Genomic DNA, 57,671 nt, shown 5'->3' with positions numbered 1-57,671 from the left:
AACGTTTTTGATAAGGCTGTAGAGGATACAGATTTTTCATTATTTCCACCGGTGCAAGGTACCATTACATCTACTTATAATGCTGCCTTAAAGCATTATGCGATAGATATTGTAACAGAAAAAGATGCTCCTGTGAAAGCAGCGGCAGATGGTACAGTGATTTTTGCAGAGTGGACAGCAGAGACCGGTCACGTACTCATTATTGAGCACCCTAAAAACTTGATTACCGTGTATAAACACAATGCTTCTCTTAACAAGGAGCAAGGTGATCTTGTACAAGCGGGTGAAGTTGTGGCAACTGTAGGTAATACAGGAGAACTCACAACAGGACCACATTTACATTTTGAATTATGGAGTAATGGATACCCCATTAACCCAGTTAATTTTATTGATTTTAACTAATGTCATTAAAGTCTTTTGGCGCAAAGATTTTTGCCTCTTACATAACGGGTAAAATTAAGAAGTGGGCAGATCACCCTATAGAAACTCAACAAAAGGTTTTTGAGAAGCTCATAGATGCTGCGCAGTATACAAACTTTGGTAACGATCACCATTTTGATAAAATAAAAACCCATCAAGATTTTGTAAAACACGTACCCATAAGAGATTATGAGGCGCTTAAACCTTATGTAGATAAGATGGTTGCCGGTGAGGCAGATGTTTTATGGCCTGGTAAACCCTTGTATTTTGCAAAAACATCTGGTACCACATCTGGTGTAAAGTACATACCCCTCACAAAAGATAGTATGAAGACGCACCCTAACAGTGCTCGTAATGCCATATTATCATATATCGCAGAGACGGGTAATACGAGCTTTGTAGATGGTAAAATGATTTTCTTACAAGGAAGTCCCATAATGACCGAAAAAAACGGTATTAAACTAGGGCGTCTATCTGGTATAGTAGCTCACTATGTGCCTAACTATCTTCAGAAAAATAGACTTCCTAGCCTAGAGACTAACTGTATAGAAGACTGGGAGCATAAGGTAGATAAGATTGTAGAGGAGACTATAGATCAAGATATGACCCTTATAGGAGGGATTCCGCCGTGGGTACAGATGTATTATGAGCGTCTTATCCAGAAGAGTGGTAAAACTGTAGGAGAGCTCTTTAAAAACTATCAACTCTTTGTGTATGGTGGGGTAAATTATGAGCCATACCGTCGCAAGCTAGAAGACCTTATAGGGAGAAGTGTAGACAGTATTGAGTTATATCCTGCAAGTGAAGGATTTTTTGCCTTTCAAGACTCACAGACTGAGAAAGGAATGCTCCTGCAGCTAGATAACGGAATCTTTTATGAGTTTATAAAAGCAGATGAGTTTTTTAACGAAAACCCAAAAAGAATCACCCTCAAAGATGTACAGCTAGATGTAAACTATGTAATGATTATATCTACCACTGCTGGCCTGTGGGCTTATAACATAGGTGATACAGTAATATTTACCAGTCTCAAACCTTATCGTGTGATGGTCTCTGGTCGTATTAAGCACTTTATTTCGGCATTTGGGGAGCACGTGATAGGTAAAGAAGTAGAGCAGGCTATGCTTGAGGCATCTGCAGGTACAGATATCAAGGTGACCGAGTTTACTGTCGCACCACAAGTAGCACCACAATCTGGACTGCCTTATCACGAGTGGATGATAGAATTTGAAAATGAGGGGACGGGAGATTTAGACGCTTTCGCGAAAGCGCTAGACACCTCACTACAAGCTCAAAATTCTTACTACTTTGATCTTATAGAGGGTAAAGTACTACAACCTCTTAAAATAACGAGAGTGGCAAAAGACGGCTTTAATGAGTATATGAAATCACAGGGAAAACTGGGGGGACAAAACAAGATCCCAAGACTCTCAAATGATAGAAAAATAGCAGACCTTCTTGCAGTAAAGCAGTAACATGCTTGTACCGAGGCGAGATAGTCTATGCCTTGCAAGGGGTGAGATGTAAATACTAATCATTACCTTTGACCTTTAATATGAGTATATTAAAAAAACAAGGGCGTACAAGAGCACAAGAGAGTAGCAGCGCCATCGAAAGGATGTATATCACAATGCGTCACCTCTTTAATAGAGGATTCTACAAACCAATGGGTGTTTCTGGAGAAACATTACGTGAAGCACTATTAATCTTAAGACCAGAAATTTACGGTACTATAGCAGAAGAAAAAGTCGAGCTAGACGGACTTCTTTATGTAATAGATAGACTTCCAGAGGGAATAGAGGAGTGTAGATTTATTAATCTTACTAGCGACGAGGGGTATAAAAATAGCCACTTTGAACCTATTGTACCGGCTAAGCGCCGCCGTAATTGCTATCGCATAGATGAAGAACAGATGAACATCGAGATTACTCGTGGTCGTTCTGAGATATATGATATCCTTACCCACATTACTTTTCTTTTTATAGAATCTCACAAAATAATGAAGCGCGTACTCATTAATGATGAGGGGGCAGTTATACGTGACTGGGAGAAGTTAGAAAAAGCTGTTTTAGATAATGATGATCTCGACCAGAAGGGTTGGGAAATCGCTATGACCCACACAGCAAACATTTTAGGAAGAACCTTTGCAGAGGTAAGTAGTATTGCTCCAGAGTTTAATACAAGAACAAATAACAAACGCTTTTTACAAATCATATACTGGCTAGGTAAACTGGCTATTGCAGAGGTTTTAAAAGAAAACAAGCGTACGGTTACATTTAGCCCAGTGTTGCGTGAGCGACTAGGTCATCACATACACGGTGAGGTTTGGGCAAATGATATTAAGGCTACCTTAAAACAACACGGTTTAATACATAGACCGTTACACATTATAAGTGCAAATATGCACTCTGTAATGAATACACTGTATGCACCGCTTGCTCTTAAGTCTGAGCTTCGTAAGAAGTCTAAACTTGACATTTATGAGATGCTTAGTAATAGTGGTAACGGTGCTCTACGTAATAAAGTGCAAAAAGTAGCGTTACAAAACGGAATGATATACCTTCCGGATGAAAGCGGAACGAATATCAACGTTCAGATTTTTGATATGTGTAAGCTTCCTGTTGCAGAAAATGATTTCTGTAAGAAGGAGATGAAAGATGAAGAACATCCAGTAATTATTGTGATGGACTATGCCTTTGGAGAGCAAGCTTATGAAACTATGGAGGAGCTACTCAAACCATATCAAGATGGTGAGGAGAAGATATATCTAGATGTAGATTCTATATCTATAATGGGTAAAGCCGGTATTCTTGAAGGAGGCAAGGGAGATCTTATGATACCTAGCGCACACCTTTTTGAAGGAACTGCAGATAATTATCCTTTTGAAAATGAATTGTCTAAAGAAGATTTTGAAGATAACGGACTTCTCGTTTTTGAAGGAGCAATGGTTTCTGTATTAGGGACATCGCTACAAAACAGGGATATTCTTAAATTCTTTCACGACAGTACGTGGAGCGTTATTGGACTAGAGATGGAAGGTGCTCATTATCAAAAAGCGATACAAGCCGCAGCAAAGTTGCGTAAAAGTATAAAGGAAACAGTAAAAGTGCGTTATGCATATTATGCTAGTGATAATCCCCTAGAAACGGGAAGTACACTGGCTTCTGGAGGATTAGGTACCACAGGTGTAAAGCCTACATACCTCATTACAGAAAAAATACTGGATCAATTATTCAAGTAATTTAAGAGTCTAAATTATAAACTGTATTTTGGACCTTTAACGGCTTACATACCACTAACGACCAAAATATAATACGTATGAGCGATCATTACAATCAACCTGCTAGCCAGCAGGAGATGGACCTTTCTGATATATTCTCTCTCATAGGCAGATTTATAAAAAACTGTATCTACTTCATATTTAGAATAGTAGATTTTATAATTAGAAAGTGGTGGATTATACTACTGCTTATAGTCGCAGGTATTGCCCTTGGCTACTTCACAAAAGGTGCATCTTCATATGAGGCAAATCTTTTACTTAAGACTAATTTTAAAAGTCAGTCGTACGTTTATACTGCTATTAACCAGTTTAATAATAATCTAGCCGAAGGAGATACAGACTTTGTTACTTCTCTTGGTAAAGACCCATCTACCTTTGGCGTGGCTTCTGTAGAGGTCGCTCCCGTGGTAGAGGTACTTGATCTCATAGCGTATATAGGTGAGAATGATAGAGCCCTAGGCGAGATGACTCGTGAGTTCAAACTAGAAGATGATAGAGAGCTTTTTGCTACAGATCGTTTTCTGTCTACTTATAAATATCACAAGCTCACCGTAGGTCTCAAGAGTGAGCAGGGTAAAGAAGATATTGCGAGCCTTATGAGCTTCATTAATGATCAACCCTTTGCACGTGAGCTCAAGGAAAAAGGTCTTGTAACTCATACAGAATTTATTAAAAGCCAAGAGCAATCTATAGAACAGATTAATAGTCTTATCAATGCCTACAGTAAAGAAAACGGTCTCTTAAATAGCACTAAAGAAGAAGGTTTCTATTTTAATAATAGAAGTGATAATATCTCAGATTTATTTGATGTAAAAACACTTTTACAAAGGAACTTAGAAGAGCTTAAAAACGATGATGTAAGCTACACAAATGTGGCCGTTATTGTAAGCGACATTCAAGCTTCTAGAGACACATCTATTCTAGATAATATGATTGTTATTTATCCGCTATTATTTGTGATATTGTTTCTTTTTGTTTCTGGTACAATAAAGTTGTACAGCTCTTACAAAGCCGAAACATTAAATAATTAAGAAACTCCAATACGCACGTTATGAGTCATAAAGTAGCATTAATCACAGGTGTCACAGGGCAAGATGGAGCTTATCTCAGTGAGTTTCTCCTTAAAAAAGGGTACGAAGTACACGGTATAAAACGTAGGACGTCACTATTTAATACAGATAGAATAGATCACTTGTATGAGGATCCTCATATTGATAATCAACGGTTTTTCTTGCATTACGGTGATCTTACAGATAGCACAAACCTCTTTAGAATTATACAAGAAGTACAGCCAGACGAGATTTATAATCTTGGAGCAATGAGCCACGTTCAAGTTTCTTTTGAGATGCCTGAGTATACGGCAAATGTAGATGGTCTAGGTGCTTTACGCCTGTTAGAAGCTGTAAGAGCTTTAGGTTTAGAGAAAAAAACAAAAATCTATCAAGCATCTACCTCAGAGCTGTATGGTAAGGTGCAAGAGGTACCACAAAGCGAGACAACACCGTTTTATCCTCGTAGTCCATATGCAGTAGCAAAGCTTTATGCATACTGGTCTACCGTAAACCACCGCGAGGCGTACGATATGTTTGCTTGCAACGGTATATTATTTAATCACGAGTCGCCTGTAAGGGGGGAGACTTTTGTAACTAGAAAAATCACTAGAGCAACCGCAAAAATTGCCTTAGGTCTTCAAGATAAAATGTATCTAGGTAATCTAGATGCAAAACGTGACTGGGGACACGCAAAAGATTATGTACGTATGATGTGGATGATCTTACAAGCAGATGAACCAGAAGACTGGGTGATAGCTACAGGAGAGACAACTACTGTAAGAGACTTCATAAAAATGGCTTTTAACTATATAGGCGTCAACCTAGAGTTTACAGGTGAGGGAGTAGAAGAAAAAGGTAAAGTAGTCTCATCAAATAATCCTGAGTACCCCGTAAAAGAAGGTCAAGTAGTTGTTGAGGTAGATCCAAAATATTTTAGACCTACAGAAGTAGAGCTCTTAATCGGTGATGCTTCAAAAGCATATAATAAGCTAGGTTGGAAACCAGAGTATAAACTACAAGGACTTGTAGATGATATGATGAAGAGCGACATCAAGCTAATGCAAAAGGACAGCTATCTTAAAGAAGGAGGGTATCAAACAATGAACTATTTTGAGTAGCACAATTATACCTAAAGAGGCAAAAATTTATGTTGCAGGCCATAGAGGCCTTGTGGGAAGTGCAATTGTAAAGGCACTTACAGCAAAGGGTTATCATCACATCGTCACGCGCACACACGAAGAGCTGGATCTTACAGATACCCTTGCCACAGCAACATTTTTTAAAACAGAACAACCAGCATATGTTTTTCTGGCTGCCGCAAAGGTGGGTGGCATCATAGCAAATAATACCTACAGAGCAGACTTTTTGTATCTCAATCTTATGATACAAAACAATGTGATACACCAGAGTTATAAGCACGGAGTTAAAAAATTACTCTTTTTAGGCAGTACCTGTATTTATCCAAAAAACGCACCACAGCCTATGCCAGAAGACGCCCTGCTCACAGGCACTCTAGAGTATACAAATGAACCCTATGCTATTGCAAAAATCGCAGGAATCAAGCTGTGTGAGAGTTACAATCTTCAATATGAGACAGATTTTCTATCTGTAATGCCTACTAATTTATATGGGTACAACGACAATTTTGACCTTGAGAAATCACACGTTTTGCCTGCACTTATAAGAAAAATGCATCTTGCAAAACTCTTGTCAGAAGGTAAAAACGACGAGATATGTAAAGATCTAGAGGTTTCCGCTTTCGCGAAAGCGCAACCTATTCTAAAAAAGTTTGGCATCTCTGCCGAAAGTGTAGAGATATGGGGAACAGGTAGTCCTAGACGCGAGTTTTTATGGAGTCAAGATATGGCAGATGCTTGTGTACATATAATGGAAAAAACGAGCTTTGACCAGGTAAGAGGTGACAGCGATGAGGTAAGGAATACCCATATAAACATAGGTACAGGCATAGATATAAGTATTAAAGAGCTTGCTATGCTTATAAAAAGCACCGTAGGTTTTAAAGGTAAACTAGTTTTTGATACCTCAAAGCCAGACGGAACAGCTCGTAAACTAACTAATGTAGATAAACTACACGAGCTAGGGTGGAAGCACACCGTAAACCTAGAAGAAGGTGTTGTAAACCTATACAACTGGTACTTAAAAAAGAAATAGATGAATCCCAAAATCTGGACCCCTAGATATATAACAAACAGAATAGGACTCTATGTATATGAGCAATTTAATAAGGATAAACCTTGGATTGCACCTAGCGCTATAAAATGGCTAGACACAAACTTACATAAAGAGATGTCTGGCGTAGAGTTTGGGTCTGGTAGAAGTACTGTTTGGTATGCTCATAAGCTTAAGAATCTAGTAAGCATAGAAGATCATCAGGACTGGTATCAAAAAGTAAAACAACAACTTGAAAAAGCTAAGCTTACAAACGTACGCTATATCTTAAAATCTTGTGAGCAGGATATGTCAGGCCACATCCCTTACGTAGATATTGTAAAAGAATTTGATAATAGCTCCATAGATTTTATGGTTGTAGATGGTAAATATCGTGATCGTATTGCTCTTGAAGCTATACAGAAGCTCACCTCTGGAGGTTATCTATTACTAGATGATGCAGAGCGGTATATACCACTTGATTCACATACACCTTATAATTACAAGAAGGAAGGAAAGAAACAACCAGAGGAGTGGAAAGCGTTTTCAGAACTCACAAGTAGCTGGGAGCAACTGCATTTTACAAGCGGTGTGTCAGACACGGTAGTTTTAATAAAACCATAATTGAGTATATTAAAATCCATAAAAGAGAATGCTGCAGGCCGCAAGATGGCTGGCAACTACGTTTCGTTACTGTTTATACAGGCGGCAAATATTCTGTTACCTCTTATTTTATTGCCTTACCTAGTACGCACACTAGGTGTAGAAAAATATGGACTTGTATTACTGGCACAATCTTTTTGCACCATTTTATATGTGTTTGTAGAGTTTGGATTTAACTTAAGTGCTACCCGCAGGATATCTATTCTCAAAGACAATGCCTCAGAAAAATCTCAAGTATTTTCGGCAGTGATATCTATAAAATTATTGCTGGCTGTTGCAGTAGCGGTTGTGTATGCGATAATCATACTTGCGTTTCCTAGGTTTAGGTTAGAGTGGGAGGTATATGCGTTAAGTTATGGTGTAGTAGTAGGGCAGGCATTGTTTCCAGATTGGTTTTTTCAGGGAATTGAGAAAATGCAGTTTATAGCAATACTCAATGTGCTTGCTAAAATCATTTTTACGGCTCTTATCTTCATTTTTGTTCGTGAAGCAGGTGATTATAGCAATGTGCCATTATTCACCAGTATAGGCTTTCTTATAGCCGGAACCATAAGCTTTATCATAAGTCTCAAGTTTGTAAAACTCATTAAGCCTTCAAAAAAGATGATGGGTGAACTTATGACAGAGAGTAAAAGCATCTTTGTGTCTAATATAGCTGCACGTCTTTTTAACTCTGCAAATGTGTTTATAGTGGGGATGATAGCCGGCGATACTATTGCCGGTATTTACGGTAGTTTTGAAAGGATTTTTATGGCAGCCAAAGGTTTCTTTTCTCCCATTATGCAAGCTGTATTCCCCTGGCTCTCTGTACAAGATGAGGCAAAGAGAAGAGCAAGTATACGTAAGATGGCGCCATTTATTATTTTGCTTGCGAGTGTATTTGTTACCATAATACTCATCTTTGGAGAAGATATTTTACAACTGTTATTTGATGATTCCGCCATAACAGCTTATACAACTGCATTTAAGATATTATGTACTGCAACTATTTTTGCAGGCCTTAATATGCTCATCCTTACCTTATACTTACCTGCTGTAGGTGCCTATGTAAAGCGTATGAATATACTATTAATAGGAGGCGTTTTTAATGTATTGCTCGCCTGTTTACTGGTGTCTATATGGCCTATTTATGGTATTGTGATAGCAGTAGTTTTTACAGAACTAGCGCTAGCGTTATTAAGTTGGGTGTATTTCTTTAAACAGTCTAAACCCCAAACGTATGCCGTCTAGACTTACCATTGTACAGACTGCATTACCAGACTATAGAGCAGGCTTCTATGCTGAACTCTACAGATTACTGGACACGAATTTCTCACTATATGGTGGAGCTCATTATTTTGAGCCGTCTGTACAAACAGACAATAGTATTTTACACAAGAAACTAGAAAACAAATTTTTACTAGGTAATCGTTTTTTATGGCAACGAGGAGTTAGACATCTAGCACTAGAGCCAGGTATTGTTGTACTTGAGATGAACCCTCGCATATTGAGCAACTGGTGGTTGCTATATAAACGGAAATCTAAGGGGCTCAAAACCGTATTGTGGGGTCACGCCTGGCCGCGAAAGGGTAAAAATAGTCCTACAGATCGCTTGCGTCATAAAATGCGTAAACTAGCGTCTACCATCGTGGTGTATACTAAAAAACAGCAGGAAGAGCTAGAAGAAAAAATGCCCGCAACACACATACTAGCCGCGCCTAACGCACTTATGAGTAGTGCAGTAATGAATGTCGCTGCAGGTAAACCACAACACCTTATTTACGTAGGGCGATTAACCCCAGAAAAAAAACCACTCTTTTTAGTCCAAGCATTTAAAGCGTGTTTACCAGATCTCCCACCAAAAACAAAGCTTCTCATAGTAGGCGCTGGAGAAGAACAATCTAAAATCGCTACATTTATAGAGAAACATCATCTTGAGAATCGTGTGGTATTGTATGGGCATATAAGCGACACAAAGGAGTTAGAACGACTTTATGCTTCTAGCTTGTTTAGTGTTTCGCCAGGTTATGTAGGCCTATCTATTACCCAGAGTTTTGGTTTTGGGGTGCCTATGCTTGTCTCTCGTGATGAACCGCACTCACCAGAAATAGAGGCAGCAATAGAGGGCGATAATGTAGTGTTTTATGAGACAGATGATGTGGTACGCTTTCGCGAAAGCGTAAAAAAAATATTCTCAAACAGAGAAGAGTGGATTGAAAAAAGAGGTGCAATCTCCACCTACTGTCGTGAGCGGTATACGGTAGAGGCAATGGCAATGGTGTTTTATAAACTTACGCAAGACAATGATAGGTAGACTCATCTTACTACTAGCTTATCTAGGGATAAGTGTTGTACTGTTTGCAACTTTTGCAACAGATGTATGGGTGTGGATGTCATTTTTTATGAGCAACCTTGTTCTGTTTGCGTTGTTCTGGTGGCATTTATATCAAGAGCGCGAGTACTCACCGTTTATATCTGTATACATTGTTTTTAACTTCTTGTTTTTTATCATAGCACCCATATTGCAGCTACGAGTTATAGGAGATAAGAATGCAGATTTCTTAACAAAGCTACCTTACACATTTTCAGGTATTATTTATAGTAATGTATTAATAATACTTTTTACGCTCTGTTTTTTTGGAGCTTATACGTGGTTTAAAAAAACTAGAAAAACTAGGGTTATAGTCCCAAATTATAATAGAGACAAAAGATTACCTCTTGTGCTTTTTGGGATATTAGGTATTTCTTTACTCGTATTTGTTGTGAGTATGGGGTTTGTTTTTAACGAGATGGCTCGTGCTGGATGGATGGCCTCATCCATAGGTCGCACTGCTTTACTTATATGGAAAAAGCTACTTTTTGTAGTACCGCTAGGGGGTGTTATTTTATCGGTACAGTATTATAAACAGTCTAAAAAGTCAGGTATAAATGTGCTTGCTGTGGCTGTTATGTTTGTTTTATTTATAATACTGCTATTATGGTTTAAAAATCCGCTAGTAGAAAAGAGAAATGCCTTAGGCCCCATTTATATTTCTATAATTTACCTCCTCGCACCTAGACTGCTTAATAGTAATGTGAAGACGATGTTTTTTATGTTTTTTACAATGGTTGTTGTGTTCCCACTTTCGGCTATTATTACGCACGCAAAGTCTTCTTTAAGACAGATTATTATACAGCCGCGTATACTTCTAGATGAGTTTGAAGGAGAGGGGATAGGTGAGGTTTTTAATACAATACATTATGATGCCTTTATAAATATAGTTGGCACTATAGATTATGTAAAGTACGAGGGCTTCTCATATGGATACCAGTTTTTAAGTGCATTTTTGTTTTTTATACCGCGTAAAATCTGGGAAGGAAAACCAGTGAGTACGGGACAGCTAGTAGGTGAGCACTTAATAGATAACTATGAGTTTACGTATAGTAACTTATCTAACCCTATGGTATCTGAGGGATATGTAAATTTTGGGATTATAGGTGTTATACTTCTTGCCATTGCTCTTGGGTATGCAATAGTTTACTTTTTGACTTGGTTACATAGCCACATTCTTATTAAAAAAATTATGGCTTTTTACTTTGCGATACACTTATTGTTTTTCTTAAGAGGAGACTTTGCAAATGGATTTTCGTATTACGTGGGAACTCTTATAGGTGTTATGGGTATTGCTAGATTAATAGATTACCTTATCAAAAATGGATTAAATAATCAATATAAATGGAGGCAAAAACAAATAACAAAAGCTTAATGTATTTAGAAGGAGCTTTGTTTCTTCTATTTGCATCAATACTGTTACCTACAAATGTAAAATCTATTGCTGTGGGGTTGTTTTGTGCTGTCGCAGTTTATCATTTTTTCAAATGTAAAAACACATTTAACACACGCTTTTTTCTAGTAAATGCTGCGGTTTATTTTCTAATTGTGATAACACTCATTTACAGTGATAACATCGCCTATGGAGTAAGAAAACTCACGTCTTTTTTGTCATTACTGTTATTTCCGCTCTGTTTTGCCTTGTTTTCAAGAAACGATATGAAATATCTCCACTCTCGGTTAGAAAAATTTTTAGGGGTATATCTTGTGACCGTTGTTCTTTTTAATGTGATTCCGTTTTTATGGTTTTACATTACACATTATAGTTTTAGTGATATGCTCATTCATTTTCCTACTGTGATGCGTGTTGATGTGGGTAAATATGGTATACACCCTATTTATCTATCAATGCATTGTAGTGTGGCGATTTTATTCTCAATGTTCATATTGCGCTCCTTAAAAAGTAAATGGAAAATAGTAGGAGTCTTATTACTTGATGCAATACTCATTTTGTTCTTACTGCTGTATGCAAAGAAGGGGCCTATTTTAGCCCTTATGATTGTCTCTACACTGTTTATACTATTTCAGCGCAAAAGAGCAATTGTACGGCCTTATATTTTTGCAATTCTAGGTCTTGTTGTATTGATGATTGCCATACCACGCACCAGAAATAAATTTTTAGAACTTCAAAAAATTGAGGTGATAGGTGAGGGAGGACCTACGTCTACAAATATTAGATATACTATTTACGGCGTAGCAAAAGAACTCATTTATGAAAGTCCTATTTTGGGGTATGGTATAGGTGATTATAGGGATGTGCTCAATAAAAAGTATGAAACCACAGGTAATAGTGTTTTAAAAGAAGGGAGATATAACACGCATAATCAGTTTTTGAGTTTATTAACCATAGGAGGAGTCATATTATTATTAGCTTTTTTATGCACACTAGCTATAAATCTTGTCTTTGCAACGCGATTTAATAATGAACTCTTTATACTAGTTCTGTTATTTTATGGCATTGTTATGTTAACCACAAATATTTTAGAGCGTGAGGCCGGAGTTATTTATTTTGCATTATTCTTTAACTTCCTTTCTGCCAAAACACTTTTTGTAAACCCCTCAGATGCCTCATAAAAAAGTTCTTCTTATTGGACCACTACCAGAGCCTACCACTGGCGTTTCGCTAGCAAATCAGGTAGTAAGTAGCGTGCTTAAAAATGAGGGCTATAACGTTACAGAGGTAAATACATCCTTTAGTTATCTGGACGAAGATCTAGGCGTATTTTCCTTTAAAAAGCTTTGGCACAACCTTAAGTATAATACACAGGCGTTTAAAGTTTTTTCAAATCACATAATTTATTTCACTCCAGGACAAACGTTTTTTGGGGTGCTTAAATATGCAGTTTTTATAGTTTTTGCTGCGCTTTCGCGAAAGCGTATCATCACCCATATACACGGCAATCATCTAGGTACAGCTTACCATCAAATGACTGGTGTAAAAAGATGGGCTACAAAGAAACTTATGTCTTTATCTAGCGACGGGATTGTGCTGTCTGAGTCATTAAAACCAAATTTGATACCCTTTCTAGATGAAAAAAATATTCATATTCTACCCAATTTTGCTCAAGAGTATTTAAATACAGATATCACAAAAGACTACGCCTCTCCACGGTTTATCTATTTGAGTAACCTAATGCAAGAAAAAGGAATTATAATATTTTTAAAAGCACTTCTAGAACTTCAAAATCAGAATATTTCTTACCAAGCTCAAATAGGTGGAGCCGTCACAAAAGAAATGTGGATGCAAGTAAAACCATTATTACTGCAACTCAAAAATGTAGACTATAAAGGTGTGGTAATGGGAGAAGAAAAGAAAGCCCTTTTTGAGTGGGGTAATGTCTTTGTGCTGCCTACATATTATAAAATGGAAGGACAGCCCATATCTATCTTAGAAGCAATGGCAACGGGTAGTCTAATAATTACCACAACGCAAGGAGGAATACCAGACATTATAAAAAATGGAGAGCAAGGTCTCTTTGTTGAAAAACAAAATGTAGAAGATCTCGTTTTAAAGATGAAAAGTATTGCCAGTAATCCCAAGATTATTTCTGATATTGGGGTTAAGAACCAGGCACATTTTAGTAAAAACTTCACGATGAAGGCATTTACCAGTAGACTTATAACCATATTTAGAAAGTAGTGGAATACCAGAATTTAGATCAATATAAAACGCCAAAGGGTTTTCGTGGGCGGTCTGCTCTTATAGTACAACTATGGCGTGTGGTATATGTTATTTTCTTTAAACACTCTCCACAGTTTTTATACGGTTGGAGACGTTTTATTTTGAGATGTTTTGGCGCACAAGTGGGCAAAAATGTCATCATAAGACCTAGCGCTCAGATAACCTACCCCTGGAAGATAAACCTCGGTGATCACTGCTGGATAGGAGATGAGGTCGTTTTGTACACTTTAGGACCTATTACGATAGGTGCAAATGCCGTTATATCACAACGTAGTTATTTATGCACAGGCTCGCACGACTATCGCTCACCTCATTTTGATATTTATGCAAAGCCTATACACATAGCAGAGAAGTGCTGGCTGGCTACAGATGTTTACGTAGCACCAGGAGTATCTGTAGGTGCAGGAACCGTGATAGGTGCTAGAAGTAGCGTTTTTAAAAACGTACCAGCAGGTAAGGTAGGTATAGGTTCTCCACTAGTTATATTAAAAGATCGTATTGAATAATCTCACAGGCAAGCACATCACTCTCATCTCCCTAAACTTCTATCCAGAAGATACGGCCATAGGTTTATACAGTACCCAGATGGCAGAGTACCTGGAGCAACAGGGTGCACACATATCTGTCATCACAGCTTTTCCATATTATCCGCAGTGGGAGATTGCTCCAGCATATCAAGATAAAGGGAGTTACTTACACGAGAAAAAAGGATCTATAGACATTTATAGATACAAGCAGTTTACACCTAAGAGTCCAACCTTTTTAAAGCGTGTGGTACATATTACAGACTTTACACTAGGCTCACGTTTTAACTTTAAGCAAATAAAGGAGTGCGATATTGTGATTTCAGTAATACCATTTACAAGTAGTGCGTGGTTAGGTAATACGCTTTCGCGAAAGCGTAATGCAAAACACTGGATACATATTCAAGATTTTGAATTTGACGCAGCTTTTCAATCTGGACTTGCTACCACAACATCAGAAAGTAAAAGTGTTGCTTATAAAGGTTTAATGCGTTTAGAGCGCTCTATACTGGACAAAGCAGACTGTGTGAGCACTATAAGCCAGACTATGCTGGCTAAACTTAAAGAAAAGACAAATACGACTACCTATTACCTGCCCAACTGGATAGACGCCACAGAGAGTGACCCGTCTCAAGTGGTACAACACCCATACTTTTCTCAAGACAAGTTTAGTATTCTGTATGCAGGTAATGTGGGAGATAAACAAGACTGGTCTTTTTTTAAAAAAATAGTTGCCGCATTAGATTTTACAAAGTTTGAAGTAACTGTGGTAGGTGCAGGAGCAAAAATGGAGCTCCTCAAAGAGCAACTTAAAGGCTCTAGTGTACAATTTTATGATCCAGTAGCTCTTGAAGGGCTAGCTAGTTTACTAGCTACTGCAGATGTACATATCTTATTTCAAAAAGCCGAAGTTGTAGACACAGTAATGCCTTCAAAAATTTTAGGAATGATGGCAAGTGCACGCCCTTCTATAATAACCGGCCACCCAGATGCAGAGCCTGCAAAAATTATAGAGGCATCGCAAGGCGGCTATTATAAAAGCACCACAGATGCACAAGAGATTGTGGCTATTTTAGACAGCTTACGTACCAATAGTGATAAAGCAACGTTAATGGGGAGTAACGCAAGGAAGTTTATAGTAGAAAAATATGCCAGAAAAGCTATTTTGAAAGACTTTACTGACGCATTGAGAAGGTTATAGGAGCTTAGTTTTATAAGCAGTGAATACTTCCTTATTTTTACGGCAAGCAGTCAGTCATAAGATTTGCTACCCAATCAACCAATAATAGAGAATGAAGAGAGTTTTAATTACAGGTGCAGCAGGATTTTTAGGGTCACATTTATGTGATCGTTTTATTAAAGAAGGCTTTCACGTGATAGGGATGGATAATCTTATTACGGGTAGTTTATCTAATATTGAGCATCTTTTTAAATTAGAACACTTTGAGTTTCACCATCACGATGTGACCACTTTTGTACACGTGCCAGGTGAGCTAGATTATATATTACACTTTGCCTCACCAGCAAGTCCTATAGATTACCTTAAGATTCCAATACAAACCTTAAAAGTAGGTTCACTAGGAACACATAACCTACTGGGTCTTGCAAAGGTTAAAAATGCACGTATTCTCATAGCCTCTACTTCAGAGGTGTATGGAGATCCTCTAGTACACCCGCAAGATGAGGAGTATTATGGTAATGTAAATACCATAGGCCCACGTGGTGTATATGACGAGGCAAAGCGTTTTCAAGAGTCTATCACAATGGCTTATCACCGCTTTCACGGGCTTGAGACGCGCATCGTGCGCATATTTAACACCTACGGCCCAAGAATGCGACTTAACGATGGTCGTGTGATACCAGCTTTTATGGGGCAAGCATTAAGAGGGGAGGATCTCACGGTTTTTGGAGATGGTTTACAAACAAGGTCTTTCTGTTATGTAGATGATCAAGTAGAAGGTATTTACAGGCTACTTATGAGTGATTATGTACTTCCAGTAAACATAGGTAACCCAGATGAGATCACGATAAAAGACTTTGCAGAGGAGATTATAAAACTTACAGGTACAGATCAAAAGGTAATCTATAAAGATTTACCTGTAGATGACCCTATGCAGCGCAAGCCAGATATTACAAAAGCTAAAGAGATTTTGGACTGGACAGCTACCGTAGGTAGAAAAGAGGGTATGAAAAAAACCTTCGAATATTTTAAAAATCTTACACAAGAGGAGCTCTATAAAAGTGAGCATAAGGACTTCTCAAAGCACATACGTAAATAAGTATGGCGCAACGCGTAGGTAGATATTCAGTTTATATAAGGCCAGCAATTTATTGTATTGACCTTGCAATTATCGTGTTGCTAGCTAAGCTATGTCTTGTAATGAATGAAAACTTCTTGTTGTTTTCTATGTACATCATTGCTACGTGGGTGTTTAGCGCAACCAAGTCAGGTTTTTATGAGGTATATCGATACACAAGACCCACGCGCATTGTCTCTCTTATTTTATTACAACTTGCCATATTTGCTTTATTAGTATTTGCTTTTTATGGTTTCTTTCAAGATGTAAACACATCGCCTCGTAGTATAATTTTTTATGTCTTGTATGTATTTCTTGGGGTGTCTATCGTAAAGTTTGGCGTGTTTTATTTACTTAAAACTTATAGAACTGTGCTAGGCGGTAACCACCGTAATGTGGTTATTCTAGGTTGGAATAATCAAGCAGAAGAGCTCAAAAACTTCTTTTTAGAAAACAAGGCCTACGGGTATACGGTTAAGAGCACTTTTGATATAAATAATCCTAAAGTCTCTCTAGATAATATATTTAGATATGTTTTAGAAAATAATATTGATGAGGTATACTGCTCTGTAGAGCAATTCTCAAATGAAGAACTTAGAGAAATCTCCGAGTTTACAGATAACAATCTTAAAATTCTCAAGTTTATACCAGATAGCAGAGAGATTTTTACAAAAAAACTAGAGTATCAGTACTTAGGGATCACCCCAATCTTATCATTACGTACCATCCCTATAGACACGCCTCTTAACCAGTTTATAAAGCGTGCTTTTGACATTATTTTGTCGGTAATTGTATTAGTAGGAGTTCTTTCTTGGCTCACGCCTATACTCGCCATATTAATTAAGTTGGACTCAAAGGGAACCGTGTTTTTCAAACAAAAACGTAATGGTCTTGACTATCACGAGTTTTACTGCTATAAATTTAGGTCTATGAGACCTAATGAAAAGGCAGATCTTGAACAGGTGAGTAAAAATGATGAACGCATTACTCGCGTAGGTCAGTTCTTAAGAAAAACGAGTATGGACGAGTTGCCACAGTTTATAAATGTTCTTAAAGGAGATATGTCTGTAGTGGGGCCACGACCACATATGGTAAGCCACACGCATATGTATGCAGAACGCATAGATAAGTTTATGGTACGCCATTTTATAAAACCTGGTATTACCGGTCTGGCACAAGTAAGCGGTTATAGAGGTGAAGTGGAGACAGATGAGGATATTGTAAACCGCGTAAAGTTTGATATATTTTATGTTGAGAACTGGTCATTATTTCTAGATATAAAAATTGTTTTTACCACTATTTATAAAGCCATAGTAGGAGATGAAAAAGCCTACTAGCCACACATCACAACCCTTAGTTTCTATTATAACACCATTGTATAATGCGGCACGTTTTATACAAGCTTGTAGCGCAAGCATAAAAGCGCAAACCTATCAAAACTGGGAGCATATTATTGTAGATGATGCCTCTACAGATGGCTCGCTATCACTAGCACAAGAGCTTGCTAGTGCAGATAGTAGGATACGTGTTGTTACGCTTTCGCGAAACAAAGGAGCCGCCTATGCCCGTAATAAAGCTACTGAGCTTGCCAGTGGTGACTACATAGCCTTTCTAGATGCAGATGATCTTTGGCACCCCGAAAAATTATCTAAGCAAATTACTTTTATGCAAAAGCATAATTGTGCAGTATCATACACCAGCTACATACAAATAGATGATGAGGGTAACCCACTAGGAAAGCGCATAAACGCGATGCCTTCTCTTACGTATAGTAAACAGCACAAAAATAATTACATAGGCAATCTCACTGGAGTATACAATGCTAGCCTGATAGGCAAAATAAGCGCCCCTAGCATAAGAAAAAGGCAAGACTGGGCATTGTGGCTTAAAGCAATAAAAAGAAGCAGTAAAGAAGCCTTAGGGCTTCAAGAGGATCTAGCTTTTTATAGAATACGAGAAGGGTCTATGAGTGCAAATAAAGTACAACTAGTAAAGTATAATTTTAAATTTTACAATCAGCATCTTGAGTATTCTTGGTTTAAATCAGCATACTGGTTAGGGATATTTTTAATGGAGTATTTTTTTGTGAGGCCAAAATATATAGAAACCTACTAGAAAGCTATTTGCATCCAGATAGGTCTATGGTCAGATAGGTAATACTTTACATAAGACTTAAACTTGCTGTGGCTTTCTTGCCATAAGTCTGGAAAAACTGCGTTATCAAAATCAAAAGTCCCATTTGCCTGTATGGTGTTTTTTAGAGAAGGTAAAAAGGCTATTTGATCATACATTTTATCATCTGCAATGTTTGAGTATACTTTAGTAGAATGTTTAGGTAGTTCTAGGCCACGTTTTACTAAGGCTTTATAGATGAGGTCACCAGGTTCTACTAGTGGTAAGTTAAAATCACCAAGGGCAATAATTTTATCAGAAAAGGCATATTTAGAGTTTCCCATCAAGTCTGTGTGCCTAGCTATTGCATAAGTTTCTAAAGCTCTACGATGAATGTTTTTCTTACTGTTACTTCCAAAGTAGGAGTGTACATTAAGTAAAACAAAATTTGTATTTCTCCATTGAAAAGAGCCTAGATAAGGATTGCGATCAAAGCCAGTAAAAGAGCTAGTAACTCCAGGCAACTTTATATACTTATGATCCTTAGGCGGGATTGCTACTTCGCCTACCATCTCAAGTTGCTTGACTACGCGGCTATCAAATATGTAGGCAAACCGTTCATTATTACCAGCCTTATCAGAAAAAAGTAAGTTATAATGACTAGGTAACGCGGCTTCTATTTGTCTAAGGCCTTCAAGGTTTACGTTTACCTCTTGTATGGCAATGAGATCAAACCAGTCTATAATTTCTGCTATAAGTGCGGCGTGTATAGTCCAGCGTTTATGAAGTCCTAAGTTTGCAATGTTCCAAGAAGCAATGAGTAACTTGGTTTTAGACTTTGCTGGAATGTGACGTGTTTCTTTATGAGCTAGTAGTAAGTCTATCTGATCTTTAACTGAAAAGTTATAGGTAAATGCAGGTTTTGGAAAGGCTGGCATAACACGATATTTTATGGTAAGATAGAAATTGTAATACTACCGATAAAGAGGTATTTGCCTGTTTATCAAGTCAGAACTTATGGATAAGTTCAGTTATACTTTTGATGTAAACTGTTTTAATTTTCCTCGGTCAGATCTATCCATTGTAGTTACCTTGATAAAATCTACGTTTAATCCTTCTTCAAGATAGGTTGCTGTGGCTTTTTTTATAGCATCTTGTTGCTTAACAGTGAGTGGTTTTTGTGCTGTGTAAATAAATCTAAATGTATCAAGAGCGGTTTGTTCTATAACAAACTCTTGCACGTTACCATCGTCTTGAATGATACTTTTGGTTACATAATAAAATGTGAGACCTGGGACTACTTTTCCGCTTGGGAGTCTAGCGATATCGTTTGTACGGCCTTGTAATTGTTCTAAAATAGGTTTTTTGGGAGTACTTTTTCGCGAAAGCGCACCTATATCTCCTATATCATAACGTATAAATGGATGTGCTTTATTATAGAGTGATGTGACTACAATACGACCTATCTCCCCATTGGGAACTGAGTGATTATTTTCATCAAGAATTTCCACAAAAAGAAGCTCGCTGTCTACCTGTAATTCATTGTCTTTATTTTGAAATGCAATGAGCCCAATTTCTGAGGCGCCATACTCATTAATAATGGGTACGTTGAGGTATTCTTCTATAAGCTTGCGGTCATCTGGAAAAAGCATCTCGCTTGTAACAATGCAGGCTTTTAGAGTAGGGCAGACATCTGTGAGTATGAGGTGGTTCTTTTTTAAATACTTTGCAAAAAGAACAATACTGCTTGTATACCCGTTTATATATTCAAATTTTGTTTTTTTAAATTTTTTATAAATAGACTCAAGGACTTTCTCGTTTAGATTAAAAATCGGGAAGCGGTATCTATTGCTTAAAAAGTCTTTGAGACGCTCTTTTGTGTACCCAATAGCGTTGAGCGGAATACCGTAAAATCGTGCTTGTTTTGAACGGTCTAGATCAAGATCAAACCACTGGTATCGATCTATAAAAGAGGCCCAAGTGAGTGCGTGTGCATCCTTATCTTTTGCAAAAGTAAAAGGTGTGCCAGAGGAACCAGAGGTTTTACCTACGTACACATTTTTGAGATGATAAATCTCTGATAGTCTTTGCTCTAGTGGTTGTTGTAAATCTTTTTTTGTAAGTATTGGTAGTGTTTCCCAGTCTTTTTCATCTCTCTCTACAAGTAGGTTTTTATAGAAAGAGTTATAAATCTCGTGATAGGTAACTATGGTCTTTTTTTGTTCTGATATATAGTCTTCATATTCACTTTCTGGTATGCTTTGAATACGTGCTAATTCTGATTTTGCAAAATCAGTATCAAACCCTCGCATTCGTAACGCTCTATTAAATAGTTTCAAGTCACCTTAGTTTTGAACACCAAAATACAAAACACGATTGAAAAATATAGAGACATCGCATCTATTTACACAAGCAAAACTTATTTTTGCACTTAAACCTAAAAACTAATCAAATGAACATCTTAATCTTAGGCTCTGGAGGACGTGAGCATACATTTGCATATAAAATTGCTCAAAGTGACCACTGTGATTCACTATTTGTAGCGCCTGGTAATGCCGGGACCTCACAAATAGCCACAAATGTTGCCATAGGAGTTACAGATTTTGATGCAATAAAAGAGCTTGTAATAAAAGAAGGGATAGAGATGGTTGTAGTGGGGCCAGAAGACCCGCTTGTGCAAGGTGTTTATGACTTTTTTAAGGCAGATGAATCGCTTAAAAATGTTGCTGTTATAGGACCTAGTAAAGTAGGTGCAGCGCTAGAAGGAAGTAAAGAGCGTGCAAAAGAGTTTATGATGGCTCATAATATACCTACGGCGGCTTACGAGGCTTTTACGGCAGAAACACTTGATAAGGGACAGGCATTTTTAGAAACACTACAGGCACCTTATGTACTAAAAGCAGATGGTCTGGCTGCAGGAAAAGGGGTTTTAATTATAGACAATCTTGAAGAGGCAAAGCAAGAGCTAGCAAATATGCTGGGAGGAAAATTTGGCGATGCAAGTGCAACCGTGGTGATTGAGGAGTTTTTAGACGGTATAGAACTTAGTGTATTTGTACTCACAGATGGTAAGAACTACAAAGTACTCCCTACGGCAAAAGATTATAAGCGTATAGGAGAGGGAGATGTAGGTCTTAATACTGGTGGTATGGGCGCTATAAGTCCAGTACCATTTGCAGATGATGCATTTATGCAGAAAATAGAGGAGCGCATTGTAAAACCTACGGTAAACGGGCTTTCTAAGGAAAACATTGAGTACAAAGGTTTTATTTTTATAGGTCTTATCAAAGTAGGAGATGACCCTAAAGTAATAGAGTACAACGTGCGTATGGGAGACCCAGAGACAGAGGTGGTATTACCACGTATACAGTCTGATCTTGTAGAGCTTTTTATGGCAGTAGATGCTCAAACGTTAGATAAACAGGAGTTTAAACTAGACCCAAGAAGCGCAGCAACGGTTATGCTCGTATCTGGAGGTTATCCAGAAGCATATGAGAAGGGTAAAGTGATTACTGGCCTTGATACTATAGAAGATTCGCTTGTTTTTCACGCAGGAACTACAGAAAAAGATGGGCAAGTAGTGACTAACGGAGGTCGTGTTATCGCAATTACATCTTTTGATGATGATTTCAAACAGGCCATAAAAAAATCCTATCAAAATATAGAAAATCTACATTTTGATAGGATCAATTATCGTACAGATATAGGCTTTGACCTATAGTAGTATTATTAAATGTTGCTCTCGAGCTCGCTGTTTTTTCCTAAAAAACCGTGAGCTTTTGCTTCACGATACTCAGTATCATTTGCATCATATTTCTTGATTTCCATAATCCAGTATACGATTGCAGCAGCACAAATGAGCATAAAAATCCAGTTTACACCATTTGCAAGCCACCAGTTACTTAGTTCTAACTCTGCAAGTGCATTAAAGGGTGCAAATAAAGTTGCTTCTGCAAATTCTTGTACTCCTTCAAAAAATCCTCTCAAACTCATAATGTTGTATGTTTACAATATTGAAATCTTAATTGTACATCCATAGATGTGACTGCAAAAATAGGAAAAAAACTAGCTATGCTCACAAGATTTTTTGGCACTTCAAAACCACTAACCGTGGTGCTCGTCTTTATTTATATGACTTTGGGCTTTTTTTATAGTAATAGAGAGCAGTTTGTAACGCCATTTAACTGGCAAGAAGTTATTCGACTAGTTGGGATGTGGCTACTTTTTATAAGCACGATGTTTATACTCAATTTTGTAGCTCAAAAAAATGATTTAACTAAACGTAGTACCTACGGCGTATTGCTTTTTGCCGCTTTTAGCCTCTCATTACCAGTGGCTTTAAAAGATGGTGCGATTCTACTTGCAGGCTTTTTTATACTCATCGCCTTGCGACGCATTATAAGTTTTAAGTCTGAGTTATATATGGAACGCAAGATTTTTGACGCGACCTTGTGGATTCTTCTTGCTGCGCTCGCATTTTATTTTAGCTGGTTGTATTTAATAGCAATTTACTTAGGGCTTTTATTATATAATATTTCAAACCCGAGATATTTATTTATTCCTCTCATAGCATTTATATCATTTACAGTCATATATTATAGCTTTTTAATTCTACAAGCAGGAGCTCCGGCAGATGTTACAATTGAATTTGAGTCTGTTTCTTTTGATTTTGGAGCTTATAATAAAGTCAAAATTCTTATTCCCATTGCCTTCTTCATAGCACTAATGTTATGGACAGTATGGAAATATCTTGGTGAGCAAAGAAATGCCTCTTCTGGGTCAAAGTCTCGATACTCTGTAATTTTAGGATTACTCGCTGTAGGCTTACTAGTGATCGCGCTTTCGGCACATAAAACAGGCGCAGAGTGGTATCTTATTGTACCTGTAATGACCATTATAGTAAGTAACTTTTTAGAACACACAGAGAGTCCTATTTTTAAGGAAAGCTTGTTGTGGCTTATTGTCCTTCTTCCAGTATTTATAAACTATATCGCATAATGAAGCTCGATATATCCTACATAGAGAACGAGTTAAAGAAAAGGTGTAACCTTCCCTATGTTTGGAATAGAAAGCAAAATGATACTTGGGATGATGCGACTAAGTTTATTTATAAAACAATGTCTTGGGAAGCGCTTTTAGTTCAAATTGAGGAACAACAAAAGGAGCACAATTTTCCCACACAAGATTTCTTTAACTACGCCATAAACAGATGGTACAACTTCTGGAGTGCCCAGGCCGTAGAAAAAATTTTTACAGACCTACCAGGTTTCGCACCTAACCCAAATCCGGTAGAAGATCACTACGATTTTAGATGGCTAGGCGAGCGCATAGACCATAAAACAAGTATATTCCCAAAAGGATTTGGGGAGAATTACGCTTTCGCGAAAGCGCACAAAACCGAACTCATACAGTGGTTTTACAAGCACCAAAGTACCGGGCAACGCTTTCACCTCAATAACAGGTTATTTATAGTCGTGCACGACCAAAACGGAGAACACTGGAAACTAAAAGCCGAAATAGAACTCATAAAATCCATCATAGAACCCTACGGAAAACAGAAAACACCAGCAGTAATGGAAGTCCTCTCCCTCGAGGAAGGAAAGGAAACAATGGCAGACATTATATGGGTAAGTAGATGAATTATATAGGTTCAAAACATAGATTATCTTCCTTTATACAAGACACTATACATAGCGTGTGTGGGCAAGACCTAGGCGATTTAGTTTTTTGCGATCTCTTTGCAGGTACAGGCGCAGTAGGTAGGGTATTTAAATCTCAAGTAAAAGCCGTCATAGCAAATGATCTTGAGTTTTATAGCTATGTTCTCAATCGTAATTATATAGGAAACTATAAGAGTTTTGAATATAATGACCTTATAGAATACCTAAATTCATTACCACTGCAAGAGGGTTTTATTGCGGCACAATATGGAGAAGGAGGTGTGAGTAATCGGTTATATTTCAGCAAGCATAATGCTCAAAAAATAGATAGTATACGCACAGAGGTTGAAAAATGGTATCATAATAAAGCGATAAGTACAGATGTCTACTATTTTCTACTAGCCAGCCTACTAGAGAGTGCAGATAAAATTGCAAACACAGCCTCTGTTTATGGATCTTATCTCAAAACTATAAAACCTAGAGCCGCAAAGAATATGGTCATTACTCCGGCTACTTTTGAGATTACAAAGACGGCTCATCAAGTATTTCAAGAAGATGGTAACGAGCTTATTACTAAAATAAGCGGAGATATTTTATACATAGACCCACCATATAATGTAAGGCAGTATGGTGCAAATTATCACATACTTAATACCATTGCAAAATATAATATCTTTGCACCACGAGGAAAAACAGGTCTTCCCATCTATAATAAAAGTGCTTATTGTAGTAAGAAAACGGTTGTCTCAAGCTTTGAACAGCTTATAAAAAATGCTCAGTTTAAGTACATTTTTGTAAGCTACAGTAATGAGGGTTTAATGAGTCCATCAGTTATTAAAAAGGTGATGGAGCAGTATGGTAGATATGATGTAAAAACCACCAGTTATAAACGATTCAGAGCAGATAGAACAGCTAGCCGTCATCACAAAGCTAGCAGCACAATAGAGTATTTACACATTTTAGAAAAACAATAATATGTTTACAGATAAGGCAAATGCCATTTTTAAAGAAGCGATAGACACCTATCACGTAATAAACACCGTAGATCAACCTTTTATCAACAAGTATGATAAAAATGAAGATGTACTAGGGCACTTGCTATACCGTAAATGCTGGATAGATACTGTACAATGGCATTATGAAGATATTATACGCGATCCTCAAATAGACCCTGTGGCTGCACTTACACTTAAACGTAAGATTGATGCCTCAAACCAAGATCGTACAGATATGGTAGAGTATATAGATAGCTACTTTCTTGAGAAGTATAAAGATGTAACTGTAAAAGAAGGAGCAACAATTAATACAGAAAGCCCAGCTTGGGGAGTAGACCGTTTATCTATACTTGCTTTAAAAGTATATCATATGCAAGAAGAAGCAACACGTGAAGATGCAAGTGATGCACACAGAGCTGCTTGCCAGACTAAGCTAGATGTTTTACTAGAGCAACGCGTAGACCTCTCTACAGCAATAGATACCTTACTTGATGACATCTCAAAAGGAGACAAGTATATGAAGGTATACAAGCAAATGAAAATGTATAATGATGATGAGTTAAACCCAGTACTCAGAAACATTAAAAAGTAATGAATCCTTACGTACGATACCGTTCTTTATTTTAAAGAGCGGTATCGTGCATTCTTACAATGGCTAGACAAAAACATATTCTCATCATACGGCTCTCTGCAATGGGAGATGTAGCGATGACGGTGCCTGTGGTTTACGCTTTCGCGAAAGCAAATCCAGACATAAAAATATCTTTTCTCTCAAAGCCATTTTTTAAACCCATTGTAAGCTCCATACCTAACCTTGAATTTGTTGCTGCAAATGTCACTTCAGAACATAAAGGAGTGATGGGTATATGGAAACTCGCACGCCAGCTGAAAAAGCTTGGTATCACACACGTTGCAGACTTGCACAATGTCATACGGTCTAAAATGCTTCGTACCTTTCTTAATCTGCCTAGTGCAACTCTAGATAAAGGAAGAGCCGAAAAGAAAGCACTCACTAGAGAAAGCGATAAGAACTTTACACAACTTGCAACAACCGCACAGCGCTACAAAGCTGTTTTTAACAACCTAGAATTTAAAAACCTAGTTCCAGAGGTTTTACCAAAACCCAATAGAGCACCAGCAATCATTGAGTTTACAGCAGGCCATAGTCGCAAGTGGTTGGGAGTAGCACCTTTTGCCGCCCACCTAGGTAAGCAGTATCCTCTAGACTATATGAAAATGGTAGTAGAAGGAATAGACCTATTAGATAAGTACGATATCTTTCTATTTGGAGCACCCTCAGAAGTGACTATACTCAATAACCTCTCAGATAGCTGTAAAAATGTAAAGGTCGTAGCTGGAGCACTTAAATTTAAAGAAGAACTTAATCTTATAAGTCAGCTAGACGGGATGCTTTCTATGGATAGTGGTAACGCACACCTCGCAGCAATGTATGGCGTGCCTACGATAACACTCTGGGGAGTAACGCATCCTTATGCAGGCTTTGCTCCATTTAATCAAGAAGAACACTGCTTAGTGTCAGACAGAAAAAAGTATCCAAAAATCCCAACCTCAATATACGGCAATCTAGTGCCAGAAGGTTATGAAGATGTGATGAAAACCATCTTGCCAGAACAGGTAATAGATAAGATTAAAGCAACTATCTAGCGTTACATACTATGCGCGCACAGTAAAATTGTACTATATTTGTGGTATATTATATAACTATGAGCGCAACAAAACCTACCCTTAACGACTTACTGGGCATAACTCACCCTATTATTATGGCACCTATGTTTCTGGTGTCTAATGTCGCAATGTTAAAAGCTGGAATGGAAAATGGTATCGCTGCCTGTGTACCAGCACTTAATTATAGAACTATAGAAGAGCTTAAAGCTGCCATTACTGAGCTTAAAGCGGCAAAAGTACCTGGAGGAGCCTTTGGGATAAATCTTATTGTAAATAAATCTAATATGAAGTACCCTGCACAGCTGGAAGCAGCTTGTGAGCTAGGTGTAGACTTCATTATCACATCTCTCGGGTCACCTAGAATGGTTATCGAGAAGGCAAAACCAAAGGGAATTAAAGTATTTTGTGACGTTACAGACTTGAGCTACTCAAAAAAGGTAGAAGCAATGGGTTGTGATGCACTAGTTGCAGTAAATAATCAAGCAGGAGGTCACAGAGGTAATATCGCTCCAGAAGCACTTATAAAAGAGCTTAATGAAAACTGCGCGATACCAGTAATAACTGCTGGTGGGGTTGCAAACAAGACCGACCTTGATCGTGCAATGTCTTACGGCGCGATAGGAGCAAGTATAGGAAGCCCTTTTATAGCTTCAGAAGAGGCACCTGTGTCTCAAGAGTACAAGCAAGCTTGTGTAGACTTTGGGGCAAAAGATATCGTGATGACACAAAAGATATCTGGTACACCGTGTACAGTTATTAATACACCTTATGTTCAAAAGATAGGAACAAAACAAACCTGGCTAGAAGGTCTTCTTAATAAAAATAAGAAGCTCAAAAAATGGGTAAAGGCCATTCGTTTTGCAAAGGGTATGCGTGATACCACAAAGGCCGCACAGGGAGCTACTTATAAAACCGTATGGGTTGCAGGACCATCTATAGAGCAAACCACAGCGATAGAGCCTGTAGCAACGATTATTAAGAAGTTTATATAGAAGTACGCTTTCGCGAAAGCGTAAATAAAACCAAAACCTGTCAAGTCATAAAGATGAGACAGGTTTTTTATGTAATATACCCTTGTAACCTAAGATCTTCTACCGAATATACTACCGAAGAAAACCCGTTAGAAAGTACAATGTTACTCGTAGTAACGTCTAGTACATCTGTATAATAATGGTCTGTGAGTATGATTCCTTTTTTTGCTTTAAGCGAAAACAAAAACTCTTTTATCTTTTCTTTATACAAGGGCTCTATCATAGAGAAAGGCTCATCTAGCATAAGGAATGGGTGATTAAGATTTGCTACAAGTAGCAGCTCTAGATAACGTATCTCACCCATTGAGAGTACGCCCGCTTTTTTTGACGCTATTTTTTCTATAAATGGAGCTCTAAAAATGGCGTCTTGATCATCACCATCACTATAAAATAGCGGGATGATATCTCTTACTTTTAAATGTTTAGGCAAAAAGCTTTCTTGTGGTAAATAGCCTATATATTGACTAGGAATAATCTTTTCTAGAGATATAGGTGAGCCATTTATGGTAAGTGTTGCTTTAGTCGCTTTTAAGGTGCCAAAAAGTATTTTGAGCAATGTAGATTTGCCAGATCCATTAGCACCAAATAGTCCCAAAATATCACCAGTCTGTAGTGTAAAGGAGACATCTTTGAGCACTTCTTTGCTTCCAAAAGATTTTTGTGCAGATATGAGTTGTAGCTCGTGTATCATACAAAGAAGGATGTAATGATAAGCAAGACTATGGCTAGAAAACCATTTATCAAATAGGTTCTTGTGACGAGGTGCCTCTTTGTAAAACCAAGATTATGGTACATATAGTATTGTTGCTTTTGAAAGTAACCAAAGGCAAGAATGCCCAAGCCAGTCCCAAACACACCAAAAACAACGATGGTTACCAGAACACCATTTATAATGCTATCTCGAGCAGGAACTGTCGCGAGTCCAAATAAAATGCAGACTGCAGCAGCATATAATGTTACGTCACGATAAAAGTTCCACATAGGTTAAAAATAGATAATCTCCTTTTAAGGTAGGGGTTACCTACTTTAATAGCATAAAAAAACCTGCCTGTTGTACAACGGGCAGGTTTTTAAAAATTTTATAACCTCAATTATATATCATCATAATCTACCACAATTCTAGCTGAGGTAGGATGCGCCTGGCAGGTAAGGATAAGTCCCTCTGCAACCTCTGCATCTGTAAGAATTTGATTTTGTGACATCACAGCAGTACCTTCTGTTACTCGTGCGATACAGCTACTACATACGCCGCCTTGACAAGAGTGTGGTGCGTCTATATCTTCATCTAGTGAGGCGTCAAGAATGTTTGTCTCTTGATCCATAGTAAACTCAAACTCCTCATCATCACAAAGTACTTTTATAGCCGTTTTACCATCTAGAGGCGCCTCGATCTCTGTAGTTTCTGTGCTTGCCGTAAAGAGTTCAAAATGTATGGCAGTGTCTGCAACTTCATTTTCTTTTAGAACTTTAGTTACTTCATTAATCATTGCCTCTGGACCACATAAAAAGTAATCGTCAAAGTTGTTTTCGGCATATTTATTTTTTACCACAAAGTTTACCGTAGATTTCATAATACGGCCAAAGTGTGCGCCATCTACACGCGACTGCGAGTAAATAGACTCTATAGAGAAGCGATCTGTATATTGTGATCTTAACGCTTGTAACTCATCTATAAACATCGCCTCCTCTGGCGTTCGGTTCCCAAAGACTAGTACAAAAGTGCTATCTGGAGATTGAGTAAGGGTTGTCTTTATCATAGACAGAATAGGTGTAATACCAGAACCTGCGGCAAATGCTGCGTAGTTTTTCGCTTTCGCGAAAGCGGAATTATCTATCTTAAATCTCCCCTCTGGTTCTTGTACCTCTAGCGTATCACCTTCCTTAAGTTCTCTATTTGCATACGTTGAGAACGTTCCGTTTTCTACCTCTTTTACAGCAACGGTAAGCCCTTCTTGAGGTGAGCTACAAATAGAGTAAGCACGTCTAACCTCTGTGCCATCTATAGTAGTTTTTAAAGTAATATATTGACCAGGGGCAAAGGTAAAGTGCTCTTTTAAAGCACCCGGAAGTGCAAAAGTAATAGCAATAGATTTTGCTGTGATTCTTGTAATGGTCTGAATATGAAGTGTATGAAATGAAGACATTGACGTTTTTTTTACAAAAATACAAAGCAATGCGTTTTATGTGTAACATTACGAGTAGTTTAAATACCTATACCTCGCTAAACAACCGAAAATTATGGTCAAACAATTTGTAAGCCTTGAGTGGAAGGCTTTTTTTAGAAGTCCTGCTTTTGGGACTAACCTTGCACTTAAAATTTTGATGGTTTTTGGAGCCTTAATGATGGTTTTATACCTAGGAGGTGCTGGTGTGGGTCTTTATTTTATACTTGAAAAAGCAGACCTTGAGCCTTTTTCTACAGTAAATACATTTGTTATTTATTACATAGTAGGTGATCTTATAATAAGATATATGGGACAAAAAATGCCCGTGGTAAATATTAAACCGCTATTACTTTTACCTTTTAAAAAGACTAAGATTGTAAAGTTTGCACTTGGTAAAACGGTGCTTGCCTTCTGGAACTGGATGCACGCTTTTTTCTTTATTCCATTTTCTATTGTATTACTGGTAAAGGGATTTAATCCGCTAGGCGTGATTGCGTGGCACGTGGCTATGTTTTGCTTTATATATGCAAATAATTTTATTAATGTCTTTTTAAATGACAAGCTGTGGCTTGTGTTGAGCGTAGGAGCATTATTTGCTGCCTTAGGCTTTGCTCAGTATTATGGCTATTTTGATATCACAGCGTTTACACAACCGTTTTTTCAAGGGTTATATGAGTATATGTGGCCTGTTATATTTCCTATAGCATTACTTGTTACAGTAGCAACGGTTGCTTTTAAGTACTTTCTTGCAAGATTATATTTAGACGCAGGGCTGGCAAAAAAGGTGAGTGAAGCGAGTGGTGGAGATTTAGGGTGGCTAGATCGTTTTGGGAAGCAGTCTACTTTTCTTAAAAATGATATTAGACTTATAATGAGAAATAAACGCTCTAAGACTACTGTGTTTATGAGTGTTATGTTCTTGTTTTACGGGTTGCTCTTTTTTACGGGTGCAGTTGAGGTTTATGATGGTCCTTTCTGGAAGATGTTTGCAGCAGTATTTGTAAGTGGTGGTTTCCTCTTTAGTTTTGGGCAGTTTGTTCCATCTTGGGATAGTGCTTATTACCCGCTTATGATGACACAAAATATTGCCTATAAAGATTACTTAAAGTCTAAGTGGTTACTCGTGGTGATTGCCACATTCTTTTCGGCGATATTATGCATACCCTATATTTATTTTGGGTGGGATATACTTATTGCAGTCCTAGTAGGAGCCATATTTAATATGGGTATAAATGCACACCTTGTATTACTAGGTGGGGCTTATATAAAAACACCTATAGACTTACAGAGTGGTAAAAAGGCCTTTGGAGACAAGAGTTCTTTTAACCTTAAAACGCTGCTTGTGAGTTTGCCTAAAATGCTTGGACCTATGGCACTTTATGCGATAGGGCACTTTACGGTAGGACCTACTCTGGGCTATGCACTAGTCGCTATAGTAGGGCTTATAGGCTTTGCTTTTAGAGACAAAGTATTTGACCAGATTATAAAAATATATAAGACTGAGAAGTATAAAACGCTTGCAGCTTACAAACAAACAAAATAGAGAGACGATGATCACAGTACACAACTTGTCAAAATCATATAACGGAGTTACAGTTCTTAACCTTGAAGGTTTTGAAATCCCAAGGGGTCAGTCTTTTGGACTTGTAGGTAATAATGGAGCCGGTAAGACTACGCTTTTCAGCTGTCTGCTAGATCTTATACAACCATCTACAGGTTATATAGAAAATGGAGGCGTAAAAGTAAACGAGAGTGAAGACTGGAAAACACACACGGCTTCCTTTATAGATGAAACTTTCCTTATAGGATACCTTACTCCAGAAGAGTACTTTTATTTTATAGGAGACCTAAGAGGAGAAAATAAGGCAGATGTAGATGCATTGCTGGCAACGTTTGAAGACTTTTTTAACGATGAGATTATAGGGAAGCGTAAATACTTACGTGACCTTTCAAAAGGAAATCAAAAAAAGGTAGGTATCGTAGCGACCTTAATAGGGAGTCCAGATGTAATTATACTTGATGAGCCATTTGCAAATCTTGATCCTACTACGCAAATACGTTTAAAAGAAATTATAAAAAAGATGGCATCAGATAGAGAGGTAACTGTCTTGGTATCTAGTCACGATCTTCAGCACGTAACAGAAGTTTGTGAGCGTATTGTAGTTTTAGAGAAAGGGAGCTTAGTAAAAGATATTATTACCTCTCCAGCTACTCTCAAAGATCTCGAGGCTTACTTTGCGGGTAATGAAGTTGTAGTTGAATAGTGGCTTAAAATAGGGGTAAAAAAAAATGGCCACAATAAAGCGACCATTTCCTAAGTTCCCCAACTTAATTCTTCAAGTTTATACAACTTGAACAGTAAAAATACTAAAGTGCTAGGTATCAACCGATAAAACAGCGGTTTTTTTTATAATTTTCTTAATTTTTTTTTAAGACATCCATAAAATATCTACTCAAAGTCAGTATATGACGTGAAGAGTCCTAATAAAAAGTGGGATATATATGTTTTTTCAAAAAGAAATGTATTTTTACACGCTTCCATACTAAAATGGGTAAATTACAGTTCCTTTTAGTAAAAACACAACAGGTTTGATAATACTCTTAAGACGTATCCTCTGTACAAGTATTCTTGTATTAATTCTTGCGAGCTGCTCTCGCAAGAAAGATTCATTTATAAGTCGCAACTATCACGCGGTTACCACAGAGTTCAATACACTATATAATGGTAATCTTGCCCTAGATCAAGGTAAAAACGCACTTATACAAACCTTTGATGATAACTACTGGGAGGTACTACCTATAGAGCGCATATCATTTGAAGAAAATACATCTTTAGGTGAAGAAAACAGAGATCCTAACTTTGTAAGAGCAGAAGAAAAAGCAATTAAAGCCATACAACGCCACTCTATGAAAATAGATGGAGAAGAGCGCAACCCACAAATGGATGAGGCCTTCTTACTATTAGGCAAAGCAAGATATTTTGACCAGCAATTTGTACCAGCACTCGAAGCTTTTAATTACGTACTTGCTTACTACCCTAAGAGTAACAATATTGCCCAGGCTAAAGTCTGGAAGGAAAAGACAAACATCAGGCTAGAAAATAATGAGATTGCTATAGAGAATCTCAATAAGATTTTTAAAGTAGAGAAGAATCTTAAAAACCAAGACATTGCAGATGCAAAAGCAATGCTCGCCCAGGCCTACCTTAATCTAAACAAACCAGATAGTGCTCTTATTTATATAAAAGAAGCATCAGACCTTACTCGTAAGTATGAAGAAAGAGGTCGTTATAATTACATTAAGGGGCAGCTGTATAATCGTCTCGATAAAAAAGATAGTGCAAATCTTGCTTTTCAAGAAGTAATAGACCTTAATAGAAAGATACCGCGCAAGTATCATATAAACGCACATCTGGAACAAATACGTAATAGTGACCTTACTACAGAAGATACTCTTGCACTAAGAGAGCGTCTAGACAAAATGGTAAGCAATAGAGAGAATAGACCATTTTTAGATAAAATATATTACACAAAGGCGGCCTATTATATGAGCTTAGGTAAAGAAGACTCTGCTATTGCAAACTATAATAAGTCATTAAGGGAGACCAGCACAGATAACTATCTTGTATCACGAGATTATCTTGCACTTGCAGATTATAACTTTGAGCAAGCAGCATATAAAACTGCTGGTGCTTATTACGATAGTATGCTGGGTAAAATAAGTGACCGTACAAGAGAGTATAGATCTGTAAAAAAGAAACGTGATAACCTTACAGACGTTATTGCTTATGAGGATCTTACCCTTCGTAATGACAGTATAATTTCGCTAGTTACAATGTCTGAAGAGGATCTAACAGCATATTTTGAAAATTATATTGCAGAGCTTAAGGCAAAAGAAGCTGCAGACTCTATCGCTAGAGTAGATAAAATTCGTAACAACGAGTTTTTTAATAGTAACGCTAGTACTCGTAAAAAAACGCAAGCGGCACCGGGTGAATTTTACTTCTATAATGATGTAGCCGTTGCCTATGGTAAGCAAGCCTTTGAGCGCAGATGGGGTAAAAGAAGACTAGCAGATGGATGGCGCCTCTCATCAAAACAAACTCCAGCTAGTAACGGAGGTCCCTTGCCGATAGCACTCCAAGAAGAAGAGGAGACACAAAAGAAAACAGCACAAGACTATATTGCAACACTACCTAGAGATAGAACTCAAATAGATAGCCTCATTAAAGAGCGAGACTTTGCATACTTTCAGCTAGGTCTTATTTATAAAGAAAAGTTTAAAGAATATCCTTTGGCAGCAAGTCGTTTAGAAAAGCTATTAAGTTTCAAACCTGATGAGAAACTTGTGTTACCAGCTACCTATAACTTGTATCAAGTGTATGATTCTATGGGCGCTTTCGCGAAAGCGGAAACTTATAAAAATGAGATTACCACAAAGTATTCAGACTCTCGTTATGCTACAAGAATAAATAATCCTAACACAGCACTCGAGGCCGATGCAGAGGCTCCAGAAGAAATTTATAAAGGGTTATACAAGCGTTTTCAAAACCAGGAATATGCAGGTCTTCTCTCAGATCTAGAAGTGAAAATTGATCAACTTTATGGAGATCCATATTTACCTAAATTTGAACTGCTTAAAGCAACCGTATTGGGCAGATACAAGGGGTATGATGCTTACAAAGAGAGCCTTAATTATGTAGCACTTACCTACCCACGTACAGAAGAAGGTAAGAAAGCTCAAAACTTATTGCGCAATGCTTTGCCTACAATGAAGTTTGAAAACTTTGATGACGAGGCAATTTCTATAAACTATAAGGTGCTATACTCCTTTACAAGTTCTGACGTGCAGGGAGCGCGCGATTTTCAGAAGAGACTTGTAGAGAGCTTTGAAAAAATAGGTTACACACAGTTTTCTACCTCTATAGATGTATATAATGAGAAAGAGTCTTTTGTAGTAATACACTTTTTAGACAGTAGAAATCAAGCCGAAGGCCTTGTTGAATTACTTGCGGTAAATGATGAGGTGAGAATTACACGACCTAATACTATTATTGCTTCAGAAAATTATAAGATCATCCAAGTACATAAAAACTTTGATGCTTATAAGGCACAAAAAACAAATTGAGATTAAAAAATAACCCCCTTACAGATGTTTTCAGATAACAAAAAAGGAAAAGGACCAGCTCTTACAAACCAGCAAAACCGCATTAGTCAAGGCACTACTCTTAAAGGAGATGTAACCTCAGAGGGAGGTTTTCGTATAGATGGTGTTATAGAAGGCAATATAACTGCTCCAAATAAAATTGTAGTGGGCAAAACAGGTGTTGTAACTGGCACTATAATTTGTAATGATGCAGATGTAGAGGGTAAAATTGTAGGTAGATTAGAGATTAAAAATTTACTATCTATAAAGACCTCTGCACATATAGAAGGAGAAGTAATCACTGGTAAGCTTGCTGTAGAGCCTGGAGCTACATTTAATGCATCTTGTGAGATGAAAGGTAATCTTAAATCACTTTCTAATGCCAAAGGAAAAGGAGAACGCTCCGCTTAAAAACTGGGCACGATTTTCTACCATTGCCTTACAGATGGGAGTGACTATATACTTAGGTAATTTACTAGGTGTATGGCTGGATCAAAAATTTGAAACTACATTCTTAGAAAAAACAGTTACACTCTTTGCTATTTTTCTATCTATTTACTTCATCATAAAAGGGGTAATGCGTCTCAATAAATAAGTGTTGATTAAAAAATTACTCTTTTACACCCTTGTCATTTTAGGTTTATTAGTTATAACTTATAATGTACACTTCTATCTCACAACACATTTTGAGATTTATCATCCATATAGCTTATGGCCAGTTTACCTTTATCAAGCTGTCGCCTCTTATATACTAGTTATTGTTTTTGAGCTACTTGCCTCGCTCACAAAAGAGTTTAAAGATCAATTAGGTTTTTTATACTTAGGATCTATGGCGGTAAAAGTTTTATTCTTTTGTGTTCTTTTTAGAGATGTTATTTTTTTTGGACCTGATTTGAGTAAGATAGACAGTGTTTCTCTACTGTTACCCATCTTCATATTTATCTTTTATGAGGTAATTGTTATTGTGAAAATCTTGAATAGAGAGACTCAAAATTGAAATAATTACGAAATCTATTTTATTTTGAAGAAAATGAGTACTTTTGCACAGAATTTTAGGCCACGTCATTTATTGAAAATATTGGAATGAAAATAGCATCAAAATCGATTTCATTTTTAACATTAGTTCTTGTGCTTTTGACTTCTTTTTCTGTTTACGGAAAAGATGGAGCAAAAAAGGGTGATCCTGTTAATACAAGAACGGAGATTAATGAGTACATACAACATCACTTAAAGGACTCTCACGACTTCCATTTATTCTCAACTTTTGATGATAATGGAGTTGAGCATCACTGGGGTTTTCCTTTGCCAGTAATGTTATGGGGAGAAAATGGCTTTACAGCTTTTATGTCTTCAGAGTTTCACCACGATGATGATGGAACTGTCGTTGTAGAAAAAGGTGATAGTCGCTTTGTAAAGCTTCACGGTAAAATATATGAGCTTAATGCTGGTGAGGCTGCTGTTCAGTTTGATGAAGAGCACCACGCAGTAAATGCTTCAAAGCCTTTTGATTTATCTATCACAAAGAGTGTCTTCGGGATATTACTTATAGGTTTATTAATGCTGTTTTGGTTCTCAAGACTAGCAAGACAATACAAAAACAAACAAGTTCCTACTGGATTTGGACGTGTACTTGAGCCACTAGTGGTTTATGTGCGTGATGAAATCGCTAAGCCAAACATTGGTGAGAGCTATAGAAAATTTACTGGATACCTTCTTACTGTATTCTTCTTTATCTGGATACTTAACCTTGTAGGTTTAATGCCATTTGGATTTAACGTTACAGGTCAGATAGCTGTTACAGCGGCACTAGCTGTTATTACATTAGTAATTTATGTATTTAGTGGTAATAAGCACTTCTGGGGGCATATGTTATGGATGCCAGGTATTCCTTATGTATTTAGACCGTTACTAGGTATTATAGAGCTCATAGGTACACTGGTTATTAAGCCATTTTCATTATTAGTACGTCTATTTGCAAACATTACTGCAGGTCACACTGTTGTAATGAGTCTTGTAGCGGTAGGTATTCTTATGCAAGAAAGCTTATCTGCAACAGGGTCTACTATTGTATCATTATTTTTATCATTATTCATAATGCTTATTGAGGTGCTAGTAGCATTCTTACAGGCTTATATATTTACAACACTTTCTGCACTATTTATAGGTATGGCAGTTGCAGATGATCATCACGATGAGGAGCTGCACGACGAGCTAGGAGAGGAGATTGAGGACACTGAAGTTATCCGTAAGAACTTCACTTAATTAAGAATTTTTATTTGTTTAATTTTTTATATACACTATTATGTCTTTAGCATTAGTACAAGAAGTAGCACCAATGTTCCCAAATTTAGTAGGAGCTGGTCTAGTAGTAATTGGAGGTGGTATCGGTCTTGGTAAGATTGGTGGAGCTGCAATGGAAGGAATTGCTCGTCAGCCTGAGGCTGCTGGTAAAATCCAGACTGCGATGATTATCGTTGCTGCACTTTTAGAAGGACTTGCATTTGGAGCGCTTATATTAGGAGCTTAATCCAGATCAACTCTAAAAATTCAACTTCCTGTAACGGTTGGTTACAGGAGTTGAATTTAATTAAACAAAGATTATAAGAACACAGAACCACTTTTGAGATGGAACAATTATTAGAGAATTTTTCACTTGACCTGTTTGTAAAACAAACAATCCTTTTCTTACTGCTTATTTTCCTTATGGTAAAATTTGCTTGGAAACCTATTATGAGCGCGCTTAATCAGCGTGAAGAAGGAATACAAGGAGCTCTTGATGCTGCAGAAAATGCAAAGAAAGAGATGGCAAGTCTTCAAGCAGATAACGAGAAGCTTTTAAAAGAAGCTAGAGCAGAGCGTGAAGCGATGCTTAAAGAAGCTCGTGAGATGAAGACTAAAATGATAGACGACGCTAAGGTAGAAGCTAAAGACGCTTCGGATAAAATGGTAGCTCAAGCACAAGCAGCTATTGAGGCAGAACGTAAGAGCGCTATCGCAGACCTTAAAGGTCAGGTTGCAGCACTTTCTGTAGAGATTGCAGAGAAGGTTGTAAAAAATGAGCTTTCTGATAAAGAAAAGCAACTAGGTCTTGTAGACAAGATGCTAGGTCAAGCAACATTAAACTAACAGATTTTAAGCCGCTATCACTATGAGTAGAGCAGCAATACGATATGCAAAAGCAGTACTAGATCTTGCAAAAGATAATGGATCTGTAGAGGCAGTTTTAAATGATATGAAATCTGTAAAGGCTACTATAGAAGGAAGTAAAGAACTTCGCAATGCCTTAAACAGTCCTGTAATAAAAGCAGACGATAAGCGCGCTGTATTGCGTCAGGTATTTACAGACGGTACAAAAGAGACATTAGGTCTTGTAGATGTTCTTGTAGATAATAGTAGAGCAAATTTACTAGGTGGTGTGGCAGATAGTTTTATTGCAGAGTACAATAAGAGCAATAAGATTGAGAGTGCTACAGTAACTACGGCAGTAGCTTTAACTCCAGAACTGGAGACTAAGGTTCTTGCAAAAGTAAAAGAGCTTACAGGAAGCACGAACGTAACTCTTACAAACGAGATTGATGAGAGCATCATAGGTGGTTTTGTATTAAGAGTAGGTGATACACAGTACAATGCAAGTATCGCTAGCCAGTTAGGCAAGTTAAAAAGAGAATTTAGTAACAGTTTATAAATAAACGGCTCATCGTGAGGTGAGAAAATTTTCGCGAAAGCGGACTTATAAATTTAGATCAAATGGCAGAAGTTAAACCAGCAGAAGTTTCGGCAATTTTAAAGAAACAACTTTCAGGTTTTGAAGCAACAGCTTCCCTTGACGAAGTAGGAACAGTACTAACTGTGGGTGATGGTATCGCTCGTATTTACGGACTTGCAAACGCACAATATGGTGAGCTTGTAGAGTTTGAAAGCGGTCTTGAGGCAATTGTTCTTAACCTTGAAGAAGATAACGTAGGGGTTGTACTCTTAGGTACTTCTTCATCTATTAAAGAAGGTGATACCGTAAAACGTACACAACGTATCGCATCTATCCAGGTAGGTGAAGGTATTACTGGACGTGTGGTAAACACGTTAGGTCTTCCTATTGATGGAAAGGGACCTATCGCTGGAGAAACTTATGAGATGCCACTTGAGCGTAAAGCGCCTGGTGTTGTTTTTCGTGAGCCAGTAACAGAGCCATTACAAACGGGAATCAAAGCAATTGATGCTATGATACCAGTAGGTAGAGGACAGCGTGAGCTTGTAATTGGTGACCGTCAGACAGGTAAGTCTACTGTTTGTATTGACACTATCCTTAACCAAAAAGAATTTTACGATGCTGGTGAGCCAGTACACTGTATATATGTAGCTATTGGACAAAAAGCTTCTACTGTTGCACTTATTGCACAGGTACTAGAAGATGCTGGAGCAATGGCATACACAACTATCGTAGCGGCAAATGCATCAGATCCTGCAGCAATGCAAGTATATGCACCATTTGCAGGAGCTGCAATTGGAGAGTACTTTAGAGATACAGGTCGTCCTGCATTAATCATTTATGATGATTTATCTAAGCAAGCAGTTGCATACCGTGAGGTATCATTGCTTCTTCGTCGTCCGCCGGGACGTGAGGCATATCCTGGAGATGTATTCTTCTTACACTCTAGATTACTTGAGCGTGCTGCAAAGGTGATTAATGATGATGCTATTGCAAAAACAATGAACGACCTTCCAGATAGTCTTAAACCTATCGTAAAAGGAGGAGGATCGCTTACTGCACTTCCTATCATTGAGACACAAGCGGGTGACGTATCTGCTTATATCCCTACAAACGTAATTTCTATTACAGACGGGCAGATTTTCTTAGATGGAGATTTATTTAACTCTGGTGTACGTCCAGCTATTAACGTAGGTATCTCTGTATCACGTGTAGGAGGTAACGCACAGATTAAGTCAATGAAGAAAGTATCTGGAACACTTAAGCTGGATCAAGCAGCTTTCCGTGAACTAGAAGCGTTTGCAAAGTTTGGATCAGATCTAGATGCTGCTACCCTTAACGTAATCGAAAAAGGAAAGCGTAACGTAGAGATACTTAAGCAAGCAGAAAACACGCCATTTACAGTAGAAGATCAAATTGCAATTATTTATGCAGGATCTAAAAACTTATTACGTGACGTGCCTGTAAACAGAGTAAAAGAATTTGAAGCAGAATATATCGAGTTCTTAAACGCAAAGCACAGAGGTATCCTTGATACACTTAAGTCTGGAAAGCTTACAGATGAAGTTACAGATACACTTGTAGCAGTAGCAAAAGACCTATCTGCTAACTATAACTAGTAGAATTTCGCTTTCGCGAAAAATATAATTCAACAACTCCCGCGCAAGCGGGAGACTTGTCAAAATTAAAGACAAATCGTGCCTAGCAAGTCTTACTTGTAAACACGGGAATTTATACAAGATGGCAAACTTAAAGGAAATAAGAAACAGAATTTCATCAGTATCTTCTACGATGCAGATTACCAGTGCTATGAAAATGGTATCTGCTGCAAAGTTGAAGAAAGCACAAGATGCAATTACAGCAATGCGTCCATATTCTGATAAGCTTACTGAGCTTTTACAGAACTTAAGTGCAACGCTAGAAGGAGATTCTGGAAGCAAACTCGCAGAAGATCGTGAGATTAATAAGGTACTTATTGTAGTTATTTCATCAAACAGAGGTCTTGCAGGAGCTTTTAATACAAACATTATTAAAGGTGTAAATGCACGTGTTGCTGCAAAGTATGCTGGCAAAGAAGTGCACCTAGTAACCTTAGGTAAAAAAGCAGATGCTATACTTGGTAAGACTTTTAAGGTAATCGAAAATAACAATGATATTTACGATGATCTTACTTTTGATAACGTATCAGCTATTGCAGATGATTTAATGGCTCGTTTTGAAGCTGGTGAATATGACCGTATAGACATCATCTACAACAAGTTTAAAAATGCAGCAACGCAAATTGTTACTCCTGAGCAGTTTCTACCTATCGTAGCAACAGTACAAGAAGAAACAACTGCCACTGCAGATTATATTTTTGAGCCGTCTAAAGAAGAGATTGTAGAGGGATTAATTCCTAAAGCATTAAAGACACAGCTTTTTAAAGGTATAAGAGACTCTGTAGCGTCAGAACACGGTGCACGTATGACTGCGATGCACAAAGCAACAGATAACGCAACAGAGCTTAGAGATGCACTTAAGTTGCAATATAACAAAGCACGTCAAGCGGCTATTACAAACGAGATACTCGAGATTGTAGGTGGTGCAGAAGCTTTAAATAACTAATAACTGATTAAGTCATTTAATTATACAACACAAATTGAAATATGAAATCCCTGGCCATAATGGTCAGGGATTTTTGTTATAGCTTAAATCTAACTATGACAAGATAAAAGAGTTATTATTGGTATCTTTTCAAGATAATTTCAAGAATTATAGGCTTTGAATTTTGTAAAGAACACCATATTTCTAATTACTATTTTCATAACTAGCTTGTTATGTAACTGTGTTCTAGCACAAGAGTTACCTCCTATTCAAAATTTTGAGCCGTCACTTTACGGTGCAGATAACCAGAACTGGCAAGTATCTCAAGGAGATGATGGAATCATCTATTTTGCAAACAACAAAGGACTTTTACAATACAACGGTGCTCAATGGAGCTTGAGACCTTCACCTAACGAGACAATTTTGAGATCTGTCGCTGCTGTTGGGGATAGAGTTTATACTGGGGCTCATATGGATTTTGGATTTTGGGAAGAAGACCGTGATGGCATACTACAATACACATCACTCAGTAGCCTTTTAAGCCACTCAATGATAGAAGGGGAGCAAATTTGGAAGATTATATCTTACAAAGACAAAGTGCTCTTACAATCTCTTAACGGCATTTATGTTTATAACCCTAAAGATGATAGCATAACCTATATTGCTGTAGCTACAAAGAATGCTATTTTCAGACTATTTGAAATAGACGGTTACTTACTATTTCAAGAGCAAGGAAAGGGATTGTTTATAATAGAAAATGGTCAAGCCAGAAGCTACGATACAAGAGATGTATTTCAAAATAAAACTTTTATAGGGCTCTACCAGCGAGAGTCATATTGGTTAGGAGTAACCCAAAAAAATGGGATTTTTAAAATTACACCTACAGAGGTTACTGCTTGGGCATACCCTGCAGCATCATATATTAAAGATATGACCTTGTATCGCTCTATAGAACTTTCAGATCAATCACTAGTTATAGGAACCGTCGCAAGCGGTCTTATAAAATTGTCTAAAGATGGCACACTAGATTACCAAGTAACTCAGAATAAAGGCCTCGGTAATAATACTGTACTGGCTATTTATGAAGACCAATCTAAAAATATATGGGTAGGTCTGGATAATGGAATTGCTTGTATAAATACAACGAGTCCCGTACTAAATTACTATGATGAACAAGGGAGGTTGGGTACAACGTATGTATCAGCTATTTATAATAATGCACTTTACCTAGGCACAAATCAAGGTTTATTTTATAGAGATCTAGACAGTAAAGACTTTAAACTTGTTCCGGGTACCGAGGAGCAGGTTTGGGATTTAAAGGTCATACAAAACATACTCTTCTGTGGTCATAATAATGGCACTTACATTGTTGAAAAAGGTATAGCAAAACAAATTGCAAAACCCCAAGGCACCTGGACGATACGCACTATACCTGACAATCCTAATCTGCTTTTACAAGGTAATTATGATGGATTATATGTTTTAGAAAAATCAGAAAATGGATGGCAACTCCGTAATAAAATTAAGGGCTTTGATATATCTTCACGATATTTTGAGTTTATTTCGCCTACTGTTATTTTAGTAAATAACGAATACAAAGGCGTTTATAGAGTTGAAATGGACAGTACATTCAAGCAGGTAAGCTCATATGATCTGAATCCATCCGTAAATAAAGGAGAACATTCAAGCCTTTCTAAATTTGACAATACGATTTACTACGCAAATAAGAATGGTATTTATAAGTACAACGATATTACCAACACATTTAGTAGGGAAGATAAAATAAGTGCCATTTATGACAATAAGTTTGTTTCTGGCAAACTCATAAATGATGAAAGTAACAAGATGTGGGCTTTTACAGATGAAGATGTCGTTTACTTTTCTAAAGACCCTTTGGACACTGAGTTGTCTATTAATAAAATTTATATTCCGCAACGAGACCGTAATGCCGCACAAGGTTTTGAAAACATCACCTCCATTTCATCAAATAATTTTCTATTAGGAACTTCTCACGGGTATCTAATATTTTCGCCCTACAATGATAAAGAGAAATATAGCGTCCATATTAACCGTATAGAAAACAATCCAATAGAGGGAACACCTCACGTAGTGTCACTTTTTGAAGATTCAAATTTTAGTTTTAAAGAAAATAATATCTCTTTTAACTATCACGTGGCTCAATATGATAAATTTAAACAAACCAGTTATCAATATAGATTGCTGGGCTTTTATGATGAATGGAGTGAGTGGACAACCTCAAATAGACAAGAATTTGCAAATGTTTCTCCAGGCTCATATACATTTGAAGTTAGGGCTAAGGTAGGAGATAATGTTTCAGAAAATGTTGCTACTTATAATTTTACAATAGACAGACCTTGGTATACATCATATCTGGCAATCATTCTCTATACTATACTCGCTATTCTTGTTTTCTTAGCGTTTCAACAACATAATAAACGCAGATACAAACGAAAACAAGATCAAGCTTTAGAAAGAACAAAAAGAGATATGGATCTAAAGGCTTTGGCTGTAGAAAAGGAAAATATTGAGCTCAGAAATCAAAATTTAAGAGATGATATAAGTGCTAGAAATAGAGAGCTAGCAACTTCTACACTGGCAATGGTAAATAAAAGTAAAACGCTTAAGTCTATAAAAGAAAAGCTTAGTAAACTTGAACCTACCCCAGAACTTAAAGCGATTATCAAGGATATAGACAAAAATATTAGTACTAACGAAGACTGGGCATTTTTTGAGAAAGCATTTAATCACGCAGATAAAGACTTCTTTAAAAAAGTAAAAGAAATTCACCCAGAACTAACTGCAAATGATTTAAAACTTTGTGTGTACTTGCGTCTTAACTTAAGCTCAAAGGAGATTGCTCCACTACTTAATATATCTCATAGAAGTGTTGAAATTAAAAGATATCGTTTGAGGAAAAAAATTAATTTAGACAGATCTATACAGCTCAATGATTACTTCATAAAGATGTAAAGACCTCTACGTAGTGAGATTATATAAGTACATCATTGGTGTAATTTACTACAACATAACCACAACAATGATTAGTTTATAACGTTTGCGTAAGAATTAAGTAAGCTTCATTTCTAAGTATACCATACGTTTTTGTCAATACGAGTTATAATTATGTCTTATTACGAATATATTCTGTTATAAGCTAGGCAGCTAAGGTTCTTAACAGCAGTAAAAGCTAAGGTTTTAGGAAAAGTTTTTAAAATAACAAAGTTAATAAGGATTGTTACTTTAATTATGGATTTGACCTCTAAAAAAGCATCGAAAACAATTTTAAATTCTATAATTCGCAATTTTACGGTGTTAATATTACGATGTATGTTATTTGTATAGGTCTAATTTGGTGATTTGGCAAAATAAGCTTGTAATTTTAAATTTCGTATTATTAATTAAATTGAATTATTATGAAAAAAATTACTTTACTGCTTTTTATCTTTTGTAGTGCATTTGCAATGCAAGCCCAGAACCTGCTTAATAATGGCGATTTTGAAGAAGGAATGGTAGAATGGACGGGGAATGCCTTTAACGTACAAGAGGATGGCGGCAACAGCTTTAACTTTGCAAATGTAGAGACAGCGGGAAACGCGTTTGACGTAAATTTAAGTCAGATCCTCTCTATTACTGAGGGAGAAACATATGTACTCACCTTTGACGCATCTACTGGGGCTGGAGAAACTCGTACAATTATTGCGGGTATAGGTCTTAATGAAGCACCTTTTACTGCAGCGGTTGAAACAGTAACACTTACAGAAACCTTAACAACTTTTGAACTTACTCTTACAGCTGGAGGAATAGGAATTCCAAATAGTAGAGTATTATTTGATATGGGTGCAGAGACAGGAGTCGTTGTTATAGATAATGTTTCTCTAGTAGTAGGAGAAGCAGAAGAGCCTGCAGCTCCAACTGTAGCAGCTCCTACACCACCAGAAAGAGATGCTGAAAATGTTTTTTCTTTATTTAGCGATGCTTACACAACACAAGAGAATACTGTATTTGGAGCTTTTGGAGTGGGAACACAAGATATAGAAACAATCCAGGTAGAAGGAAACGACACCCAAAAAATAACGATGAATCAACCATCTTCTGAGTTTTTACTAGTAGACTGGGGAGCACCTTTAGATTTATCTTCACTTACATTTTTCCATATGGATTATTGGATAGATACAGATAATTCGGCGGGTCTTATTGCAAATCCAAAATGGTCTAATCACGTAGGTGACGCAGGTGAAACTTCGTCTTTTCAGTTAACAAATCCTGTAACAACATTTGGAGAGTGGGTATCACTAGATGTGCCATTATCTGACTTTACAGACGGAGATGCAACACAGCAAAGAGATGCACTTAGACAGTTTGTATTAACGCTTGCAGGAGCAAATACAGGTAATAGAACTATCTATATAGATAATTTGTATTTACATAATGAGACGCTAAGTACAGATGAGCTTACAGAAACAGGCCTATCTGCTTTTCCTAATCCAACTACAAACGAATGGGTTCTTACTACAAACGCACCTACAAAAGAGATTGTTGTTTATGATGTTTTAGGTAAAAAAGTTATGTCTTTAGAGTCTGGAAATACAACGACAAGAATAGATGCTTCAGGATTAACTACAGGAATATATATAGCAAACGTAGTGACAGAGCAAGGCATACAGTCTATAAAGCTTATCAAGCAATAGGGTCAACCCTCAATTTTATTACTTTATTAATGCCAGCTGTTTCAGCTGGCATTTTTTGTTTCTCCTTATTTTGAGCATCATAAAAAAGTAAACGATTATCGGTTTTCACCTATTTTTTAATGAAGCAGGGTATATTTAAACTCTTTCTTCACAATTATTTTGGTTTGAGTGTAAACCTCGAGATATCTATGATCTCGAGGTTTTCTTTTATGCTAAGAAGTCTAATTGTGATGAACTATCGTATCTTGGAATGAGATTTGTATATTACTCATAAACAACCACCATTATGTATAAACTACTTACAGTCTTGAGCCTAGCACTAAGCTCACTACTACTAACCCAATGTAAGTCTACTTCATCTTTAGAAAATCAGGATACGATGACTTTATCAAACCCCTTATTTGCTTCTATTGCTGCTCACTATAACACGTATGTCGCTGGAGCCTCGGGTGGTAGTTCTGGTATAGAGTTTTATATACCCACCAGTGTTCCTAGTAACGTAACATTAGAGAAAGTTTATTTTCGCGAAAGCGTAGGTAAGCTTATGCAGGGTAATGTAGGATACGTAGCTAGATTTAGAACAGATAATGGAATACATCAAGATGTGATAATGTCTAGTGACACAGATCAAGAAGCTGCAAATACGGCACCTGCCGCAAAGGATACGTTTCCTTTTGAACTATCAAAAGATCAAGCTGGTATTATTTACAAAGAAGAGGGGCTTACAAAGTATTGTATTTTATCAAATATTACTGAAAAAACAGGGGTTGCTTACCCACAACAGCGACCACGCGGAAACGGCTACTAGGCTTTATTTCTTTATTTTTGATCGGAAAACAACTACTTCTTGAGCGCTCTTAAAAATCTTTTTAGACATACATTTATATACGGTCTTGCAACTGTATTACCTAGGGTACTTACTGCATTACTTACCCGTTTGTATACTGGTTACTTGCCGGATACAGATGCCTTTGGGGAGATGACTATCGTGTTTTCATATATAATGATCTTTAACGTGCTGCTTACTTATGGTATGGAGACAGCCTTTTTTAGATTTTTTAATGATGAAAAGCATACTAAAAAAACATTATCAACCTCTTTACTTGGTTTGCTAGGGTCTACCATTTTATTTGTTATTATAGCATTTACTGGGATAGATGCACTATCAAGTATATCTGATGTTCCTGAGCAATACTGGAGATGGGTGATTTTAGTCATAGCGTTTGACACGCTTGCGGTAATACCCTTTGCATATATGCGAGCTCAAAATAAGAGTATGCGCTATGCACTTATAAAGTTACTTAACGTTTTTATTTCTACAGGATTATCTGTGGTATTTCTTGTGTGGCTACCGCAGTTAGATAGTGTAAACAGTTTTTTACCCACAGATAAAATTGAGCTTGCATTTATTGCATTTTGTATACCTAGTTTTTTGATACTACTTATCGTGATAAAGCCCTATTTTACAAGATGGTCTTTTGATACGATTTTATTTAAAAAAATGCTTGCCTACGGTGCTCCCGTACTTATTGCAGGTCTTGCCTTTGCTATAAATGAATCTTTTGATAAGATTTTATTAGAAAAGTTACTACCAGAAAATATTGCAGAGAGTGAAGTGGGTATTTATGGTGCGTGTTATAAACTTTCTATAGGGATGACGCTTTTTGCCACAGCTTTTAGAATAGGGATAGAGCCCTTCTTTTTTAGCGAGGCAAAAAATGAAAACGCACATTATATGTATGCTCAGATCACAAAGGCATTTGTGGTTCTTGGTGCCATTGCGCTATTTGTGTATGTAGTACTTGTAGATGTGGTGAAAGTAATCCTTCTAGACGACCCTGCTTACTGGGAGGCTATGAATATTGTGCCACTTATACTCGTTGCATACCTGTTTTTTGGAGTTTACCAAACGCTGTCTGTCTGGTATAAAGTAACAGATAAGACAAGATATGGCGCTTATATTTCGGTTGCAGGGGCATTACTTACCATAGTGATAAATGTCTTACTTATTCCAAAAATAGGATATCTAGCCAGTGCCATTGCTACCTGTGCAGCATACACCTTGATGATGGTCACATCGTATATAATGGGTCGCAAACATTTAGCAATCCCTTATGATCTAAAAAATATACTTTTGTACCTCGTATTAAGTATCGCATTGTCTAGTCTATATTTTTATGGATTTAGAGATTACTTTGGCGTAGGTAGCTTGAGACTGTATCTTGTAGGAGCTGTAATGACCGTATTATTAATTGGTGTAATAAGCTTCCGCGAAAAAGAGCTACTCTTGCGTATATTAAAAAGAAGATGAGTACGCTTTCGCGAAAGCGTAATTAAAAATAATAGTATCTCAGTACGAGAATAAGTTAGAAAGAAGAACAAATGAAAATAAAGGTTATAAATAAAAGTGCACACGCACTTCCTCACTATGAAACCATTGCTAGCGCAGGAATGGATTTGCGTGCAAATATCACAGAGTCCATCACGATAGGACCGTTAGAAAGAGCTATTGTTCCTACAGGGATATTTATGGAACTGCCAGTAGGCGTAGAGGCACAAGTAAGACCACGTAGTGGCCTAGCTGCAAAAAAGGGCGTGACCGTGCTCAATGCTCCTGGAACCATAGATGCAGATTATAGAGGAGAAGTGGGAGTAATCCTTGTAAACCTATCTAATGAACCGTTTACAATTGAAAATGGAGAGCGCATTGCACAGATGGTCATTGCAAAGCACGAGCAAGGGCAATGGGAAGAAGTAACAGAACTCTCTAGTACAGATCGTGGTGAAGGCGGTTTTGGTAGTACCGGGGTAAAATAGGAAATGACACTTATCAACATAATAGCAACCTTATTATAGAAAAATTTAAATAAATGAAAATAATAGTACCAATGGCCGGTCTAGGCTCTAGATTGCGACCACATAGTTTAACAATACCAAAACCATTAATTCCTGTAGCGGGAGCACCTATTGTACACAGACTTGTACGAGATATTGCTAAGATCTTAAAGCAACCTATAGACGAGATTGCTTTTGTACTTGGAGACCCTACATTTTTTGGTGATGCTGTAATTGCACAACTTGAAGAGCTTGCAGAGAGTCTTGGAGCAAAGGCATCTATTTATCGCCAGGGAGCGCCATTAGGAACTGGTCACGCTATTATGAGTGCAGAGCCTTCTTTGAGTGGTCCTGCGGTAATAGCTTATGCAGATGCACTTATACGCGCAGATTTGGAACTAGATCCTGAGGCAGATAGTGTAATCTGGACTAAGAAAGTGCCTAACCCAGAAGCTTACGGAGTTGTAAAACTTAATGAGAAAGATGAGATTGTAGAGCTTGTAGAGAAGCCAGAAACCTTTGTGTCTGATCAAGCGGTGATAGGTATATATTATTTTAAGGATGTGGCCGTTCTTAAAGAGAAGCTTCAAGAAGTTCTTGATGAAAACCTTATGAATGGAGGTGAATACCAGATTAACGATGGTATTAAGAAAATGATGGCAGAAGGTCGTATTTTCAAAACTGGAACTGTAGATGAGTGGATGGATTGCGGTAATAAAGAAGTTGCCATAGATACTAATTCTAAGATGTTACAGTTCTTACACGATGAGAAGGAAGAGCAACTTATAGCAAACTCTGTGGTAAATGAGAATTCAACGATTATTGAGCCTTGTTTTATAGGTGAAAACGTAGTTCTTAAAAATTGTACTATAGGTCCAGGTGTTGCGATAGGAGCTGGCACAACTATTGAAGATAGTACCATAAGTCACAGCTTAATCCAGCAAGATAGTGTGATAAAAAACGCACAGTGGACAGAGGCGATGATAGGTAATAAAGTACAATATAACGGAGAACACACACGTGTAAGTCTAGGGGATTACACGGTGATGAAATAAGTTTTATATAATCATATTTAATGAAAAAAGGAATCTACATACTCATACTCACGATCGCTTTTACACTAGTAAAGGATCGTGCGTATGGGCAATTCTTAAAAGAAGCAAATCCCTTTGCAGATGAGAATGTAGATGACCTTGGTAATGTTTCAGACGATTTTCAGACATCTTTCTTTGAAGCATTAAAACAAAAGGGAATTGAGAATTATGAGCGTGCCATTATGGAGCTTAACAAGTGTATCTCAATGTCACCATCTAGTCATCCTATTTTATATTTTGAGCGAGGTAAAAATCACGTATTCTTAAAAAAGTATGATGAGGCTGCTTTAGATTTTAATAAATTTTTAGAACTCGAGCCAAATAATGAAGATGTACTAGAAGCATTATATGAAGTCTACTTCCAGCAGCGAGATTATGATGCTGCTGAGGCTACGGTAAAAAATCTCATTAATTTTGACGTGCAGTATAAAGAAGATCTTGCGCGTATCTATACAAGCACAAAAAGATATAACGAGGCGCTAGACCTTATAGATGAGCTTGATGAAGAAATAGGTACAGATATATATCGTGATAGATTAAAAAATAGATTGTATCTACTCTCTGGAGATACATCTAGACAGGTAAAAGCTATAGAGAAAAATATAGCTTCAAACCCTAAAAGTGAAGCAGAGTATCTTAAACTCATATTGCTTTATAGCGAGCAAGGAAATACGCAAAAAGCGTATGAAACCGCTCTAGAACTTCAAAAGGTAAACCCATATGCAGATGAGGTACACCTAGCTCTGTATAAGTTTAATCTTAATGATAATAAAATAGATGAGGCCATAAGCTCTATGCAAAAAGTACTGGAAAGTACTCGTATGAGTGCCGCAGCAAAGCATCGCGTGCTTAATGACTTTGTGCTATTTGTAAACGGTAACCCACAATATGAACCGCAGTTAGAAAAAGCCATTGCAGTTTTTGACACACAGGTGGGAGATTCTAATATTTATCAAGAATTAGCTTCTTATTACATTAAAAAAGGAAGTAAGGATAAGGCACTGCCATATCTTAAAAAAGCTTTACAGAGTGATCCAGAAAATCTTGAGCTTATTAAAAACACAAGCCTTTTACTTTTGGACTCTGGAAGCTTTAAAGATGCCGAAGAGATTGCTGCAAATGCACTAGACCTTTATCCATCACAGCCACTACTATACCTTACTTATGGAGTCGCACTTAATAATCAAGGTAAATTTAAAGCAGCCATAGATCAACTTGAACTAGGTGTAGATTATGTGATAGATGATGTAAAGATGGAAATAGATTTTTACCAGCAACTAGGCGATGCACATAAAGGAGACGGTAATGCTTCTACAGCAAGTAAATACTATAATAAGGTAGAACAATTAAAAGCGCAAGGATAATAATGAGAAAGCTCGTTTACATTATTTTATTAGTTGCTCTCGCAAGTTGTGGTGCAAAAAAAGCAGCGAGTACTAGCACTGCCGAAGATGTCTCTGCAAAAAGACTTATTACTGAGTATTACAACAATGCACTCACTTATAAAACGCTAGATGCCCGTACCAAGATAAAGTACAGAGATAAGAAAGGATCAAAGCCTACAGTAACACTTACGATACGTATAGAAAAAGACAAAAAAATCTGGCTAAACGCGTCACTCATTGGTTTTTCTGGTGCTCGCGCCTTGATTACACCACAAAAGGTGCAATTTTACGATAAGCTCAATAATCAATATTTTGATGGAGACTTTACATTTCTTAGTCAGTACTTAGGAGTAGATATAGATTTTTACCAGTTACAGCGATTGCTTACGGGACAAACTGTTTATGACCTAAGAGAGGGAAAGTATACCTTTAAAGAAACGCAAACGGGTTATGAGGTCACACCAAAAAAGCAACTCAAGGAGGCACTCATCTTCTTTGGGATTGCTACTCAAAATTTTGTCACGCAAGAACAACGCATAGAGCAAACAGATGGTAACGGGACTTTAGATATCGCATATGGAAATTACAAACAGATAGGAAGTAAGACCTTCCCATTTTCGCTAGATATTCTTGCAGATGATGGTCGCAACCAGTCACAGGTACAAATCGAGTTTCGTGATATAGATTTAGATGGAGAGGTACGTATGCCGTTTAGTATTCCTTCTGGATATGAAGAAATAAAGCTAGATGCAAAGAGATAGGCGCATATATATAGCTCTTCTGGGTGTTTTTATGATGCTCTTTTTTACGCAAGCGGCCTTTGGGCAGTCTGCAAAGCAAAAGCAGCTAGAACAGCGTCGTGAGGCTCTTAAAAGAGAAATGCGACAGTTACAACGCTTACGCGAAACAAATAAGAAAAAAGAAATATCTATCCTCACCCAAGTAGAAGATCTGGACACCCAGATAAGACTACGCTCAGATCTCATACGAGTTACAAATAGTCAAGCCAACCTATTGTCAAGAGAGATTAATGAAAATCTGGTAAAGATGGAAAACCTCCGTAAGGAGCTCGCCATATTAAAAGAAGATTATGGTGAGATGATACGCAAGTCGTATAAAAGTAAGAGCGGGCAAAGTAAGGTGATGTTCTTACTCTCTAGTGAAGATTTTAAGCAAGCTTACAAGCGTGTACAGTATATGAAGCAGTATGCAAACTACCGCAAGAAGCAAGGTGAGCAAATCAAGGAACGCACAATACTTATACAAGAGACTAATAAAAAACTAGTCAAGCAAAAAGCAGATAAAGAGACCCTCATTGCCGAAAATAGAACGGCAAAAAAGGAACTAGATAAAGAAAAACAACGCCAGGACCTACTCATAAAAGAAATACGTAAAGAATCTAACACCTATATCGCTCAGATCAAAAAGAAACAAAAGGAGGCAGATCGCATAGACAGACAGATAGATAAGCTCATTGCAGATGCTATTGCTGCTAGTAATAAAAAAGCAGGTAAATCTACAAGCAGTAAGACATTTGCCCTCACACCAGCAGAGGTTACACTCGCAAAAGAGTTTTCTAGTAATAAAGGTAGACTCATATGGCCAGTAGAGCGTGGCCGCGTGGTGAGACCTTACGGTAAGTCTGCACACCCTACCTTACCAGGGATTACTTTAAGCAATAGTGGTGTAGATATAGAAACCACAGAAAATGCTACCGTAAGAGCCATTTTTGAGGGAGAAGTAACTTCTATACAAGACGCAAAGGGAGCAAACATTGCTATCATCATAAGGCACGGTGATTATCTTACCACCTATTTTAATCTTAAAAATATTAAAGTAAAACTAGGTCAAAAAGTAACTCTTAAACAGCCACTAGGTGAAGTCTCTCGTAATGCATTTACGGGCAAGAGCATTCTTAAATTTAGGGTAAGTAAAAACCAGACCAAGCTCAACCCTACACAATGGATAAGTAGACGATAGCTGCTGGTTTACGCTTTCGCGAAAGCGCACTTCTAAATATCATTTGGCATTTCATTTGTATTTTTTGTAATAAGCTTAACACAAGCGCGTTACATAAGTTTTAAATTTAGGGCTATGAAACATCTTAGCCTATTGCTCTTAATTTTATGCGCTTCAATTACTAGTGCTTAAAACACCACAACCACGGCAGAACCTCGTTTTTCTCTAAACGCAATAGGTGCGCTACCTAGTAATGTAGGAGAACCTAATAAAGAATTTTATGATCAAACACGCACGCTACTTGTGGGGACATCTTTAGGTTATAAGTCTAGCTTACAGGGTGGGATATCAAGGTCACGTGTAGGTAATGACGAGGTGGTCGAGTTTCCTCTTATTTTTAGATATCAAGCCACAAAGGGTATAAGTGCATACCTGGGTGTACAAGGGCAAGTAGTGAGAGGACTTGACACCAGCGGGCTTATGTTTACAGAGTTTGCCCCTACTATGGGAATAGATGTGCAATTTACACCAGAGTGGGATGCAGGTATTCAGTTTATGGCACCCGTATATCAAAATAGTGCTGCGCCTGCAGTAAGCTACGAGCTATCGCACCCTATTAGATTAAGAACAGGTATAAAATTTTAGTGTTTACTAGGCTTGCAAACTTTAGCACAACCATAACACTTTTTAATACAGTCTTATTACAATAGACATCTCATTGTGAGTAATTTAGTGGTGAACTTAAAAAGAAAGATTATGAACTCGACCGAATTAGAAGGAAAGTGGAATCAAGTAAAAGGAGATTTCAAACAGAAATATGGTAAACATTTTGATAATGATGAGACCTTTGCAGATGGAAAGATGGATGAGGTTCTAGGCCGTATTCAAGAAAAAACAGGAAAAACAAAAGAGGCTATTAAAGAAGAAATAGAAAAGTGGTAATAGACCATAGATACAAATAAAAAAAAAGCCTCCTCAATGGAGGCTTTTTTATGTTATATAAATAATGCTTTGAGCTCTGTTGCTTCTGCAGGTTTCATCTTGCCTGCAAGCACAAGCGATAATTGTTTACGGCGTAAGGCTGCATCATAGCGTTGTTTCTCAAGATCAGATTCTGGTACAACTTGAGGTACTGGTACAGGCTGCCCTTGCTCATCTACTGCTACAAAGGTGTAAATCGCCTCGTTTGCTTGCGCTTTAAGGCCGCTCTCGCGATCTTCTATCCATACATCTATAATGACTTCCATAGATGTTTTAAATGCTCTAGAAATCTTTGCTTCTACAGTAACAACGCTCCCTAGAGCAATCATTCTATTAAAAGCTACGTGATTTACAGATGCTGTAACAACGATACGACGTGAGTGACGTCTTGCAGCAATACTAGCTGCTCTATCCATACGAGCAAGTAGCTCACCTCCAAAAAGATTACCCAGTGGGTTAGTCTCACTTGGCAGTACAAGATCTGTAAGTATTGTTTTTGAGTCGCTTGGTGTGCGTGAATCCATAGATATTCAATTTTGGCGCAAAGGTACACCAAAGTAGAAAAGGGAAACAGTAAAATGTATAAAGAGTATTAATCGATACTTTGTACAAGTAACCAAGCATCTTGATTATCTGTCTTGCGTATTGCTCTAAGTTCTGAAAGCGCTTCTTGAGAGTCTGTAAAGCTTCCGTAAATTACTTGATGCAGTCCATACTTGTTAGTCCCTATGGTACGTGCTTTATATCCTTTTTCTGTAAGCTGGTCTACACGCTTCTGTGCATTTTCTTCCATACGGAAGGCACCCGCTACAATGTGATAATTACCCGCAGGCTTTGTAAGTGATAGCTGTATAGCTGGTAAAGGATTAGGGATAACAAAAGTTGCTTCTTGTATCTTATCTTCTAGCTGCTCTCTTGCTTGCTCTTGGGCCACATAGTTATGCTCTTTTACATCTTGAACATAGTTAAAGCTAGCCGCTCCAAGAACGCCAAAGGCGATAACCGCTGCTGCTGCATACTTAAGCCAAGAGTTACTTGCCTTACGTTCTGGTGTAAAAGCAATAGGTGTTGTCTCCTCAAGTGCAGTAACCTCTTCTTTATAAACTTCTCGCATAATCTCTGGAGAGGTAAAAGAAGATAGACCAAAAGAATCTGTAAGATAGTTGAGGTGATATGATGGCTCAAACTGTAATCTACTCTCTGTGTCTAGAGATAGTGTACCTATGTTTGTAAGCGTTTGTGACTCTCCCTTATGCAGGTTGTCATAAAGAAAGCGCACGTAGGTTTTAATACGATTACTCGCCTCACTATGAGGAATCATCTCTGTCTTTGCAATATAGTTTGCCAGTAAACCATCACTGTCTGTAAGTTGTGCATTAAATGACAATTTCTTTTTAGGCGGATAAAAAGCGTGTGTAGTGGCGTGTATTTGCGCACTTTGGATTTGAGTCAAAAAAGCCCCAAAACCTGGTAAAATTACACACTCATATCTGTATAAAAGGTCACTTATGTATTGGTCTAACTGCATAACTCAAAAATAGTCAAAATGTCTAGTCACGCAACAAGGCGAGATATATTTTATTAACAGATATAATAGTTGTTACTTAGTAGCCTCAATTTCAAGCATTAATGACAGAAAAAGAATTACTCGCACTCCTTATACTACAATACACTCCAAATCTGGGTGATGGTTCTATAAAAAAACTGCTTCAACACTTTGGTTCGGCTACGGCGGTTTTAGAACAGAAAAAGAGCACATTGCTTAAGATAGATGGCATAGGTGAGCATAAACTTAAAGCTTTTGGTGATGAGGAGTATCACGCTTTCGCGAAAGCGGAATTAAAATTCATACAAGATAACAACATAAACGTCTGTGCATTTACAGATGAGCAATACCCACAACGTCTCAAACACTGTCTAGATGGACCAGTGCTGCTATTTTCTAGAGGAAACATAAACTGGAATAATAGAAGAATTATAAGCATTGTAGGGACTAGGAAAATTACCACTTATGGCGAGCATTTTATAAAAAAGCTCATTAAAGATTTGGCTCCCTTAAATCCGCTTATTATCTCTGGCTTTGCTTATGGGGTAGATATTACCACACATAAAGCGTGTATTGAGCACGGATTGCAAAATGTAGGTGTACTGGCTCACGGGCTTAATCAAATTTACCCAAAGGTGCACGCTAAGTATATGAGCGATGTAGAGGCAAATGGTGGTTTTGTTACAGACTTCTGGAGTAAGAGCAGTTTTGTACATACTAACTTCTTACAGCGCAACCGTATTATTGCTGGGCTGTCTGAGGCTACTATCGTTATAGAATCTGCAGAGAAGGGAGGTTCTCTTGTGACTGCAGACTTTGCAAATGGATACAATCGAGACGTGTTTGCGGTACCGGGAAGGGCAGAAGATAAGCAGAGCTTGGGTTGTAATAACCTCATAAAACAGCAGCGAGCAAACCTTATGACTAGTGCGGCAGATCTTATTTATATACTGGGCTGGAAACTAGAGCAAGAACAAGCTCCCGTGATCCAAAAACAACTTTTTGTAGAACTTACAGATGAAGAAAAACTGGTATGGCGCTTCTTAAAAGGCAATGGCAAAGAGCTTATGGACATCATCGCTCTTAATTGTAAATTGCCCACTTACAAGATTGCAAGCATCTTATTACAAATGGAATTAAAAGGAGTAATAAGGCCTCTCCCCGGAAAAATCTTTGAAATTATTTAGTAATAAAATATATTTAAATATCTGATTTTGAGTTAATTGAATTTTTGGCACGTGGTTTGAATACTGTTAAGGGAATCCAAAAACAAACAGTATGAAAACGATCAAACATTTTATTGCAGTAGCGCTCGTCGCCATTTTGTTTACTTCGTGTTATACAGAGGCGATTGTAGAAGTAGATCCATATGTAGAGGTTAATAATGGACCTACACTTAATCAAGTATTAACAGATTATGAGATCTGGTATGTAGATATAGATGCCTCATCTGGAAATATAGTTGTACCATTTTTACAAAAGGCATTTACAGTCTCTTTTAGAGGAGGAAATATTTTTGCAAATAACAACCTTTCTGGTTTAGGGTACAATGGAGCCGGGTTTGGGATAGACGTAGGTAACTATGATACCTTTGGTTTTGAGCTAGATGCTTATCACGATTTAGACGGAGATTACACCTTTG

General features: G+C 37.4%; 57 protein-coding genes (2 of these 57 running past the window's edge). 49 read left to right on the top strand and 8 right to left on the bottom strand.

Annotated features, from left to right (window positions below):
- The 17 genes from ACFO5T_RS02010 to ACFO5T_RS01930 all read left to right on the top strand — a co-directional run.
- A protein-coding gene (locus ACFO5T_RS02010; protein ID WP_375253182.1) for a M23 family metallopeptidase crosses the window boundary here: on the top strand, positions 1-402 show its 3' portion. The gene continues 465 nt to the left of window position 1, outside the view; the window shows 402 of its 867 coding nt (coding positions 466-867); the start codon falls outside the window, past its left edge; the stop codon is at positions 400-402.
- Positions 402-1,895, top strand: a complete 1,494-nt coding sequence (locus ACFO5T_RS02005; RefSeq protein WP_380031625.1) for a GH3 auxin-responsive promoter family protein — start codon at positions 402-404, stop codon at positions 1,893-1,895. Before ACFO5T_RS02010 ends, ACFO5T_RS02005 begins: the two co-directional genes overlap by 1 nt.
- An 80-nt stretch (positions 1,896-1,975) precedes the next feature.
- Complete coding sequence (locus ACFO5T_RS02000) at positions 1,976-3,661, top strand: DUF6909 family protein (protein WP_380031622.1); 1,686 nt, start codon at positions 1,976-1,978, stop codon at positions 3,659-3,661.
- A gap of 77 nt (positions 3,662-3,738) precedes the next feature.
- Positions 3,739-4,731: a hypothetical protein gene (locus ACFO5T_RS01995; RefSeq protein WP_380031620.1), complete on the top strand. Its 993-nt coding sequence runs from the start codon at positions 3,739-3,741 to the stop codon at positions 4,729-4,731.
- 20 nt (positions 4,732-4,751) lie between these two features.
- A complete protein-coding gene (gmd, locus tag ACFO5T_RS01990) occupies positions 4,752-5,870 on the top strand; it encodes a GDP-mannose 4,6-dehydratase (protein WP_380031618.1) in 1,119 nt (372 codons plus the stop codon).
- Positions 5,871-5,877: 7 nt separating this feature from the next.
- A complete protein-coding gene (locus ACFO5T_RS01985) occupies positions 5,878-6,924 on the top strand; it encodes a GDP-L-fucose synthase family protein (RefSeq protein WP_380032190.1) in 1,047 nt (348 codons plus the stop codon).
- Positions 6,925-7,545 carry a class I SAM-dependent methyltransferase gene (locus ACFO5T_RS01980; protein ID WP_380031616.1) on the top strand — a complete coding sequence of 207 codons (621 nt, stop codon included), beginning with the start codon at positions 6,925-6,927 and terminating at the stop codon, positions 7,543-7,545. It begins immediately after the preceding gene.
- Positions 7,546-8,814 carry an oligosaccharide flippase family protein gene (locus ACFO5T_RS01975; protein WP_380031614.1) on the top strand — a complete coding sequence of 423 codons (1,269 nt, stop codon included), beginning with the start codon at positions 7,546-7,548 and terminating at the stop codon, positions 8,812-8,814. It begins immediately after the preceding gene.
- Entirely contained in the window at positions 8,804-9,877 is a 1,074-nt protein-coding gene (locus ACFO5T_RS01970; protein ID WP_380031612.1) for a glycosyltransferase family 4 protein, read from the top strand. Before ACFO5T_RS01975 ends, ACFO5T_RS01970 begins: the two co-directional genes overlap by 11 nt.
- Positions 9,867-11,309: an O-antigen polymerase gene (locus ACFO5T_RS01965; protein ID WP_380031610.1), complete on the top strand. Its 1,443-nt coding sequence runs from the start codon at positions 9,867-9,869 to the stop codon at positions 11,307-11,309. The genes ACFO5T_RS01970 and ACFO5T_RS01965 overlap by 11 nt, the downstream gene beginning before the upstream one ends.
- A gap of 284 nt (positions 11,310-11,593) precedes the next feature.
- Positions 11,594-12,508 (top strand): O-antigen ligase family protein, encoded by a 915-nt coding sequence (locus ACFO5T_RS01960; protein WP_380031608.1) that lies wholly within the window; start codon positions 11,594-11,596, stop codon positions 12,506-12,508.
- Positions 12,498-13,574, top strand: coding sequence for a glycosyltransferase family 4 protein (locus ACFO5T_RS01955; RefSeq protein WP_380031606.1), 1,077 nt, complete (start codon positions 12,498-12,500; stop codon positions 13,572-13,574). Before ACFO5T_RS01960 ends, ACFO5T_RS01955 begins: the two co-directional genes overlap by 11 nt.
- A complete protein-coding gene (locus tag ACFO5T_RS01950; protein ID WP_380031604.1) occupies positions 13,574-14,122 on the top strand; it encodes a putative colanic acid biosynthesis acetyltransferase in 549 nt (182 codons plus the stop codon). The genes ACFO5T_RS01955 and ACFO5T_RS01950 overlap by 1 nt, the downstream gene beginning before the upstream one ends.
- A complete protein-coding gene (locus ACFO5T_RS01945; RefSeq protein ID WP_380031602.1) occupies positions 14,115-15,341 on the top strand; it encodes a WcaI family glycosyltransferase in 1,227 nt (408 codons plus the stop codon). Before ACFO5T_RS01950 ends, ACFO5T_RS01945 begins: the two co-directional genes overlap by 8 nt.
- A gap of 91 nt (positions 15,342-15,432) precedes the next feature.
- The gene (locus ACFO5T_RS01940; RefSeq protein ID WP_380031600.1) at positions 15,433-16,419 is read left to right on the top strand and encodes a UDP-glucuronic acid decarboxylase family protein; all 987 of its coding nucleotides are present in this window, start codon (positions 15,433-15,435) and stop codon (positions 16,417-16,419) included.
- A gap of 2 nt (positions 16,420-16,421) precedes the next feature.
- Positions 16,422-17,774, top strand: a complete 1,353-nt coding sequence (locus ACFO5T_RS01935; protein ID WP_380031598.1) for an undecaprenyl-phosphate glucose phosphotransferase — start codon at positions 16,422-16,424, stop codon at positions 17,772-17,774.
- The gene (locus ACFO5T_RS01930) at positions 17,758-18,552 is read left to right on the top strand and encodes a glycosyltransferase family 2 protein (protein ID WP_380031596.1); all 795 of its coding nucleotides are present in this window, start codon (positions 17,758-17,760) and stop codon (positions 18,550-18,552) included. Before ACFO5T_RS01935 ends, ACFO5T_RS01930 begins: the two co-directional genes overlap by 17 nt.
- Here the strand turns inward: ACFO5T_RS01930 and ACFO5T_RS01925 are convergent.
- On the bottom strand, positions 18,549-19,487 hold the full coding sequence (locus tag ACFO5T_RS01925; protein ID WP_380031594.1) for an endonuclease/exonuclease/phosphatase family protein: 939 nt from the start codon (positions 19,485-19,487) through the stop codon (positions 18,549-18,551). The two genes, ACFO5T_RS01930 and ACFO5T_RS01925, sit on opposite strands and share 4 nt — an antisense overlap.
- Positions 19,488-19,580: 93 nt before the next feature.
- A complete protein-coding gene (locus ACFO5T_RS01920; protein WP_380032188.1) occupies positions 19,581-20,861 on the bottom strand; it encodes a phenylacetate--CoA ligase family protein in 1,281 nt (426 codons plus the stop codon).
- Between the two features lie 140 nt (positions 20,862-21,001).
- On the opposite strand from ACFO5T_RS01920, the gene purD reads away from it, so the two are divergent.
- Complete coding sequence (gene purD, locus ACFO5T_RS01915) at positions 21,002-22,270, top strand: phosphoribosylamine--glycine ligase (RefSeq protein ID WP_380031591.1); 1,269 nt, start codon at positions 21,002-21,004, stop codon at positions 22,268-22,270.
- A gap of 8 nt (positions 22,271-22,278) precedes the next feature.
- Here purD and ACFO5T_RS01910 read toward each other — a convergent pair whose 3' ends face one another.
- Complete coding sequence (locus ACFO5T_RS01910; protein WP_375252092.1) at positions 22,279-22,542, bottom strand: DUF6341 family protein; 264 nt, start codon at positions 22,540-22,542, stop codon at positions 22,279-22,281.
- Between the two features lie 78 nt (positions 22,543-22,620).
- Here ACFO5T_RS01910 and ACFO5T_RS01905 point away from each other — a divergent pair, with 78 nt between their 5' ends.
- Genes ACFO5T_RS01905 through ACFO5T_RS01880 form a run of 6 tightly spaced genes read left to right on the top strand, consistent with a single transcriptional unit; the run spans position 22,621 to position 27,882 of the window.
- On the top strand, positions 22,621-23,547 hold the full coding sequence (locus tag ACFO5T_RS01905) for a hypothetical protein (protein WP_380031588.1): 927 nt from the start codon (positions 22,621-22,623) through the stop codon (positions 23,545-23,547).
- A complete protein-coding gene (locus ACFO5T_RS01900; protein WP_375252094.1) occupies positions 23,547-24,188 on the top strand; it encodes a hypothetical protein in 642 nt (213 codons plus the stop codon). Before ACFO5T_RS01905 ends, ACFO5T_RS01900 begins: the two co-directional genes overlap by 1 nt.
- Complete coding sequence (locus ACFO5T_RS01895; protein WP_380031585.1) at positions 24,185-25,183, top strand: DNA adenine methylase; 999 nt, start codon at positions 24,185-24,187, stop codon at positions 25,181-25,183. The genes ACFO5T_RS01900 and ACFO5T_RS01895 overlap by 4 nt, the downstream gene beginning before the upstream one ends.
- Before the next feature lies 1 nt (position 25,184).
- Entirely contained in the window at positions 25,185-25,796 is a 612-nt protein-coding gene (locus ACFO5T_RS01890) for a DUF4254 domain-containing protein (RefSeq protein WP_038598205.1), read from the top strand.
- Between the two features lie 59 nt (positions 25,797-25,855).
- The gene (locus ACFO5T_RS01885) at positions 25,856-26,869 is read left to right on the top strand and encodes a glycosyltransferase family 9 protein (RefSeq protein WP_380031582.1); all 1,014 of its coding nucleotides are present in this window, start codon (positions 25,856-25,858) and stop codon (positions 26,867-26,869) included.
- A 59-nt stretch (positions 26,870-26,928) separates the two neighbouring features.
- On the top strand, positions 26,929-27,882 hold the full coding sequence (locus ACFO5T_RS01880) for an NAD(P)H-dependent flavin oxidoreductase (protein ID WP_380031580.1): 954 nt from the start codon (positions 26,929-26,931) through the stop codon (positions 27,880-27,882).
- Positions 27,883-27,949: 67 nt separating this feature from the next.
- On the opposite strand, the gene ACFO5T_RS01875 is transcribed toward ACFO5T_RS01880, so the two are convergent.
- The 3 genes from ACFO5T_RS01875 to ACFO5T_RS01865 all read right to left on the bottom strand — a co-directional run bounded on the left by ACFO5T_RS01875 (position 27,950) and on the right by ACFO5T_RS01865 (position 30,065).
- Positions 27,950-28,612, bottom strand: a complete 663-nt coding sequence (locus tag ACFO5T_RS01875; RefSeq protein ID WP_380031578.1) for an ATP-binding cassette domain-containing protein — start codon at positions 28,610-28,612, stop codon at positions 27,950-27,952.
- Positions 28,609-28,902: a hypothetical protein gene (locus ACFO5T_RS01870; RefSeq protein ID WP_380031575.1), complete on the bottom strand. Its 294-nt coding sequence runs from the start codon at positions 28,900-28,902 to the stop codon at positions 28,609-28,611. Before ACFO5T_RS01870 ends, ACFO5T_RS01875 begins: the two co-directional genes overlap by 4 nt.
- 110 nt (positions 28,903-29,012) lie before the next feature.
- On the bottom strand, positions 29,013-30,065 hold the full coding sequence (locus tag ACFO5T_RS01865; protein ID WP_380031573.1) for a ferredoxin--NADP reductase: 1,053 nt from the start codon (positions 30,063-30,065) through the stop codon (positions 29,013-29,015).
- A 94-nt stretch (positions 30,066-30,159) separates the two neighbouring features.
- On the opposite strand from ACFO5T_RS01865, the gene ACFO5T_RS01860 reads away from it, so the two are divergent.
- The 23 genes from ACFO5T_RS01860 to ACFO5T_RS01750 all read left to right on the top strand — a co-directional run bounded on the left by ACFO5T_RS01860 (position 30,160) and on the right by ACFO5T_RS01750 (position 54,444).
- A complete protein-coding gene (locus ACFO5T_RS01860; RefSeq protein ID WP_380031571.1) occupies positions 30,160-31,629 on the top strand; it encodes a DUF5687 family protein in 1,470 nt (489 codons plus the stop codon).
- Between the two features lie 7 nt (positions 31,630-31,636).
- Positions 31,637-32,350, top strand: a complete 714-nt coding sequence (locus tag ACFO5T_RS01855) for an ABC transporter ATP-binding protein (RefSeq protein WP_380031569.1) — start codon at positions 31,637-31,639, stop codon at positions 32,348-32,350.
- Positions 32,351-32,675: 325 nt separating this feature from the next.
- Positions 32,676-35,213: a type IX secretion system periplasmic lipoprotein PorW/SprE gene (gene porW / locus ACFO5T_RS01850; RefSeq protein WP_380031567.1), complete on the top strand. Its 2,538-nt coding sequence runs from the start codon at positions 32,676-32,678 to the stop codon at positions 35,211-35,213.
- Positions 35,214-35,237: 24 nt separating this feature from the next.
- Positions 35,238-35,642, top strand: a complete 405-nt coding sequence (locus tag ACFO5T_RS01845) for a bactofilin family protein (protein ID WP_038598219.1) — start codon at positions 35,238-35,240, stop codon at positions 35,640-35,642.
- A complete protein-coding gene (locus ACFO5T_RS01840; RefSeq protein ID WP_380031565.1) occupies positions 35,611-35,826 on the top strand; it encodes an AtpZ/AtpI family protein in 216 nt (71 codons plus the stop codon). Before ACFO5T_RS01845 ends, ACFO5T_RS01840 begins: the two co-directional genes overlap by 32 nt.
- Positions 35,827-35,829: 3 nt before the next feature.
- The gene (locus tag ACFO5T_RS01835) at positions 35,830-36,228 is read left to right on the top strand and encodes a DUF6168 family protein (RefSeq protein ID WP_380031563.1); all 399 of its coding nucleotides are present in this window, start codon (positions 35,830-35,832) and stop codon (positions 36,226-36,228) included.
- A gap of 86 nt (positions 36,229-36,314) precedes the next feature.
- A complete protein-coding gene (atpB, locus tag ACFO5T_RS01830; protein ID WP_038598225.1) occupies positions 36,315-37,493 on the top strand; it encodes a F0F1 ATP synthase subunit A in 1,179 nt (392 codons plus the stop codon).
- A gap of 40 nt (positions 37,494-37,533) precedes the next feature.
- Complete coding sequence (atpE, locus tag ACFO5T_RS01825) at positions 37,534-37,758, top strand: ATP synthase F0 subunit C (RefSeq protein WP_269465683.1); 225 nt, start codon at positions 37,534-37,536, stop codon at positions 37,756-37,758.
- 98 nt (positions 37,759-37,856) lie between these two features.
- On the top strand, positions 37,857-38,357 hold the full coding sequence (locus ACFO5T_RS01820) for a F0F1 ATP synthase subunit B (protein ID WP_380031559.1): 501 nt from the start codon (positions 37,857-37,859) through the stop codon (positions 38,355-38,357).
- A 22-nt stretch (positions 38,358-38,379) separates the two neighbouring features.
- Positions 38,380-38,916, top strand: a complete 537-nt coding sequence (atpH, locus tag ACFO5T_RS01815) for an ATP synthase F1 subunit delta (RefSeq protein ID WP_035326316.1) — start codon at positions 38,380-38,382, stop codon at positions 38,914-38,916.
- Positions 38,917-38,978: 62 nt separating this feature from the next.
- Positions 38,979-40,556 (top strand): F0F1 ATP synthase subunit alpha, encoded by a 1,578-nt coding sequence (atpA, locus tag ACFO5T_RS01810; protein ID WP_035326318.1) that lies wholly within the window; start codon positions 38,979-38,981, stop codon positions 40,554-40,556.
- Between the two features lie 121 nt (positions 40,557-40,677).
- Positions 40,678-41,541 carry an ATP synthase F1 subunit gamma gene (atpG, locus tag ACFO5T_RS01805; RefSeq protein ID WP_380031556.1) on the top strand — a complete coding sequence of 288 codons (864 nt, stop codon included), beginning with the start codon at positions 40,678-40,680 and terminating at the stop codon, positions 41,539-41,541.
- A 156-nt stretch (positions 41,542-41,697) separates the two neighbouring features.
- Positions 41,698-44,511, top strand: a complete 2,814-nt coding sequence (locus ACFO5T_RS01800) for a triple tyrosine motif-containing protein (protein ID WP_380031554.1) — start codon at positions 41,698-41,700, stop codon at positions 44,509-44,511.
- A 443-nt stretch (positions 44,512-44,954) separates the two neighbouring features.
- Positions 44,955-46,229 (top strand): T9SS type A sorting domain-containing protein, encoded by a 1,275-nt coding sequence (locus ACFO5T_RS01795; RefSeq protein ID WP_380031552.1) that lies wholly within the window; start codon positions 44,955-44,957, stop codon positions 46,227-46,229.
- Positions 46,230-46,515: 286 nt separating this feature from the next.
- Positions 46,516-47,037 carry a hypothetical protein gene (locus ACFO5T_RS01790; RefSeq protein ID WP_380031550.1) on the top strand — a complete coding sequence of 174 codons (522 nt, stop codon included), beginning with the start codon at positions 46,516-46,518 and terminating at the stop codon, positions 47,035-47,037.
- 39 nt (positions 47,038-47,076) lie between these two features.
- A complete protein-coding gene (locus ACFO5T_RS01785) occupies positions 47,077-48,540 on the top strand; it encodes an oligosaccharide flippase family protein (RefSeq protein ID WP_380031548.1) in 1,464 nt (487 codons plus the stop codon).
- Positions 48,541-48,611: 71 nt separating this feature from the next.
- Positions 48,612-49,046, top strand: coding sequence for a dUTP diphosphatase (dut, locus tag ACFO5T_RS01780; RefSeq protein ID WP_038598233.1), 435 nt, complete (start codon positions 48,612-48,614; stop codon positions 49,044-49,046).
- 53 nt (positions 49,047-49,099) lie between these two features.
- Entirely contained in the window at positions 49,100-50,119 is a 1,020-nt protein-coding gene (locus ACFO5T_RS01775) for a sugar phosphate nucleotidyltransferase (protein WP_038598235.1), read from the top strand.
- Between the two features lie 20 nt (positions 50,120-50,139).
- Entirely contained in the window at positions 50,140-51,522 is a 1,383-nt protein-coding gene (locus ACFO5T_RS01770; protein WP_038598237.1) for a tetratricopeptide repeat protein, read from the top strand.
- A gap of 2 nt (positions 51,523-51,524) precedes the next feature.
- The gene (gene lolB1 / locus ACFO5T_RS01765; protein WP_380031545.1) at positions 51,525-52,304 is read left to right on the top strand and encodes a lipoprotein insertase outer membrane protein LolB1; all 780 of its coding nucleotides are present in this window, start codon (positions 51,525-51,527) and stop codon (positions 52,302-52,304) included.
- Positions 52,291-53,523: a murein hydrolase activator EnvC family protein gene (locus ACFO5T_RS01760; RefSeq protein WP_380031543.1), complete on the top strand. Its 1,233-nt coding sequence runs from the start codon at positions 52,291-52,293 to the stop codon at positions 53,521-53,523. Before lolB1 ends, ACFO5T_RS01760 begins: the two co-directional genes overlap by 14 nt.
- Before the next feature lie 282 nt (positions 53,524-53,805).
- Positions 53,806-54,147 (top strand): hypothetical protein, encoded by a 342-nt coding sequence (locus ACFO5T_RS01755; protein ID WP_380031541.1) that lies wholly within the window; start codon positions 53,806-53,808, stop codon positions 54,145-54,147.
- A 111-nt stretch (positions 54,148-54,258) separates the two neighbouring features.
- On the top strand, positions 54,259-54,444 hold the full coding sequence (locus tag ACFO5T_RS01750) for a CsbD family protein (RefSeq protein WP_038598248.1): 186 nt from the start codon (positions 54,259-54,261) through the stop codon (positions 54,442-54,444).
- Positions 54,445-54,497: 53 nt separating this feature from the next.
- Here the strand turns inward: ACFO5T_RS01750 and ACFO5T_RS01745 are convergent, their stop codons facing one another.
- Together ACFO5T_RS01745 and ACFO5T_RS01740 are read right to left on the bottom strand one after the other, a co-directional pair.
- A complete protein-coding gene (locus ACFO5T_RS01745) occupies positions 54,498-55,007 on the bottom strand; it encodes an acyl-CoA thioesterase (protein ID WP_380031538.1) in 510 nt (169 codons plus the stop codon).
- A gap of 68 nt (positions 55,008-55,075) precedes the next feature.
- Positions 55,076-56,011, bottom strand: coding sequence for an HU domain-containing protein (locus tag ACFO5T_RS01740; RefSeq protein WP_380031536.1), 936 nt, complete (start codon positions 56,009-56,011; stop codon positions 55,076-55,078).
- 101 nt (positions 56,012-56,112) lie between these two features.
- Between ACFO5T_RS01740 and dprA the strand changes: the two genes are divergently transcribed.
- Positions 56,113-57,216, top strand: a complete 1,104-nt coding sequence (dprA, locus tag ACFO5T_RS01735) for a DNA-processing protein DprA (RefSeq protein ID WP_380031534.1) — start codon at positions 56,113-56,115, stop codon at positions 57,214-57,216.
- Between the two features lie 91 nt (positions 57,217-57,307).
- Positions 57,308-57,671, top strand: the beginning of a protein-coding gene (locus ACFO5T_RS01730) for a nicotinic acid mononucleotide adenyltransferase (protein WP_380031531.1). The gene runs 596 nt beyond the window's last position; 364 of the gene's 960 nt are visible here — the first part of the coding sequence; the start codon lies at positions 57,308-57,310; its stop codon lies beyond the right edge, outside the window.

This window comes from Dokdonia genika (assembly GCF_042652845.1).
GTDB lineage: Bacteria > Bacteroidota > Bacteroidia > Flavobacteriales > Flavobacteriaceae > Dokdonia > Dokdonia donghaensis.
Note: the sequence above shows the minus strand (reverse complement) of the source record. Positions and strands in the feature narration are given on the sequence as shown.

What these genes read in the sequence shown, in the direction of transcription:
- ACFO5T_RS02005 (WP_380031625.1), top strand. Translation starts at nt 402, where the DNA reads ATGTCATTAAAGTCTTTTGGCGCAAAGATTTTTGCCTCTTACATAACG.
- ACFO5T_RS02000 (WP_380031622.1), top strand. Translation starts at nt 1,976, where the DNA reads ATGAGTATATTAAAAAAACAAGGGCGTACAAGAGCACAAGAGAGTAGC.
- ACFO5T_RS01995 (WP_380031620.1), top strand. Translation starts at nt 3,739, where the DNA reads ATGAGCGATCATTACAATCAACCTGCTAGCCAGCAGGAGATGGACCTT.
- gmd (WP_380031618.1), top strand. Translation starts at nt 4,752, where the DNA reads ATGAGTCATAAAGTAGCATTAATCACAGGTGTCACAGGGCAAGATGGA.
- ACFO5T_RS01980 (WP_380031616.1), top strand. Translation starts at nt 6,925, where the DNA reads ATGAATCCCAAAATCTGGACCCCTAGATATATAACAAACAGAATAGGA.
- ACFO5T_RS01970 (WP_380031612.1), top strand. Translation starts at nt 8,804, where the DNA reads ATGCCGTCTAGACTTACCATTGTACAGACTGCATTACCAGACTATAGA.
- ACFO5T_RS01965 (WP_380031610.1), top strand. Translation starts at nt 9,867, where the DNA reads ATGATAGGTAGACTCATCTTACTACTAGCTTATCTAGGGATAAGTGTT.
- ACFO5T_RS01960 (WP_380031608.1), top strand. Translation starts at nt 11,594, where the DNA reads ATGAAATATCTCCACTCTCGGTTAGAAAAATTTTTAGGGGTATATCTT.
- ACFO5T_RS01955 (WP_380031606.1), top strand. Translation starts at nt 12,498, where the DNA reads ATGCCTCATAAAAAAGTTCTTCTTATTGGACCACTACCAGAGCCTACC.
- ACFO5T_RS01940 (WP_380031600.1), top strand. Translation starts at nt 15,433, where the DNA reads ATGAAGAGAGTTTTAATTACAGGTGCAGCAGGATTTTTAGGGTCACAT.
- ACFO5T_RS01935 (WP_380031598.1), top strand. Translation starts at nt 16,422, where the DNA reads ATGGCGCAACGCGTAGGTAGATATTCAGTTTATATAAGGCCAGCAATT.
- ACFO5T_RS01930 (WP_380031596.1), top strand. Translation starts at nt 17,758, where the DNA reads ATGAAAAAGCCTACTAGCCACACATCACAACCCTTAGTTTCTATTATA.
- ACFO5T_RS01925 (WP_380031594.1), bottom strand. Translation starts at nt 19,487, where the DNA reads ATGCCAGCCTTTCCAAAACCTGCATTTACCTATAACTTTTCAGTTAAA.
- ACFO5T_RS01920 (WP_380032188.1), bottom strand. Translation starts at nt 20,861, where the DNA reads ATGCGAGGGTTTGATACTGATTTTGCAAAATCAGAATTAGCACGTATT.
- purD (WP_380031591.1), top strand. Translation starts at nt 21,002, where the DNA reads ATGAACATCTTAATCTTAGGCTCTGGAGGACGTGAGCATACATTTGCA.
- ACFO5T_RS01910 (WP_375252092.1), bottom strand. Translation starts at nt 22,542, where the DNA reads ATGAGTTTGAGAGGATTTTTTGAAGGAGTACAAGAATTTGCAGAAGCA.
- ACFO5T_RS01905 (WP_380031588.1), top strand. Translation starts at nt 22,621, where the DNA reads ATGCTCACAAGATTTTTTGGCACTTCAAAACCACTAACCGTGGTGCTC.
- ACFO5T_RS01900 (WP_375252094.1), top strand. Translation starts at nt 23,547, where the DNA reads ATGAAGCTCGATATATCCTACATAGAGAACGAGTTAAAGAAAAGGTGT.
- ACFO5T_RS01895 (WP_380031585.1), top strand. Translation starts at nt 24,185, where the DNA reads ATGAATTATATAGGTTCAAAACATAGATTATCTTCCTTTATACAAGAC.
- ACFO5T_RS01890 (WP_038598205.1), top strand. Translation starts at nt 25,185, where the DNA reads ATGTTTACAGATAAGGCAAATGCCATTTTTAAAGAAGCGATAGACACC.
- ACFO5T_RS01885 (WP_380031582.1), top strand. Translation starts at nt 25,856, where the DNA reads ATGGCTAGACAAAAACATATTCTCATCATACGGCTCTCTGCAATGGGA.
- ACFO5T_RS01880 (WP_380031580.1), top strand. Translation starts at nt 26,929, where the DNA reads ATGAGCGCAACAAAACCTACCCTTAACGACTTACTGGGCATAACTCAC.
- ACFO5T_RS01875 (WP_380031578.1), bottom strand. Translation starts at nt 28,612, where the DNA reads ATGATACACGAGCTACAACTCATATCTGCACAAAAATCTTTTGGAAGC.
- ACFO5T_RS01870 (WP_380031575.1), bottom strand. Translation starts at nt 28,902, where the DNA reads ATGTGGAACTTTTATCGTGACGTAACATTATATGCTGCTGCAGTCTGC.
- ACFO5T_RS01865 (WP_380031573.1), bottom strand. Translation starts at nt 30,065, where the DNA reads ATGTCTTCATTTCATACACTTCATATTCAGACCATTACAAGAATCACA.
- ACFO5T_RS01860 (WP_380031571.1), top strand. Translation starts at nt 30,160, where the DNA reads ATGGTCAAACAATTTGTAAGCCTTGAGTGGAAGGCTTTTTTTAGAAGT.
- ACFO5T_RS01855 (WP_380031569.1), top strand. Translation starts at nt 31,637, where the DNA reads ATGATCACAGTACACAACTTGTCAAAATCATATAACGGAGTTACAGTT.
- ACFO5T_RS01845 (WP_038598219.1), top strand. Translation starts at nt 35,238, where the DNA reads ATGTTTTCAGATAACAAAAAAGGAAAAGGACCAGCTCTTACAAACCAG.
- ACFO5T_RS01840 (WP_380031565.1), top strand. Translation starts at nt 35,611, where the DNA reads ATGCCAAAGGAAAAGGAGAACGCTCCGCTTAAAAACTGGGCACGATTT.
- atpB (WP_038598225.1), top strand. Translation starts at nt 36,315, where the DNA reads ATGAAAATAGCATCAAAATCGATTTCATTTTTAACATTAGTTCTTGTG.
- atpE (WP_269465683.1), top strand. Translation starts at nt 37,534, where the DNA reads ATGTCTTTAGCATTAGTACAAGAAGTAGCACCAATGTTCCCAAATTTA.
- ACFO5T_RS01820 (WP_380031559.1), top strand. Translation starts at nt 37,857, where the DNA reads ATGGAACAATTATTAGAGAATTTTTCACTTGACCTGTTTGTAAAACAA.
- atpH (WP_035326316.1), top strand. Translation starts at nt 38,380, where the DNA reads ATGAGTAGAGCAGCAATACGATATGCAAAAGCAGTACTAGATCTTGCA.
- atpA (WP_035326318.1), top strand. Translation starts at nt 38,979, where the DNA reads ATGGCAGAAGTTAAACCAGCAGAAGTTTCGGCAATTTTAAAGAAACAA.
- atpG (WP_380031556.1), top strand. Translation starts at nt 40,678, where the DNA reads ATGGCAAACTTAAAGGAAATAAGAAACAGAATTTCATCAGTATCTTCT.
- ACFO5T_RS01795 (WP_380031552.1), top strand. Translation starts at nt 44,955, where the DNA reads ATGAAAAAAATTACTTTACTGCTTTTTATCTTTTGTAGTGCATTTGCA.
- ACFO5T_RS01790 (WP_380031550.1), top strand. Translation starts at nt 46,516, where the DNA reads ATGTATAAACTACTTACAGTCTTGAGCCTAGCACTAAGCTCACTACTA.
- dut (WP_038598233.1), top strand. Translation starts at nt 48,612, where the DNA reads ATGAAAATAAAGGTTATAAATAAAAGTGCACACGCACTTCCTCACTAT.
- ACFO5T_RS01775 (WP_038598235.1), top strand. Translation starts at nt 49,100, where the DNA reads ATGAAAATAATAGTACCAATGGCCGGTCTAGGCTCTAGATTGCGACCA.
- ACFO5T_RS01770 (WP_038598237.1), top strand. Translation starts at nt 50,140, where the DNA reads ATGAAAAAAGGAATCTACATACTCATACTCACGATCGCTTTTACACTA.
- lolB1 (WP_380031545.1), top strand. Translation starts at nt 51,525, where the DNA reads ATGAGAAAGCTCGTTTACATTATTTTATTAGTTGCTCTCGCAAGTTGT.
- ACFO5T_RS01760 (WP_380031543.1), top strand. Translation starts at nt 52,291, where the DNA reads ATGCAAAGAGATAGGCGCATATATATAGCTCTTCTGGGTGTTTTTATG.
- ACFO5T_RS01750 (WP_038598248.1), top strand. Translation starts at nt 54,259, where the DNA reads ATGAACTCGACCGAATTAGAAGGAAAGTGGAATCAAGTAAAAGGAGAT.
- ACFO5T_RS01745 (WP_380031538.1), bottom strand. Translation starts at nt 55,007, where the DNA reads ATGGATTCACGCACACCAAGCGACTCAAAAACAATACTTACAGATCTT.
- ACFO5T_RS01740 (WP_380031536.1), bottom strand. Translation starts at nt 56,011, where the DNA reads ATGCAGTTAGACCAATACATAAGTGACCTTTTATACAGATATGAGTGT.
- dprA (WP_380031534.1), top strand. Translation starts at nt 56,113, where the DNA reads ATGACAGAAAAAGAATTACTCGCACTCCTTATACTACAATACACTCCA.